The sequence below is a fragment of the Eisenbergiella tayi genome, assembly GCF_001881565.1.
Classification (GTDB): domain Bacteria; phylum Bacillota; class Clostridia; order Lachnospirales; family Lachnospiraceae; genus Eisenbergiella; species Eisenbergiella tayi.
This window is the reverse complement of sequence record NZ_MPDJ01000001.1, coordinates 1,658,933-1,713,538: the sequence shown is the minus strand read 5'-3', so window position 1 is coordinate 1,713,538 and position 54,606 is coordinate 1,658,933. Positions and strand designations below refer to the sequence as shown.

The 54,606-nt window shown below is 52.5% G+C and carries 70 protein-coding genes (1 of these 70 running past the window's edge); 47 read left to right on the top strand and 23 right to left on the bottom strand.

From position 1 onward, the window contains the following. Nucleotides 1-3 precede the first annotated feature (3 nt). The 42 genes from BLA28_RS07260 to BLA28_RS07065 all read left to right on the top strand — a co-directional run bounded on the left by BLA28_RS07260 (nt 4) and on the right by BLA28_RS07065 (nt 27,743). Complete coding sequence (locus BLA28_RS07260; protein WP_071698949.1) at nt 4-1,698, top strand: hypothetical protein; 1,695 nt, start codon at nt 4-6, stop codon at nt 1,696-1,698. Next, on the top strand, nt 1,673-2,167 hold the full coding sequence (locus BLA28_RS07255; RefSeq protein WP_242955397.1) for a prepilin peptidase: 495 nt from the start codon (nt 1,673-1,675) through the stop codon (nt 2,165-2,167). The genes BLA28_RS07260 and BLA28_RS07255 overlap by 26 nt, the downstream gene beginning before the upstream one ends. A 15-nt stretch (nt 2,168-2,182) precedes the next feature. After that, the gene (cpaB, locus tag BLA28_RS07250; protein WP_009258049.1) at nt 2,183-3,025 is read left to right on the top strand and encodes a Flp pilus assembly protein CpaB; all 843 of its coding nucleotides are present in this window, start codon (nt 2,183-2,185) and stop codon (nt 3,023-3,025) included. Nucleotides 3,026-3,093: 68 nt separating this feature from the next. Then, nucleotides 3,094-3,918, top strand: a complete 825-nt coding sequence (locus BLA28_RS07245) for a hypothetical protein (protein ID WP_330393262.1) — start codon at nt 3,094-3,096, stop codon at nt 3,916-3,918. After that, on the top strand, nt 3,911-5,341 hold the full coding sequence (locus BLA28_RS07240; protein WP_071698948.1) for an ATPase, T2SS/T4P/T4SS family: 1,431 nt from the start codon (nt 3,911-3,913) through the stop codon (nt 5,339-5,341). Before BLA28_RS07245 ends, BLA28_RS07240 begins: the two co-directional genes overlap by 8 nt. Beyond that, on the top strand, nt 5,290-6,222 hold the full coding sequence (locus BLA28_RS07235) for a type II secretion system F family protein (RefSeq protein ID WP_009258046.1): 933 nt from the start codon (nt 5,290-5,292) through the stop codon (nt 6,220-6,222). Before BLA28_RS07240 ends, BLA28_RS07235 begins: the two co-directional genes overlap by 52 nt. Next, nucleotides 6,219-7,097, top strand: coding sequence for a hypothetical protein (locus tag BLA28_RS07230; RefSeq protein ID WP_009258045.1), 879 nt, complete (start codon nt 6,219-6,221; stop codon nt 7,095-7,097). Before BLA28_RS07235 ends, BLA28_RS07230 begins: the two co-directional genes overlap by 4 nt. Nucleotides 7,098-7,426: 329 nt before the next feature. Then, a complete protein-coding gene (locus BLA28_RS33665; RefSeq protein ID WP_169897207.1) occupies nt 7,427-7,573 on the top strand; it encodes a hypothetical protein in 147 nt (48 codons plus the stop codon). 64 nt (nt 7,574-7,637) lie between these two features. Further along, a complete protein-coding gene (locus BLA28_RS07225; RefSeq protein ID WP_071698947.1) occupies nt 7,638-7,859 on the top strand; it encodes a DUF6133 family protein in 222 nt (73 codons plus the stop codon). 86 nt (nt 7,860-7,945) lie between these two features. Then, nucleotides 7,946-8,284, top strand: coding sequence for a hypothetical protein (locus tag BLA28_RS07220; protein ID WP_009258043.1), 339 nt, complete (start codon nt 7,946-7,948; stop codon nt 8,282-8,284). Nucleotides 8,285-8,352: 68 nt separating this feature from the next. Continuing rightward, nucleotides 8,353-8,769 carry a zinc-finger-containing protein gene (locus BLA28_RS07215; protein WP_009258042.1) on the top strand — a complete coding sequence of 139 codons (417 nt, stop codon included), beginning with the start codon at nt 8,353-8,355 and terminating at the stop codon, nt 8,767-8,769. Nucleotides 8,770-8,783: 14 nt separating this feature from the next. Further along, nucleotides 8,784-9,359 (top strand): sigma-70 family RNA polymerase sigma factor, encoded by a 576-nt coding sequence (locus BLA28_RS07210; RefSeq protein WP_009258041.1) that lies wholly within the window; start codon nt 8,784-8,786, stop codon nt 9,357-9,359. 62 nt (nt 9,360-9,421) lie between these two features. Then, nucleotides 9,422-10,123 carry a hypothetical protein gene (locus BLA28_RS07205; protein ID WP_071698946.1) on the top strand — a complete coding sequence of 234 codons (702 nt, stop codon included), beginning with the start codon at nt 9,422-9,424 and terminating at the stop codon, nt 10,121-10,123. Then, nucleotides 10,120-10,608, top strand: a complete 489-nt coding sequence (locus BLA28_RS07200) for a hypothetical protein (RefSeq protein WP_009258039.1) — start codon at nt 10,120-10,122, stop codon at nt 10,606-10,608. The genes BLA28_RS07205 and BLA28_RS07200 overlap by 4 nt, the downstream gene beginning before the upstream one ends. Nucleotides 10,609-10,775: 167 nt before the next feature. Further along, nucleotides 10,776-11,381 carry a hypothetical protein gene (locus BLA28_RS07195; protein WP_009258038.1) on the top strand — a complete coding sequence of 202 codons (606 nt, stop codon included), beginning with the start codon at nt 10,776-10,778 and terminating at the stop codon, nt 11,379-11,381. Nucleotides 11,382-11,655: 274 nt separating this feature from the next. After that, entirely contained in the window at nt 11,656-12,063 is a 408-nt protein-coding gene (locus BLA28_RS07190) for a single-stranded DNA-binding protein (RefSeq protein WP_009258037.1), read from the top strand. Between the two features lie 109 nt (nt 12,064-12,172). Next, nucleotides 12,173-12,988: a hypothetical protein gene (locus BLA28_RS07185; RefSeq protein ID WP_009258036.1), complete on the top strand. Its 816-nt coding sequence runs from the start codon at nt 12,173-12,175 to the stop codon at nt 12,986-12,988. 32 nt (nt 12,989-13,020) lie between these two features. Continuing rightward, nucleotides 13,021-14,094: a DUF932 domain-containing protein gene (locus BLA28_RS07180; protein ID WP_009258035.1), complete on the top strand. Its 1,074-nt coding sequence runs from the start codon at nt 13,021-13,023 to the stop codon at nt 14,092-14,094. Between the two features lie 41 nt (nt 14,095-14,135). Continuing rightward, nucleotides 14,136-14,981 (top strand): hypothetical protein, encoded by an 846-nt coding sequence (locus tag BLA28_RS07175; RefSeq protein WP_009258034.1) that lies wholly within the window; start codon nt 14,136-14,138, stop codon nt 14,979-14,981. Nucleotides 14,982-15,079: 98 nt separating this feature from the next. After that, a complete protein-coding gene (locus tag BLA28_RS07170) occupies nt 15,080-15,619 on the top strand; it encodes a sigma-70 RNA polymerase sigma factor region 4 domain-containing protein (protein WP_009258033.1) in 540 nt (179 codons plus the stop codon). 65 nt (nt 15,620-15,684) lie between these two features. Then, nucleotides 15,685-15,906: a hypothetical protein gene (locus tag BLA28_RS07165; protein ID WP_242955414.1), complete on the top strand. Its 222-nt coding sequence runs from the start codon at nt 15,685-15,687 to the stop codon at nt 15,904-15,906. A gap of 95 nt (nt 15,907-16,001) precedes the next feature. After that, nucleotides 16,002-16,685 carry a YkgJ family cysteine cluster protein gene (locus BLA28_RS07160; RefSeq protein ID WP_071698945.1) on the top strand — a complete coding sequence of 228 codons (684 nt, stop codon included), beginning with the start codon at nt 16,002-16,004 and terminating at the stop codon, nt 16,683-16,685. 181 nt (nt 16,686-16,866) lie between these two features. Beyond that, nucleotides 16,867-17,307, top strand: coding sequence for a DUF7659 family protein (locus BLA28_RS07155; protein ID WP_009258030.1), 441 nt, complete (start codon nt 16,867-16,869; stop codon nt 17,305-17,307). 12 nt (nt 17,308-17,319) lie between these two features. Further along, the gene (locus BLA28_RS07150) at nt 17,320-17,775 is read left to right on the top strand and encodes a hypothetical protein (RefSeq protein WP_009258029.1); all 456 of its coding nucleotides are present in this window, start codon (nt 17,320-17,322) and stop codon (nt 17,773-17,775) included. Nucleotides 17,776-17,807: 32 nt separating this feature from the next. Further along, entirely contained in the window at nt 17,808-18,578 is a 771-nt protein-coding gene (locus BLA28_RS07145; protein WP_009258028.1) for a methyltransferase, read from the top strand. A 120-nt stretch (nt 18,579-18,698) separates the two neighbouring features. Then, on the top strand, nt 18,699-19,304 hold the full coding sequence (locus BLA28_RS07140) for a DUF6809 family protein (RefSeq protein ID WP_058722736.1): 606 nt from the start codon (nt 18,699-18,701) through the stop codon (nt 19,302-19,304). A 30-nt stretch (nt 19,305-19,334) separates the two neighbouring features. Further along, nucleotides 19,335-19,691 (top strand): hypothetical protein, encoded by a 357-nt coding sequence (locus BLA28_RS07135; protein ID WP_058722735.1) that lies wholly within the window; start codon nt 19,335-19,337, stop codon nt 19,689-19,691. Between the two features lie 44 nt (nt 19,692-19,735). After that, on the top strand, nt 19,736-20,416 hold the full coding sequence (locus tag BLA28_RS07130; protein WP_071698944.1) for a hypothetical protein: 681 nt from the start codon (nt 19,736-19,738) through the stop codon (nt 20,414-20,416). Further along, entirely contained in the window at nt 20,409-20,903 is a 495-nt protein-coding gene (locus tag BLA28_RS07125; RefSeq protein WP_071698943.1) for an adenylosuccinate lyase, read from the top strand. The genes BLA28_RS07130 and BLA28_RS07125 overlap by 8 nt, the downstream gene beginning before the upstream one ends. A gap of 37 nt (nt 20,904-20,940) precedes the next feature. Continuing rightward, nucleotides 20,941-21,102 (top strand): hypothetical protein, encoded by a 162-nt coding sequence (locus tag BLA28_RS33660; protein ID WP_157838658.1) that lies wholly within the window; start codon nt 20,941-20,943, stop codon nt 21,100-21,102. A 63-nt stretch (nt 21,103-21,165) separates the two neighbouring features. After that, on the top strand, nt 21,166-22,035 hold the full coding sequence (locus BLA28_RS07120; protein ID WP_071698942.1) for a hypothetical protein: 870 nt from the start codon (nt 21,166-21,168) through the stop codon (nt 22,033-22,035). A gap of 26 nt (nt 22,036-22,061) precedes the next feature. Further along, nucleotides 22,062-22,610, top strand: coding sequence for a decarboxylase (locus BLA28_RS07115; protein ID WP_071698941.1), 549 nt, complete (start codon nt 22,062-22,064; stop codon nt 22,608-22,610). Nucleotides 22,611-22,727: 117 nt separating this feature from the next. Beyond that, complete coding sequence (locus BLA28_RS07110; RefSeq protein WP_009258021.1) at nt 22,728-22,979, top strand: type II toxin-antitoxin system RelB/DinJ family antitoxin; 252 nt, start codon at nt 22,728-22,730, stop codon at nt 22,977-22,979. Beyond that, the gene (locus BLA28_RS07105) at nt 22,976-23,365 is read left to right on the top strand and encodes a type II toxin-antitoxin system death-on-curing family toxin (RefSeq protein ID WP_009258020.1); all 390 of its coding nucleotides are present in this window, start codon (nt 22,976-22,978) and stop codon (nt 23,363-23,365) included. Before BLA28_RS07110 ends, BLA28_RS07105 begins: the two co-directional genes overlap by 4 nt. A 173-nt stretch (nt 23,366-23,538) precedes the next feature. Next, a complete protein-coding gene (locus BLA28_RS07100) occupies nt 23,539-23,976 on the top strand; it encodes a hypothetical protein (protein WP_058722730.1) in 438 nt (145 codons plus the stop codon). Nucleotides 23,977-23,994: 18 nt separating this feature from the next. Continuing rightward, nucleotides 23,995-24,234: a hypothetical protein gene (locus BLA28_RS07095; protein WP_058722729.1), complete on the top strand. Its 240-nt coding sequence runs from the start codon at nt 23,995-23,997 to the stop codon at nt 24,232-24,234. After that, entirely contained in the window at nt 24,231-24,602 is a 372-nt protein-coding gene (locus tag BLA28_RS07090; RefSeq protein WP_071698940.1) for a hypothetical protein, read from the top strand. Before BLA28_RS07095 ends, BLA28_RS07090 begins: the two co-directional genes overlap by 4 nt. Next, entirely contained in the window at nt 24,571-25,173 is a 603-nt protein-coding gene (locus tag BLA28_RS07085; RefSeq protein WP_058722728.1) for a hypothetical protein, read from the top strand. The genes BLA28_RS07090 and BLA28_RS07085 overlap by 32 nt, the downstream gene beginning before the upstream one ends. 13 nt (nt 25,174-25,186) lie before the next feature. Next, nucleotides 25,187-25,459 (top strand): hypothetical protein, encoded by a 273-nt coding sequence (locus tag BLA28_RS07080; RefSeq protein ID WP_058722727.1) that lies wholly within the window; start codon nt 25,187-25,189, stop codon nt 25,457-25,459. A 56-nt stretch (nt 25,460-25,515) separates the two neighbouring features. Further along, the gene (locus tag BLA28_RS07075; protein ID WP_071698939.1) at nt 25,516-26,649 is read left to right on the top strand and encodes a DUF4313 domain-containing protein; all 1,134 of its coding nucleotides are present in this window, start codon (nt 25,516-25,518) and stop codon (nt 26,647-26,649) included. Continuing rightward, nucleotides 26,646-26,969 carry a hypothetical protein gene (locus BLA28_RS07070; protein ID WP_071698938.1) on the top strand — a complete coding sequence of 108 codons (324 nt, stop codon included), beginning with the start codon at nt 26,646-26,648 and terminating at the stop codon, nt 26,967-26,969. The genes BLA28_RS07075 and BLA28_RS07070 overlap by 4 nt, the downstream gene beginning before the upstream one ends. Before the next feature lie 75 nt (nt 26,970-27,044). Continuing rightward, complete coding sequence (locus BLA28_RS07065) at nt 27,045-27,743, top strand: hypothetical protein (RefSeq protein ID WP_176833109.1); 699 nt, start codon at nt 27,045-27,047, stop codon at nt 27,741-27,743. A gap of 245 nt (nt 27,744-27,988) precedes the next feature. Here the strand turns inward: BLA28_RS07065 and BLA28_RS07060 are convergent, their stop codons facing one another. The 8 genes from BLA28_RS07060 to BLA28_RS07025 form a co-directional block, all read right to left on the bottom strand. Continuing rightward, nucleotides 27,989-28,171: a helix-turn-helix domain-containing protein gene (locus BLA28_RS07060; RefSeq protein ID WP_009258011.1), complete on the bottom strand. Its 183-nt coding sequence runs from the start codon at nt 28,169-28,171 to the stop codon at nt 27,989-27,991. Continuing rightward, nucleotides 28,161-28,574, bottom strand: a complete 414-nt coding sequence (locus tag BLA28_RS07055) for a sigma-70 RNA polymerase sigma factor region 4 domain-containing protein (RefSeq protein ID WP_071698937.1) — start codon at nt 28,572-28,574, stop codon at nt 28,161-28,163. Before BLA28_RS07055 ends, BLA28_RS07060 begins: the two co-directional genes overlap by 11 nt. A 727-nt stretch (nt 28,575-29,301) precedes the next feature. Continuing rightward, nucleotides 29,302-29,607, bottom strand: a complete 306-nt coding sequence (locus tag BLA28_RS07050; RefSeq protein ID WP_058722726.1) for a winged helix-turn-helix domain-containing protein — start codon at nt 29,605-29,607, stop codon at nt 29,302-29,304. 9 nt (nt 29,608-29,616) lie between these two features. Beyond that, nucleotides 29,617-29,997 carry a metal-dependent transcriptional regulator gene (locus BLA28_RS07045; protein WP_058722725.1) on the bottom strand — a complete coding sequence of 127 codons (381 nt, stop codon included), beginning with the start codon at nt 29,995-29,997 and terminating at the stop codon, nt 29,617-29,619. Further along, entirely contained in the window at nt 29,987-31,489 is a 1,503-nt protein-coding gene (locus BLA28_RS07040) for an ABC transporter ATP-binding protein (protein ID WP_071698936.1), read from the bottom strand. The genes BLA28_RS07045 and BLA28_RS07040 overlap by 11 nt, the downstream gene beginning before the upstream one ends. A 12-nt stretch (nt 31,490-31,501) precedes the next feature. Then, nucleotides 31,502-32,233, bottom strand: coding sequence for an energy-coupling factor transporter transmembrane component T (locus BLA28_RS07035; protein WP_058722723.1), 732 nt, complete (start codon nt 32,231-32,233; stop codon nt 31,502-31,504). Continuing rightward, nucleotides 32,233-32,820, bottom strand: coding sequence for an MptD family putative ECF transporter S component (locus tag BLA28_RS07030; RefSeq protein ID WP_021632145.1), 588 nt, complete (start codon nt 32,818-32,820; stop codon nt 32,233-32,235). The genes BLA28_RS07035 and BLA28_RS07030 overlap by 1 nt, the downstream gene beginning before the upstream one ends. Nucleotides 32,821-32,944: 124 nt before the next feature. Continuing rightward, on the bottom strand, nt 32,945-33,562 hold the full coding sequence (locus BLA28_RS07025) for a TetR/AcrR family transcriptional regulator (RefSeq protein WP_058722722.1): 618 nt from the start codon (nt 33,560-33,562) through the stop codon (nt 32,945-32,947). Between the two features lie 126 nt (nt 33,563-33,688). Here BLA28_RS07025 and BLA28_RS07020 point away from each other — a divergent pair, with 126 nt between their 5' ends. Then, nucleotides 33,689-35,440 (top strand): ABC transporter ATP-binding protein, encoded by a 1,752-nt coding sequence (locus BLA28_RS07020; protein WP_058722721.1) that lies wholly within the window; start codon nt 33,689-33,691, stop codon nt 35,438-35,440. After that, nucleotides 35,433-37,157, top strand: coding sequence for an ABC transporter ATP-binding protein (locus BLA28_RS07015; RefSeq protein ID WP_058722720.1), 1,725 nt, complete (start codon nt 35,433-35,435; stop codon nt 37,155-37,157). Before BLA28_RS07020 ends, BLA28_RS07015 begins: the two co-directional genes overlap by 8 nt. Nucleotides 37,158-37,214: 57 nt before the next feature. On the opposite strand, the gene BLA28_RS07010 is transcribed toward BLA28_RS07015, so the two are convergent. The 7 genes from BLA28_RS07010 to BLA28_RS06980 are packed head-to-tail and all read right to left on the bottom strand — an operon-like array spanning nt 37,215 to nt 44,190. Then, the gene (locus BLA28_RS07010; protein WP_058722746.1) at nt 37,215-37,502 is read right to left on the bottom strand and encodes a winged helix-turn-helix domain-containing protein; all 288 of its coding nucleotides are present in this window, start codon (nt 37,500-37,502) and stop codon (nt 37,215-37,217) included. Between the two features lie 27 nt (nt 37,503-37,529). Then, nucleotides 37,530-37,901: a metal-dependent transcriptional regulator gene (locus BLA28_RS07005; RefSeq protein ID WP_058722719.1), complete on the bottom strand. Its 372-nt coding sequence runs from the start codon at nt 37,899-37,901 to the stop codon at nt 37,530-37,532. Between the two features lie 16 nt (nt 37,902-37,917). Beyond that, the gene (locus BLA28_RS07000; RefSeq protein WP_071698935.1) at nt 37,918-39,627 is read right to left on the bottom strand and encodes an ABC transporter ATP-binding protein; all 1,710 of its coding nucleotides are present in this window, start codon (nt 39,625-39,627) and stop codon (nt 37,918-37,920) included. Further along, nucleotides 39,624-41,384 (bottom strand): ABC transporter ATP-binding protein, encoded by a 1,761-nt coding sequence (locus BLA28_RS06995; RefSeq protein WP_071698934.1) that lies wholly within the window; start codon nt 41,382-41,384, stop codon nt 39,624-39,626. Before BLA28_RS06995 ends, BLA28_RS07000 begins: the two co-directional genes overlap by 4 nt. A gap of 3 nt (nt 41,385-41,387) precedes the next feature. Beyond that, on the bottom strand, nt 41,388-42,860 hold the full coding sequence (locus BLA28_RS06990; RefSeq protein ID WP_071698933.1) for an ABC transporter ATP-binding protein: 1,473 nt from the start codon (nt 42,858-42,860) through the stop codon (nt 41,388-41,390). After that, nucleotides 42,857-43,579, bottom strand: coding sequence for an energy-coupling factor transporter transmembrane component T (locus BLA28_RS06985; protein ID WP_058722717.1), 723 nt, complete (start codon nt 43,577-43,579; stop codon nt 42,857-42,859). The genes BLA28_RS06990 and BLA28_RS06985 overlap by 4 nt, the downstream gene beginning before the upstream one ends. Further along, nucleotides 43,579-44,190 carry an MptD family putative ECF transporter S component gene (locus BLA28_RS06980; protein WP_058722716.1) on the bottom strand — a complete coding sequence of 204 codons (612 nt, stop codon included), beginning with the start codon at nt 44,188-44,190 and terminating at the stop codon, nt 43,579-43,581. The genes BLA28_RS06985 and BLA28_RS06980 overlap by 1 nt, the downstream gene beginning before the upstream one ends. Before the next feature lie 188 nt (nt 44,191-44,378). On the opposite strand from BLA28_RS06980, the gene BLA28_RS06975 reads away from it, so the two are divergent. Next, complete coding sequence (locus BLA28_RS06975; RefSeq protein WP_071698932.1) at nt 44,379-45,341, top strand: AraC family transcriptional regulator; 963 nt, start codon at nt 44,379-44,381, stop codon at nt 45,339-45,341. Nucleotides 45,342-45,499: 158 nt separating this feature from the next. Here the strand turns inward: BLA28_RS06975 and BLA28_RS06970 are convergent, their stop codons facing one another. The 5 genes from BLA28_RS06970 to BLA28_RS06950 form a co-directional block, all read right to left on the bottom strand. Further along, a complete protein-coding gene (locus tag BLA28_RS06970; RefSeq protein WP_058722714.1) occupies nt 45,500-47,230 on the bottom strand; it encodes an ABC transporter ATP-binding protein in 1,731 nt (576 codons plus the stop codon). Next, a complete protein-coding gene (locus BLA28_RS06965; RefSeq protein ID WP_071698931.1) occupies nt 47,227-48,969 on the bottom strand; it encodes an ABC transporter ATP-binding protein in 1,743 nt (580 codons plus the stop codon). Before BLA28_RS06965 ends, BLA28_RS06970 begins: the two co-directional genes overlap by 4 nt. 82 nt (nt 48,970-49,051) lie before the next feature. Then, nucleotides 49,052-49,681 carry a TetR/AcrR family transcriptional regulator gene (locus BLA28_RS06960; RefSeq protein ID WP_207731715.1) on the bottom strand — a complete coding sequence of 210 codons (630 nt, stop codon included), beginning with the start codon at nt 49,679-49,681 and terminating at the stop codon, nt 49,052-49,054. Nucleotides 49,682-49,812: 131 nt separating this feature from the next. Next, entirely contained in the window at nt 49,813-50,430 is a 618-nt protein-coding gene (locus BLA28_RS06955; protein WP_058722712.1) for a hypothetical protein, read from the bottom strand. A 31-nt stretch (nt 50,431-50,461) separates the two neighbouring features. After that, the gene (locus tag BLA28_RS06950; protein WP_071698930.1) at nt 50,462-51,346 is read right to left on the bottom strand and encodes a hypothetical protein; all 885 of its coding nucleotides are present in this window, start codon (nt 51,344-51,346) and stop codon (nt 50,462-50,464) included. 142 nt (nt 51,347-51,488) lie between these two features. Between BLA28_RS06950 and BLA28_RS06945 the strand changes: the two genes are divergently transcribed. Both BLA28_RS06945 and BLA28_RS34635 read left to right on the top strand, forming a co-directional pair. Beyond that, nucleotides 51,489-51,809, top strand: coding sequence for a helix-turn-helix domain-containing protein (locus tag BLA28_RS06945; RefSeq protein WP_058722745.1), 321 nt, complete (start codon nt 51,489-51,491; stop codon nt 51,807-51,809). Nucleotides 51,810-51,865: 56 nt separating this feature from the next. After that, entirely contained in the window at nt 51,866-52,117 is a 252-nt protein-coding gene (locus tag BLA28_RS34635) for a helix-turn-helix domain-containing protein (RefSeq protein ID WP_207731714.1), read from the top strand. A gap of 159 nt (nt 52,118-52,276) precedes the next feature. On the opposite strand, the gene BLA28_RS06935 is transcribed toward BLA28_RS34635, so the two are convergent. The 3 genes in view from BLA28_RS06935 to BLA28_RS06925 are tightly spaced (at most 37 nt apart) and all read right to left on the bottom strand, a layout consistent with a single transcriptional unit that may run on beyond the window. Next, a complete protein-coding gene (locus tag BLA28_RS06935) occupies nt 52,277-52,675 on the bottom strand; it encodes a winged helix-turn-helix domain-containing protein (RefSeq protein ID WP_058722710.1) in 399 nt (132 codons plus the stop codon). 37 nt (nt 52,676-52,712) lie between these two features. After that, nucleotides 52,713-53,081, bottom strand: a complete 369-nt coding sequence (locus tag BLA28_RS06930; protein WP_071698929.1) for a metal-dependent transcriptional regulator — start codon at nt 53,079-53,081, stop codon at nt 52,713-52,715. A gap of 16 nt (nt 53,082-53,097) precedes the next feature. Further along, on the bottom strand, nt 53,098-54,606 hold the 3' portion of the coding sequence (locus BLA28_RS06925) for an ABC transporter ATP-binding protein (RefSeq protein ID WP_071698928.1). The gene runs 240 nt beyond the window's last position; 1,509 of the gene's 1,749 nt are visible here — the last part of the coding sequence; its start codon lies beyond the right edge, outside the window; its stop codon occupies nt 53,098-53,100.

Genomic DNA, 54,606 nt, shown 5'->3' with positions numbered 1-54,606 from the left:
GTGATGTATTTGAAGCGACTTCTCGCCCTCCTGTGCAGCCTTGCCCTGGTATTTTGTTTGCTCCCTTCCACCGCGTTTGCAGAGGGCGGTAACGGAAATATTGACGGTGGTGGCGGCAGCATGGGCCAAGGCACATCCTCTAATTTCTGGAATCCTGGAAATGATGGTGTGCGAATCACCGTTGTGGATGCCGATAGCGGAAACGCAATATCCTCACCGATTGATTTTACAAATCGATCTCAAAATAATGTCGTTCACTTTGGAAAAGTGAACAAGTTGCAGTATCTTGCCGGCACTGCACTTACTCCCCAATCAGGCGCAGGTTATGACTATACAAGGCCAATACAGTCTATGCCCACCATCGTCAGCAGTAAGGGGCAGAGCAATATTGAGGCCATCAAGCGGTATTTTTGTTCGGAATATGCCTGCCAGATGGTTGCCCAGGCGGCCGGTGTGGACTATGAGCGGATGATCGCTGGCGACTATAAGCTGCTGATCGAGCCCATTGCATACTTTACGCATAACGGCCAGTATTACTGTATGACCGCTACAGAGGCGGCGCTGTATGACCAAAAATCTGGCGGGGCGCTTCGGAAAACCATGACTTCCCTCACCCACAAGAATCTGCCTCTGTCGATGTTTTTGGAATTTAGCGATCTCGGCCTGCCCGCATGGACAGGCAGCACCACAAGCAAGCAGAGCAACGCTGACATCATCAGCAGTCTGGGCGTCGGCATTGTCTGGTTTGATGAGCGCCCGCCCGAAGGGGAAATTGAAGCGCCCGATGTAGAATATCGGGTAGACACGGATGTGATCACATCCGTTACTCTGCGGACGGATACAGATTTAACACCGGACAATCCGGCCTCGGTGACCTTCCATATTCTCGGCACCACCTACCGGGTCAACGATATAGTCATCCCGGCAGGCGACAGCCAGGTGGTCTGGGTCAAATGGCACACGCCCTCCACTCCACAGTCGGTAACCATCACGGTTTCCGTCAGCGGGGCCTATACCGCACAAGATACCTTTGTTGCGGAGATCGTGGACTTGAACGAACATATCCCTCCAGATCCGACAGCAACGGATACCAACCCCAACTACACCGTGCCCTCACTCCCCAATGAGCCGCAGAAGCTCACTGCCAACTGGGGTGTATGGAGCTGCTACTGGGTACCGGTTTGGGTTTGGTGTGACCACGATGACTGGGGGCACTGGGTCGATGAAGGCTATTGGGAGTACGAGTACACCGGCTATTCTGCCTCCATCAGCGGTGTGATGTCCCTGATGCCGGATGATATTGTGCCCACGGCCTCCGGGAAGTCAATGAAGAGCGGGTATGGCGTCAAGCAGGATGTGACAGCCACCCTTTCCACCGACTCGCCCACCAGCCATATCACCCATCCGCAGACGGCATTTTCCGTGTTTCCCGAGTTCCAGTACGAAACATACTTGCGCCTTCTGCAGCGGGTGTCCAGCGGCCGGAGCGCCAAATTCACCTTCCAGCCCAATGAGTTCTCTACCTATAACCGGGCTGTGCATTTCAGTCCGCTATGGTTCCCGGATTCCACAGATTATACCGTCTTCACCCAGGTCTGGGACACTTGGACCCCTGATGGAATGTTGAGCATCAACCTGAACGACTATGTTTCAATCGATGGGAGCCTTTATGATGATTGGTACACCAACCGCGAGTAGCCTGTGGCCGGCATACCTGCTCACCGTTTTCTCTGTTGTGGCTGGTTTTGCTGTTTATGATATTCTGTATAGGCGGGTGCCGGATCGGGCGCTCGCCTTTTTTATGCCCTTCGCCGCTCTGGCTCCGTTGCTCAAGGTCTGCCTTGCCGGGGACGGTGGGCAGCTCTGGCCCACCGTTGCCGAGGCTTTGGCGGGGGCATTGCTTGGCTTTTGCATCCCTCTGGCTGCTGCCATGGCAACGGGTGGAACTGGGCTTGGAGGAGGCGATATTAAATTCTGTGGGATACTTGGGCTGATTTACGGCCCTTCCGGGATGGCTCTGGTTTTCTTTGTGGCCGCAGTCTTTGCCATGCCGATGGTCCTTCTGTTCCGAAGGCTTTCCCGGCTCCGCCAGCCCATCGCCATCCCGTTCTTACCTTTTCTTGCCTGCGGCTGCTCTGTTGCAACGCTGGCTGAACTATTTTTATGACAGGAGAATGTGCTTATGAAACTCAACAACCGATTTATTTTCGGTATTTTGTCCCTGGTATTGGCAGCAGTCATTGCTTTTGTGGCTCTGCCCACCATTGCCCGGCAGACCAACGGGAAAACGGAAATTGTCCGCATCACCCAGCCTGTGCTCAAAGGCGAACAGGTCACCAAAGAAAACGCCGAGGTTGTGGAGGTAGGCGGCTATAACCTTCCCACCAATGTGGCTCACAGCCTTGAGGATGTGGAGGGGCTGTATGTGACGGCGGATCTGGCTGCGGGCGACTATATTCTCACCAGTAAGGTGAGCAGCGTCCCGATTTCCTCCGATGTGGCGCTCAACGACATCCCCTCTGGTAAGGTTGCTATCTCCCTGACCGTAAAAACGCTGGCCTCCGGACTGTCGGATAAGCTCCAGCCCAATGATATTGTCCGCATCTATCACTTCCTGGAGACTGCGGAGGAAGTACCCGAACTGCGTTTTGTCAAGGTCCTTTCCGTCACGGATTCTGATGGCATCAATGTGGACAATACCAAGGAGCCCACAGAAGATGAAGAGCCGCAGCAGTCTGCTACCATCACAGTGCTGGCAAGCCCGGAGCAGGCCCGCATCATCACTGAGCTGGAGAACGACGGCGTAGCTCATGTGGCCCTGATCTCCCGCAACAATGACCAGCTGGCTGAAGAACTGCTGGCCGAACAGGACAAGACGCTCCAGGAAATTTACTTCCCGGAAACGCTGACAGAGGATGGCGAGAACGAAGGGACAGATGCAACTGGTGATCCCGCCTCTGCAGAAGATTCGGGTGAGAATACCCAATCGACACCTACCAGTAATACACCGGAAAGCGGTGAATGAAACCAGTTTGATAATTTTGATTATGATAATCGAAATTATATTACCGCACAATCAAGGGCATTCCGCCCTTGGGAAAGGAGTTTCCTATGGGAAAAGTCATTACCGTCTGGGGCAGCCCAGGGAGCGGAAAAAGTATGTTTTCCTGCATTCTGGCAAAAGCCCTGACCCGCGACAAGCGGAAAGCGATCATCATCAATGCGGAAATCAGTGTTCCTATGCTTCCGGTGTGGCTGCCGGAGCAGATCATTCAGACCAATGCCTCTGTAGGGCAGGTACTGAGCAGCGTGGAAATCGATACCTCTTTGGTGGCAGGGCATGTTACCGTGCTCAAAAGTTATCCCTTCATTGGAGTGATGGGCTATGCTGCCGGTGAAAATCCGTTGAGTTACCCGGAAGTCAAGTACGCCATGGTACTCCAGCTGGTCAACGCCGCCGCAAGGCTTGTGGATTTCGTCATTCTGGACTGCAGTTCCAATATGACGAATGTGTTCACGCCTGCCGCCATTGAGTCAGGGGATCTGGTCATTCGCATCCTGACGCCTGATCTCAAGGGCGTTAATTACTTAAAGGCCCATCAGCCCTTGTTGGGAGATGGGCGTTTCCACTACGATCAGCACATGACCTTTGCCGGCATGGCCCGCCCTTTCCACGCGCTGGATGAGATGGGCCATATCATCGGCGGATGGGATGGCCTTCTGCCCTATGGCAAGGAGATCGACCGCTGCGCCACCGAAGGCGGGATGTTCCAGGCCATCAAATACTGCAATCCCAAATACACAGCTTCGCTCAACAAAGTTTTGGATGCGCTGGAGCAGATGGAGCTGGCTGACCATGCCGCAGAGGATGATGGAAACGAAACCGAGCATTTTGAGGAGGAAACTGCCGATGAATAATCTCAATGACATTTTCTTCGCTCCTGCGGCCAATCAGGACCTTACCTATGAACAGATTCTGGAAGATGTACAGCGGTATTTTGCGGAAAACCACGCCGCCACGATTGCAGAGGCCGGCGATGGAAATACCGACCGCGCCTCCTCCCTTTTGAAAGAACTGATGGTGCAGTACATCGTCAAGCGAAAATACGCCATCGAGGGGCTGACCACGGAGGAACTGTGCGAGAAGCTCTATGAGGACATGGCCGGGTACTCCTTCCTGAAAAAGTGGATCTACAAACCCGGTATTGAGGAGGTCAACATCAATGCCTACAACGACATTGAGGTGATTGAAGCCGGCGGGCGCAGCGTTAAAATCCCGGACAAGTTTTCCTCTCCACAGCACGCTATTGATGTGGTCCGGCGCATGCTCAACGCCTGCGGCATGGTCATAGACGATACCATGCCCAGCGTGATCGGATTCCTGGATAAGAATGTGCGTATCTCTGTGGATAAGACGCCGATTGTTGACCCGGAGGTGGGGATCAACGCTTCCATCCGTATCGTAAATCAACAAACGGTTTCTGCACAGAAGCTGTTGGACTCCGGCAGTGCAACAGCGGAAATGCTTCATTTTCTGACCGCCTGCATCCGCTATGGCGTATCCGTCTGCATTGCCGGGGCCACCGGCTCCGGCAAAACTACCATCATGGCATGGCTGTTGTCCCAGGTCCCTGACAACCGACGCCTCATCACGATTGAGGAGGGCAGCCGCGAATTTGATCTGGTTAAGCGGGACGAAAATGGAAACATTCTGAATTCCGTAGTCCATCTGCTCACCCGGCCCAGCGAAAATCCTTCCTTGAACATCAACCAGGACTTCCTGCTGGAGCGGGTCCTTCGTAAGCACCCGGATGTGATCGGCGTCGGTGAGATGCGGTCTGCGGCAGAAAGCCTGTCCGCTGCAGAAAGCTCCCGTACCGGCCATACTGTCTGCACCACAATCCACTCTAACAGCTGCGCTTCTACTTACCGGCGCATGATGACGCTCGCAAAGCGAAAGTATATGATGGGCGATGATGTTTTGATGCAGATCATGGTCGAAGCCTATCCAATCATCGTCTTCACAAAGCAGCTGGAAGACCGAAGCCGTAAAATCATGGAGATCATCGAGGGGGAAGGCTGTGAGGGCGAACGGCTGATTTACCGCACCCTCTACTCTTACAATGTGCTGGACAACACTGTTGATGCAGATGGACGGCCCCTTGTGGTCGGCCGCCACAAAAAAGTTTCCGAGATGTCCAGCTCATTGCAGAAGCGTCTCCTGGACAATGGGATTTCCCATAAGGAGCTGGATGAATTTCTTGAGCACGACAAGGAGGTGTTGAACGGATGCCGTGGGTTTACATCATATGCTTCGCCCTCATCGCCGCTGGACTCCTAACGCTGTTTGGTGTGCGGCCGGGCGATTTCATTGATGCGCTTTTCCGGTCACAGCGCAAGTCGGCCACTCTGACCGATGAATTGAATGTTCTGATGGGTACTCCGGCCAAAGGCTTCTTTAATCAGGACTTTGAATTAAAGCAAATCCTCAAAGGCACCGGGCGGGCTGACCGGTATGAAGCAGTCAAACGGCTGACTCTGATCCTGTTCGCGGTGGGCGGCGCCCTGGCGCTGCTGATTGGCAATGTGTACATGGTCCCGATTTTAGGGATCGGATTTTCACTCGCTCCTATTTGGTATCTGCGCAGCACCGCAGCCAGTTATAAAAAGCATTTGAACGAAGAACTGGAAACGGCCATCTCCATCATCACCACTTCCTACCTGCGCACAGAGGACCTGATCCGGGCAGTCAAGGAAAACCTGCCCTACATCAATGAGCCGGTGAAGGCCAATTTTGAGGCATTTGTCTATGAGGCAGAGTTGATTAACGCAAATACTACGAGTGCCATCAATTCGCTCAAAATGAAGATTCCAAACCGTGTTTTCCATGAGTGGGCTAACATCCTCATTCAGTGCCAGTCTGACCGGGCCATGAAAAATACGCTGCCTACCATCGCCCAGAAGTTTTCTGATGTTCGTGTGGTGCAGTCGGAGCTGGAGGCTATGATGCAGGGGCCGCGCCGGGAGGCGATCACGATGATGTTCCTTGTGATCGCCAATGTACCGCTGCTTTATTTCCTGAATGAAGATTGGTTTCACACGCTGCTCTTCACCACGCCGGGCAAAATCGCTTTGGCAATCTGCGCAGCCATTATCCTGTTTGCCCTGACCCAGATCATGAAACTGAGCAGGCCCATTGAATATGGAGGTGACAGCGCATGACGCTTTTAGCTCTCACAGCAGTGATTTGTTTCGGCTTTGCTGTCTATAACCTGACTTGTGCCTTTGCAGACATTCCCACGAAGCGTACCTCCCGTATGATGCTTCTGGCCCGCAAGCAGCAGGGCGTAAAGGCCGAGAAACTGCTGGATGTCTATCTCACCAAAATCGCCGGCCTGATCGCCCCGTACCTGAAGCTGGATAAGCTCAAGCGGAATAAACTGCAGCGGGCGCTGGACATTGCCGGCATGGAGCTGACACCGGAAGTCTACACCGCCCGGGCCTGGGTCACAGCCGGGGCAGTCGGCCTCAGTTCTCTGCTGATGGCGTTTTTGATACCGCTTATGGTGCCTGTTCTGATTGGTCTGGCCGTGGCTCTGTGGTTTTCAACCTATTACAAGGTTTTTGACTTTGTGAAAAAGCGGCGCAAGCTCATTGAGAATGAGATCCCTCGCTTTGCCCTTACCATCGGGCAGAATTTGGAAAATGACCGGGATGTGTTGAAGATCCTTACTTCCTACCGCCGGGTGGCGGGCAAGGACTTCGGCGCGGAGTTGGACCAGACGATTGCCGATATGAAGACCGGCAACTATGAAAACGCCCTCATCCATTTTGAAACCCGCATCGGCAGCCCCATGCTGTCCGATGTGATCCGGGGACTGATTGGCGTATTGCGAGGCGACGATCAGAGGATGTACTTTAAAATGATCTGTTTTGACATGAGGCAGATTGAGCAGAACAACTTAAAAAAGGAAGCGGCCAAGCGCCCCAAGAAGATCCAGCGTTACTCCATGATGATGCTCATCTGTATCATGATTATCTACCTGGTGGTCCTCTGTACCGAGGTTATGGGCTCCTTGGGCGCTTTCTTTGGATAATCGGACTGCGAATGGAACGGCCCCACATCTGAATGTGAGGGCCGTTTCCTATAAGAGCTCTATGGTTTTCTCTGCAAGATACAGCGGAAGATTCGTGATAAATGATGATGCACATTCGAGGCGTCCACATTTTTCTTTGTTTTGCAATTCATTTTTTCACATTTTTCTGAATGTATGAAGCAGAAAAAACACATTTTTCTACCTCTTGCAGTGTAAAGGAGGTAAGTGCTTGTTCTATAGCGGATTTTTGTAGCGGTAGTCAGCTGCCGTCATTTATTTCTGGGCCAGCCTGTCATATACAGGCCGGCCCTTGTTTTAAGGAGACTTTTATGCCTAAGAAAAAATTTTCCCCGTCTGGCGGCGCACGGGAAGAAAAGCGCCGTTTCCGATGGCTTCTGTATCAAAAGCCGAAAGCCTATCCCAGCCGGCCCATTTCCAATAAAAAGGACATGCTCAAACCGATTCGTCGTTCTTGAGCGGTGAGCAGTCTTTTTATAAAACCATCAACATCAAAACAATAAAATTTCAGGAGGTCTTACCATGAGAAACTTTACCACCCGTATCCAGAACAAGGCGAATGCACTGTCCCTTCGTGCCCGTATGGCGCTTTCCAACCAGCGCGGCGATTTTTACATTTCGGACGCTGTTAAGATCATCATCGCCGTGGTGCTGGGCGCCCTTCTTCTGGCGGCCCTGACCCTCATTTTCAACGACACGGTGATTCCGCGTATCACCAGCGAGATCGAGGGCCTGTTTGGCTAAAATCACCGGCGGGGATCGGTCTGTGGGTTTCCACGGCCGGTCCCCGCTTTTTTAGTTTTTGAAAAAACGAATAACGGAGGTAGAGGATGAAATCATCCTGCAAAATTTATTCTTTTCTGCGGGCCGTTCGCGGCAACTGGCGCAACGCTATCTTTGTAAGCTGCGATTGCGGCAACTGCATGTGCGGCCGGACAACGCCCTGTTCCGGTTTTCTTCTGGCTGTGGATGAGTGCGGACAGGTTATGCTGCTTTCTGCCGAGGACATCCAAAGACTATCCGGAGAAACTGTAGATTCGTCTGAGTGCATTGCCATTTTGTCCCGGCGCGCCTTTGACGCCGCCTTTTCCAAGTACATCGAATGGCACACACCGGAGCCTTCCGCCTGTGCGCTCAGACAACTTTCTCTGGACCCGGGCTGCAATTAACACTGTTTTTTCACACTGAAAGACGCCTTTGCGCCGTCATCTATACGCATTTGGAGGTGATGATTTTTATGACGAAGCAAAAACATATCCAATGCCCTTATTGCCATGCTAACGCCTCTCTTCGCCCCGCCAGCACAGTCTATGGCTGTAACCGCCGTTCCCAGGGCAAATATATCTATCTCTGTGATCGCTGGCCGGCTTGTGATGCCTATGTGAGTGCCCATGACCGGACACACCGGCCTATGGGGACTCTGGCAAATGGGGATCTCCGGCACAAACGAATCCTGGCTCACCGGGCGCTGGAGCATCTGCAGCAGAGCCGGCACATGGAAAAATGGGAGGTCTACATCTGGCTCCAGGCCAAACTGGGACTAAATGACCAGCAGGCACATATTGGCATGTTTTCTGACGGGATGTGTGATGAGGTAATTCGCCTCTGTTACAAAGCCGCTGCTCCTTTGGGCAATCTGCATTCGGCCGCTTAAAGGGGGGTGAAACGATGACCAGTTTAACAGAACAGCAGCAGGAACTTGTTGCCCAGAATCTTCCCATCGTACATTGGGTTATTTGTGACTACATCCATGTTAATCCAACTATTTGCGGTATGGAATATGGAGACTTGTTCCAAGAGGGGTGCCTTTGGCTCTGTAAAGCCGCGTCTACTTATAAGAATGACGGACGGGCCCAGTTTTCTACCTACGCCAAAACGGTCGTTAAAAACGGGCTTCTGTCCTATTGCCGGGCGATCTGCAACAGGAAGAAAAAATTCAGCAGGCTTATTATTGGAGAACATGGAGAACTGGCGGCAGACGGAGAGGCCCTGGAGTCCCGGCCCGACGCCTTTGACACCCAAGTATCTCTGATAGAAACTCTGTCATTGCTGGATGCCTGTAAAAAAGATTACGATGGTGTAACCCGGCTTGGTATTGAGGCGCTTGCCCTCAAACTTCAAGGAATGCGGGTCACAGACATTGCGGAGCTTTATCAGGTGCCGCCCTCCCATGTGGGGGCATGGATCTCGCGTTCCACCGCAAAACTGCGCAGAGACTCCAAGTTTCTGAAAAGCCTGCTCTGAATTTGTTGAAAACCGCGGCCTTTCCGCAGTAAAGGATATATAAAAGAAGGAGGTACTGATGAATGGAACAGAATACCCTATATACTGCAATCGGCCGTCTGGATCGGGAAACGAATGGCTGTGGCCGGTCCTGCCCGGTCATCCGCCTGGGCGGGCAAACTTACATGGTGGATATGCAGGAAATGGTCGTTTGGACTGCCCTAAACTGGCGAATTTCTAAACGAGAGGATATTTCCCTCCAGTGTGACAAGCTGGTGTCCTCTCAGGGAGATTGTATTTCCCGCTCTTGGGATGCCTGCGTAAATCGGCTGCTCACCCGAGGTCTGCTGGTATCTGGCTGTGGTGAAACGGAATACGATGCTCTGTATGATTTGTTGAGTTCTCTCGGCATTATTCCAGCCAGCGGATCAATGCTGATGAGGAGCATCTCATTTGTCAAACTGGTGGCAGGCCGCCGAGTCCCTATTCAACAGGCGCTAAAATTATTCCAAAAAGACCGGCGTACCGACTATGAGACCCGTGTTATGAGGCTGGCCCAGCAAGCTCTGCTGTCCACCGCCGAGATCATCAAGTGTGTAGAGCAGGATGTTGCCTATCTTCCCAATGAGCAGTTCTTGATGGAGGCCGTGTACGGCGACGACGAAACCACCTGCTATAATATCGCCGGCATAATGAAAAACAGCCGGAGCAGTCAGGCAGTAACGCTGGCCGTTGCCAACCTCTACCTGCGCCAGCAAATCATTTTTGAGAGGATTACCACATGAAGAATCAATGGAACCAATTCCCGTTCGTGCTACGGCGAAAGATTTTGTTGACCTTTTTGGCCGGGCTCGCAAGCATTGCCCTCAGCCTAATCATCTTCATTATTACCACAGACCATATCCTGCTGGTACTGGGCAGCATAATCTTTCTTGCCTCTCTGGTACTGGTTAGGAGCTTATGGAGCACCATCGCCCGGGGCCAGTATGAGATCGTAGAAGGCGTCTGCTCCAGCGTTGTCTCGCCTATGATGCGGCAGTATCGCAAGATCCAACTAATAGACGAACAAGGTGCGGAGCGCACTTTACTGTTAAGTAAGTCCGCCAAGTTCCAGATTGGCGCCCGGTATCGTTTTTACTTTCAAAGCAGCAACCACCCCACTGTTGGAAACGACTATCTGGACGCGGCTCTCTCCACCAACAGCTTCCTGGGATATGAGGCCCTTGGCGAGCCGGCTGTCCAAGAGGAACAGGCTAAGGAGAACGGCTAAACCTACGGCAAAATAGGAAAGGGATACGGTGCAGGCTACATAACCACAGCATCGTATCTCTTTTTCTTACTCCTCTATCCACTATTTTTACAAAGTTTGATTTGCTGCAGAAAAACGGGGGATTTTTCCTATTTAATAGGTAGAATCTAAAAAGGAGGGCTACCCCCATGTACAAACCACACACGATTGAGCAATACAAAATCCAACAGTTTCTGGATCATACCTTTGCTATGGAGCACTTTCTGGTCTCTCCATTATCCCGCTCCGCACTCATGCTGGAGGACAGATGCGGTGAGCGGATTGCCTTTTCCTTTTCAGACAACGAAGTGCGTGAAATCCCAATCCCTTCTGCGCCATCCCCGGACAAGGTGAAATCGTTCATCCGCAGCTTTCGGGCGCTTGGAGCTAAACCACATCTGCGCACCTTTGAAGATGTCACCCGCTGGTGGCTGAATCACCCGAATCCGCTGACCTACCAACAGGCTCTCGGTCTGCCGGATGAACTTTACCGCCGTTTTCTTTCCTCCACCCTGATTGAAGACGAAGACGCCCAGCGTCTGGCCGCATCAGGGCTTGTTTCGGAAGATGCTTACCAGGACATTCAGCTCTGGTATCTCAACGGCAACACTGCCGACTGCTGGCTCGGCCCCCTCGGTATAGATGGAACAGGCAATCTCTATGCGCTGACCTTCAACTATGGTACACCCCGGGCCAAGGAACTGAAATTCTACCTGTTGGACGATTACTACCGCCACATGAACCACATATTGTAACTCGCCGGGCTAAAATATCTATATATAGTATTATATCACTTGACAAACACAAGATACGGTGTTACACTTAACCTGTAATTGATTTTTGTGCGTTCCCCATGTGGGATACAGATGAAACATCTGTACCGCAAGGCCCAAAGCCCTGCATTGCACACGCAGTTAAGTTTGTATGCTGTATCAAGTGTCAGTGGTATTGCCACGCCCTTTTCGGGTTGGTATCCGCTGGCACTTTTTATATATAGATAGTAACGCCGATGGCGAAGAAAGGAGTGTTATGGCACAAATCTATGTATTTGGCCGAGTCATGCACGAGCTTACTCCCAAAGAGAGCCAGTCAAAGCAGCCGTATGTTTGTTTTGATTTGGTGGAACGCTCCGGAGGTGAACATCCGAACTTCTATCAAGTATGGGCCCGCGGCGACCAGGTTGCCCGGCTCACACGGCTCAAGGTCAAAAAGGGAAGCATGATCTGGCTCACTGGATCGCAGAAACTGGTGGATGTACGGCAAAAGGACGGGGCCACAGTCAAAAAGTTGAAAGTATGGCTGACGGACTTTGGCTTTCTTCCTGGGCAATCTTCCAGAGCAAAAGCGGAACATGAGCAGCATGACTCTGACGCGGCGGCAACCGCTCCAGCCCCCTCCGAGGTAATGGACGGCGACCGCGAATCCCTGCCGGAATAAAATCCGGCACTGCAAGAGGGACCGTATCAAGTTTTCAGAATGAACTGAAGCTTGGTGCGGTCCCTTTTTTTGTTTTCAAGCAAAACTTAAAAGGAAGGACGGTAACAACATGAGTAACGACAAAGGACTTTTGAGCGGCAGCATCACAATCCTGATCGGTGCTGTCATCGCTATCATGGCTTTGGTACGCGGACCCTGGCAAGCGTGGCTTCTGATAGGGGTATTTACCCTCTGGGGGCTTTGGGTCGTGCTGATCCTCCTGCTCCCCTATATGCAGCAGGCCAGGCGCCGCCGTCAGCGTCAGCAGAGGGAACGCCAGCTCCATGCCGAGGGTGTCGCGCAGAACACCTTTACGGTGCCGGAGCTTGAAGGGCCTGTACCAGACGATCTGCTGCTCCGCTATGCCAACCACCGGATTTTGACTTATCTGCGTTCCTCTTTTCCCAACGCCTGCTTTGAGTGGTGTGAAAAGAGACCGGCGGATTTGATCCGCAGCAACGGCACAGGGCGTATCCGCCTTTACAATGTGGAGGCGTTCGACCATGCGGACATCACCTTCGGCAAGGATGCGACGATCCGCTGTGACCTGCTCAAAATCGTCCCTCTGTCCAAAGCAGGGACAGAGCAGGAAGATCAGGCCGACATCCCACCCAACAAGCAGCCCATCGACCCGCGTATCTGGTACGAGAATAACGGGCGCACAGTGATGGAGACGCTGATTGCCGACCTGAACTCACGCGGCCACAGCAAACTCACACTGAAAGAGAACGGGGACATCTGCATCCAGCAGGGTGAAGAGCTTGTCCCGCAGGAACATCTTTCCAACTTTCCGGCAAAGGTCTACTGGCCTCGTCTGGTGGAAGTGTTTGAGAGCAACGGTCTGGCTGCTGAAACAACAGCGCAGGGCATCCAGGTCTCCTGGTGACCGCCATCGTCATGAGAAGGGAGTGAAATAACATGAAATCAGGGATCAGTCTTGTGGAAATGGCACAGGAAATCCAGCGGCAGAACGATTTGAAGGCCGATTATATGCTGGACACCCGGAGTCTCCGGTTGGAGCCTTTTGGTGGCGGGCTGTATCTCAACGCTTACGACCAATCCGGTGATTATGCCGTGGAGCCGCTGGAGGTCAACGCCATCGCACACAGGCAGATCGGAACGCACCTCAAGATCCCGGCAGCCTATTATGACAAGATGCTGGAGGAATACCCCGAGCTACTGGCGCAGAATGTGAATGCCTGGTTCCAGCGGGAGCCGGCTGTGCGTATGGTTCGCACCATAGACGGCACAGCGCGGGCGTTTCTCAGCAACCGCTACCGGCGTATAGACAACCTCGATATTGCCGGGATTGTCCTTCCAGTCCTTCAGGAGATGGAAGGGATGCACTTCGAGAGCTGCCAGCTCACCGACAGCCGTATGTACATCAAGGTTGTCAACACCCGCTTGGAGGCAGAGGTCGTACCCGGCGACATCGTGCAGTCCGGTATTATTATCAGCAATAGCGAGGTAGGCCTGGGCTCGGTGAGCATCCAGCCGCTGGTCTATCGTCTGGTATGCAGCAACGGTATGGTGGTAAACGACGCCCAGACGCGCCGCAACCATGTAGGCCGTGTCAATGAGGCTTCGGAGAACTACCAGCTGTATTCGGAAAAGACGCTGGAGGCCGATGACAAAGCCTTCGCCATGAAGATCCAGGACACGGTGCGGGCCGTAGTAGACGAGGTACGCTTTACCCGTGTGGTCAACATGATGCGGGAAGCCAAGGATGCCCCCATGAATACTGCCGCTGTCCCTGGCATTGTGAAGCTCGTAAGCAAGGATTTTCACATCACGGACGATGAAAGCTCCGGTGTGCTGCAGCGGTTGATTGAAGGCAACGATCTGACCTTATATGGTCTGTCCAACGCCGTAACGCGCCACAGCCAGGATGTTAAGGACTATGACCGGGCAACCGCGCTGGAAGGCATCGGCTACAACATTCTCTCCATGCCGGCACGGCAGTGGAGCCGAATTAACCAGATGGCCGCTTAAATGGCTGCCATCCATCAAAAAATTAACAGGAGGAATGAACTATGTACGAACAGAACACTTCTATGGTGGCCGCAAACGAGCAGAACAAATTCTTGCTTCCGGCGATGGTGGAGGGCGACTTCAGCCGCGATGAGATCGCAGAAGATGCGGATGGGCTTCAGATGATGAGCTTCCAGCGGGTGAAGATTCCCGCCGGCGGCGCCCTGCAGTTTGAAGTTCCCACGGAAGATCCCGACAATCCGGATTATACCCGGACGCTGGAGGGCATCATCCTCTACAACCACTCTGCCTATACTCTGTGGCCGGAAGGCAGCGAGTATGACGAAGACACCAAACCGCTCTGCTCCTCTGTAGATGGCAAAACAGGGATCGGCGTACCGGGAGGTGCGTGTGCTACCTGCCCCATGAATGCGTATGGATCGGCCAAGGATGGCGGCCGCGGCAAGGCGTGCAAGAATATGAGGCATCTCTATCTGCTGCGCAGTGGTGAATATATGCCTCTGCTGGTCTCCCTGCCGCCCACCAGCATCAGGCCGTTCAAGGAGTTCCTGAACAGGGCTTTTGTCTATCGCCAGCGTGCCACCTATGGCAGTCTGGTCCAGATCGGCCTCAAGAAAGATAGCAACGGCAGCAATGATTACAGCGTTGCAACTTTCCGCCTTTTGCGTGATTTCCAGGGGGAAGAGCTGGCCCAGATCCGCGCCTATGCCAATGTCTTCAAGGGGCAAATCAAAACTATCAACATTCAGCGGGCGCTGATCAATGAGGAACAGCGGGCCAACGATTGCGACTATGAGATCCCGGAATCTGCCACTGCGGCCCCGGGTCCGGATGGAAGCTATGTGGTCGGCGAGATCAACGGCGACTATGAACAGTTGCCGGCGTAACTGTTTTTGTTGCGGCAATGCCGCATGATACATCATCAAGGGACACCTCCGGCGTAAGTCGGAGGTATCCCTTTTTTATTTAGAACGGAGGAAAATTTATGTTGTGTGAAGTACCGTTGACAAAGGAGCAGCAGGATTTTGCCGCTGAACACCATGGCCTGGTCTATAAATTTCTCAATGACAACCATCTTCCAGAGAATGAATTCTATGATGTGGTTATTTTCCCGTATTTGAAGGCTGTGCAGGACTACTGTAATAGCGCATCTGCACAAAAGTATTCTTTTAGCACTATTGCGATTCGACAAATGAAATTTCGCTTATACGATTATTTCCGTACACAGGCGCGCCGCAAGCGTAATACAGAAGTCATCAGCATCCATCTGGGCCTATACTCGGATGGCGTTCCGCTGGAAGAGGTGCTGCCGGGTCAGGACCGTCTCATGCAGGAATTTGAAATGCAGCAGATGCTCCATGATCTGGCTTCCCATATTTCTGAACAACAGATGAAAATTGTCCGCATGAAGGGTTACGGCTATGGCATTAAGGAGATTTCCAGCCACGAAAAAATACCGATGAAGCGCATCCAGGAACTTCTTGAGGAGGTCCATACTGTGTTTTTGAGGTTATGCCGCGAGTAGCCCTCTATCTACCACAAACAGAATGGAGGTCGAAGTATATGACGAAATCAAAAAAATCTATTGTGATGCGCGGAGCACTTCTGCGTCCGCTGGTGATTGGGCAGGGCGCACTTCTTCATGCAGGTGGTAAGATCTATCATACCTCCCGTGTGGTAGCCATCCACGATCAGTCGGATGATATGGTACGCTTTGAAACGCTTAACTCCAATTACTGCCTCTCAATGGCCCCTTTTCCGCTGGCGGCCTGCAACCCGCTCCCGATGGTGAGCCTGGCCGCGTGCGCGTAAAGCGGTTGTAAGAAGATACCGGGACAACAGAGCTTGTCCTATATGTTTTGGGCCGTGACGGATTTTCCGCCACGGCCTTTTTTCGGAGGATTGTCATGGATGATCAAAAAACAATGGTAGTTTCAGTTCACGCCAAAGACTGTGTGGACTATCAGTGCCGCAGATGCGGTCAATGCTGCCGCCATATCAAAGATGCTGTGATGGTGGAGAGCATGGACGCCTACCGGTTGGCAAACTATTTGCGTGGCTGTGATCCCAACATCTGCACCATAGACGATGTGTTGACCCGATACTGCAAGCCTATGCCGCTGACCCAAGAGTGCTTTCCCATCTTCATGCTGAAAACCACGGGGCCGGACGATTCCTGTATTTTCCTGAAGGATGGATTATGCAGCATCTACGAGGCACGCCCACGGACCTGCCGGCTCTATCCCTTTTCTGTAGGACCCGGCGAGCGGGGCCGTGATTTTGAATACTGCCTCTGCTTTGACCACAATCAGCAGTACCATTTCAACGGCGGAAAGGTTTCCGTCAAAGACTGGTTTTATCGCAATTTCCCCAGAATGGAGAAAGAGTATTTGAAACAGGAATATGCCGCTATCACGGAAATCGGTAAGCGGATGCGCTCGATCTCTCCGGAACTATGCAAACAGATGACCTTCCAAGTGCTGTTTTACCGATATTATAACTTCGATTTGGATCAGCCGTTCCTTGAGCAATACGCGCAGAACACCCGTCTGCTGTTAGAAAAGCTTCGGCAATTCGAGGTGGAAAGGTAGGGTGCTGTGATGATGTATGCCTTGGAGCACCTGACCCGTCAAGGGCCAGGGCCTCAGTGGAAGCAATATGCTGTTTGTGCGAATAAAGACCTTTTAGAACGGATTTGCCGCAGTCAGCCCCGCCCGGATGAATGGCGTGTCAGGCTGTCTGTACAGCGGATGAAAAAGGAGGCCGCATAGTATGAAAAACCACTATCAGGAGTTACGGGATCGCCAGCAGGAAGAGGTCAACGCCTTTCCCATGTTTTTTGCGTTCGATCAACGGCAGTTCGCAGAGGGAATGCGCCGGCTCGGCCTGCGCCCTTCCGACATGAATCAGGTGTATGCTATCGCTGGCACCGGTGGATTTTACCGCAAAAGCGATGCGCCGAAGCTACATGAAATGTTTGCCCGGCACCGCAAGGAGCTTGATGAGGCCATTGCCGCTGATAAAGCTGGAGATAATTTCATTTATGAAATGTTCCTGACTGAACTTTCCAACCACGAATACGGCTATACCGGCGATGTTCAAGACACGCTTGATGCCCTGGGTATCACTCCCCAATACATGGAGGCCATGCCTCAGCTGAAAGCTGGTTTGGACTTGGCCTGCCAAAAAGTAATGCAGAATGACTGTTTTTAAGGAGGCCATGTGATGGAGCAGCAACACTATTTCCCACCGCTTCATGGCGCTGTGGATTGTGAAAAATGCGAGGTGCGGGATTGCTGGTGCCGGGGAAAATTCCAACGGAATCGGCGCAATATGCCCCACACATCTGGAAGGTGCCCCAGGCTGCCTGATCTCTGCGGTTTTGTAGAAAAGGAAGAACGCGAGCTGTATAAAGCGACTTTTATGCTCGTTCATGCAGAGTATGGCGTCGGCGGTCTGCATTTGACGCTCACGATTCCCGGTCACAAGAGAAATCGGAAGGTCTACCAGACCAAAAGCGGGTACTGGTACTGCAACCTGACCAGCGAGAAGGGGTGTCCAGAACGGCAGGTGTTGAATTTGGAGGGCTACCAGTCCAAAGAAGATATTCTGCGGCACATGAAAAGCCTTCGGACCGACTACTGCATTCTTCGCTGCAGTATGGAAGGTTTCACTGTCTAAACTGTACCAAACCACATAAATGGAGGATACCCATGAGTAAGCTGACCAAAAGAGAAATTCAGCTCCATGATCAGGCGGTTTGTCTCCTGCAGAAAGAACACCTTTCCCACGAAGATAAGCTTTTTATCTTTGAAAATTTCCGGGAAGACGCGGAGCACATCAATAGCAAGTCCGGTGCATTTTTTACTCCTTTTGGACTTGCCAACGATTTTACTCTCCAGATTCCGTGCCTATACGGAAAGACGATCAGAATTATCGACCTGTGTGCTGGAATCGGCGTACTGAGCTATGCGGCACAGCTGGAATGCAGTGACCGCAGCCGCTGCTATGCCGATATTACCTGTGTAGAACTGAATCCGCACTATGTTGAGGTTGGTAAAAAAGTTGTGCCAGAGGCCACATGGATATGCGCGGATGTTCTTGATCCCTTTCTGCCTGACCTCTTGGGCCAATTTGACTTCGCGATTGCAAATCCGCCGTTTGGCCGAATTGCAAACAATTACCGCAAAAGCTACATGAGCGGCGAATTTGAATACATGGTAATAGAGGCGGCCTCCCGTATTGCAAAGGAAGGTGCGTTCATAATACCGCAAATGAGCGCGCCATTCGTATATAGCGGAACGGAAGACCATCGCTGGCTTCAGGAAGGGCGTGCCAGAACATTTGAAAAAAGGACTGGGATTTTATTGGAGTTTAACCAAGGGATCGACACGGCCTACTATAAAAATGACTGGCATTGCACCGCGCCAATATGCGAAATCGTATGTTGTGACTTTGCAGGGACAGATACCTCTGCCGCCTAAAGGAGCAGGCGGTTTGTCCTCATGAACAACCAAGAAGCCGGTCCCTGTTCTGGGGCCTCACATAAACCGCTACAGGCCCGAAGGCACTGGCGGTTTTTCTCTATATGGAGGTGACGAATTTTGAATTTGCACGAAACAGAATATGGCCGCAGATTTTTTAATTCCCAGCTGCCCAGTCTCATCAAGGCTCTGGAACGAATCGCCGAAAGTCTGTCTGCGCCCAAGCAGTCCTTATCAGCCGATTTTGTCGCTGACCCTGATTTTCTTCATGATCTCTACTATGGAGATTATGAGCCGAGCGTGTTCAAAACACAAAGCGAGCACCAGAAGCAGCTTAACCATAATGCTTCAATGGCAGAGGAACTCCTGCGCCAGAAAATGGGCAATTCCCCGGAAGCCATAGCCGCCTTGGAAGCGTACCAGCTTGCCGCCGGTGAGTGCAGCAGCATTGTGGCCGAGCAGGCTTTTGAGTCCGGTTTTCAGACCGCAGTACAAATGCTGGTAGCTGGGCTTATACCGCCTGAAAACAAATTTGCCGCTGAAGTTCCCCTTACCACGCAAGAGCTCCGGAAGATGGACGGGGAACAAGTATTTTGTCTTGACATGAATGAGGAGGTCAGGGTTGTGGCCCGCAAAAAAGGATTCATTCAAGTCACTAATGACAAAGAGATCCATCTCATAACAGGCTTGACCTTATACCGGCATCGGCCAAGTTGGTGCCAATAAAATTTTAAGAAATGCAATGGAGGACACAATATGAAACTTTCTGAAGACGAAGCAAAGAGATTTCTTGAGCGTCTTTGCCCTCTGCAGGAGACGGAACAGCAGCTTCTCTGCCCGCGGTGCGGCCGCAACGAATTATACTCCGGGCTGTATTTTTTCCTGAACAGTTTGAGCAGATACGCTCATGTATATATCTGCGAAAAGTGCTGGATGGATGAGGCTCTGCGGGAAATAGACGGCAATCCAGTTCCCCTGACCAGTTGGAACGCAGTTCTTCCTTTTGTTTTGAGAGGCGAGATTCCTCCATCGGACAGCTCCTGCCAAGACACCAATGCGTCTGCTGGCCCCGCGCAAACCGGAGAGATTCACAATAGCAGTCAGACTGTGTAAAACAAGGTCTGACCAGTCGTGAAAATTATGAGGCATTGAAAACTATGAAATATGGGGACTATCATCTGCCCAGTGGAGTAGACTTCTCTTCTATCACATACGAGGATATTCGCTGGCAATACGGCGTATTCCGCTGTAACAGCACGGGCTCCGGCCGGGATAAAAAGCATTTGCCGTGGGACGGTGTAAAAACCAATCTTGGAGAGATTGAAGAAAAGGATTGGTGCAGGCTGGCGGATGCTGTCATCGAACGCGATGGGGAGACACATCTGCTAAAGCATCTGATCCAATGGTGCAGCGAACACAATTATATCGGGGCATCAGCCGCTGAACTGCGAAAAGAAGCCCTTCAGCTACACATTGATCGGGTTTTCGACAATCCGCAATGGGGCGGCTACCTTCCTTTCAATAAGAGATACCGTCCAGAAGTCTGGCGAGCCGCTCATATCGTATATGTGCGGAACGAATGCTGCCATAAGATTTCCCCCGTTACACAAGAGCAGATCGACCATGCGTACAACGGGACAATCCCCTGCCCACACTGCGGAAGATGGAGTGAATTCATCGTTTTGGGAATCCGGCTTCAGCCGGAGCCACTGGTTCCCTGCTTGAATTGTGATTGTCATGATCCTGATATGGGCTGTACCATGCCCAGCATTGATAAGAGTTACGCCTGCCCTTTGGTAAGCTGTGATGATGAGCAAACGGAGGTGCTGGATGAGTAGGTATCTGAAACCGCGGGACCATGGTTATTTGATGGAGGCGGCAGCCTGTACAAAGGTGCTGGAAGATCTGCGCCGCATAGAAGCAAAATATGCCCGGACGGTGGAGAAAGAATGCTCTGTCCGGCAGGCTGAATTTGAGAAAGTGATGCAATACCACAGCGAGCGGGAACTCCAGGATGACTTCGGATGGGGTTTCATCACCGAGGCTCAATACGACCGGTACCGGCTTCTTTTTCAGCAGGGGCAGGCTGCCATGGAGCAGCTGCCGCCGACAAAGAGCGAACTGGCTCTGCGCCTGGTGCGCCGCATCATGGCGGATATTGACGCAGATCGCCGGGAGGGGGAGTTTTCTGCACTCTCCCCGGAAGATCAGCAAGCGGAACGGGCACGGGCCGAGCAGTCGCAGAAAGAGTGGAAGCGAAAAATCGCGGAGCTGAAACGGAAGCGCGGTATCATCGAGGCCGGCGAGGACATGGAGGAAGGGTGATCACCATTTCGCGTACAGTCTATCAAGGAGGATATGGATGATGAAAATCTTCAAAAGCCAAAAGCCTGCAGTTTGCGGTACTGCCAAGCGGCCCATCCGCCGTTGGCTGCTGCCGCCTAAAAAGCAGCAGGCATATCGCTTTTATTCCACTGCTCATTTTCATGTTTACGAGCGGTGCCGTCATTTTCGACGCGGATAATAAAGGCACATTTATTGATGAATCAAGGGGACTTGCTTTTCCCCTTCAAGGGAGGAATGGACTATGATTTATAAGAAACCGGATGAGAAATTCTCACATGAGAACATCACCTACACAGTAGGCAGCCGCGTCCTCGCCAATGAAGCGAGTGAGTACAGCGGGCTCTTCGGGCGCATCCTTGAAATTCGCACGGATGATGACCGGGAAACTGAAAATGATACGCCGGACATCTATTGTGAATTTGACCCGCCGTGCCTTTCCGCTGCCCGCCGCGCACTGGAGCAGACTTTTTCTGAACTCTATGGTGCGCCAAAGCGTGTGGAGGATTTAGGGCTGGAACTGGTCATCATGGCGCCTGAAATGTTGACGCCTCTGGCCGTTCCCGAGCAGGCGTATCCCCAAGGTACGCTTTATGTCGTCGTCTCGCATTGGGCCACTGACGGGGAATTTGGCTCTTATGAGGCTCCGTTCACTAATTTAATGGATGCCCAGCGGCAATTTCATGACGATCTGAAAAACGAACTGGAGAGCGGCTGCATTGAGAAATGGCGTGAAAAGAGTCAGTTTGCAGAGGAAGAAACCGCAGAAAGCTATGAGTGCTATCTGGATGGGGAATACTGCGAAAACCACTTTTACCTCTCCATTGAAAAACGGCCTCTGCCGCTGGCTCCTGAATTTATACGCACCGTGGCGGCAGCCTATGAAGATGAGTGCGCACGGGAGGATTTTCTTGATAAAGCTCAAGCTTTGCCGGAGTATCTGGCTCTGACAGAAGATCAGAAAAAACAACTGCTGCACAATGCGGACATCAAAGGGCGCATCAGCCACTACCTGGATCTCTGCGATACCTATTGGGAGTGTTACTGGGATGCAGTATCCAAGGCCGCACAGGATATTTTACAGGAGGATCAGCAGGCATCCCCACAAAAGTAATTTCTGTTGTGAAATGGAGGAAAACTATGGACGAAAAAGAATTACGCAAGGCACTTGAAATTCATTTGGATACCCTTCGGAGAAATCTGGAAGTTGTATCGCTGGAAGTGCTGAAAACAAAGTACCAAAAACCTTATGAAGAACTGCGGGGGCAAATCTGCAAAGCAGCCACCGAATACACCCGTCATGTAGCTCTATGTGATATTCGTATCCGGCGCAGCCTGTTTAACGAGGCCAAAACCTACATTGATGCAGCGATTCAGCAAACACAGTGCCTGAAAAAGATTTCCGAGGCTGCTTTTCAGCGGCAGGATATGGATGAAATTGCAGCCCTGGCCCATACCTTACGAGAGGAAATTGAAAAATCTCTTCACTATTTCTATCTCGATCACATGTGCCTGCTCGTTACCCGCGAGTGCATCGACGATCCCAATAAGGTCCCGGAGATTTACAACAAGGCAACTTCTTGTGTTTGGCGCGATGGTGCGTGGCTGTTAATGGAAGATACCGAAACGGCCATTTTACTTTCCGCTCCCATCATCAACGAGCTGCCTCCCGCAGAAGCTGCCGCATAGATGATACAGCACTCCCTCAAAGACGATTGGTTCCCGTGGCCTTCTTCAATTAAGCATCCTACTCGTTGCATTTGCACATGATATGTAGTATAATTGTAGTGCAAGGAGGTCGATTATATGGATACCAATATGACATTTAGAATAGATAGTCAGGTCAAAGCGCAAATGGCCGCCATCTGCGAGCAGCTGGGCATATCCACATCCACCGCATTCAACATTTTTGCAAATGCCTTTGTCCGCAATAATGGAATGCCGTTTCCCTTAACTCTTAACACACCATCTGCAGAAATTTCAAGGGAGCAGATGTTGGCGGATACCGATGCGGTTTTAAGTTCTTTCGCTGATGACTATAAGAGGATGGCGGAATGATTTGGGTGACGGTTGAAGATGTTATCGCCGTCCATAGCAGGATCATCAAAGCTTCAGGTGGGTTGGACGGTATTCGGGACCGAAATAGTCTGGAAGCCGCAGTCAATGCTCCGTTGCAAACCTTTGCCGGTTTTGATCTTTTTGAAACGGACCTTGCGAAAATAGCCAGAATAGGGTTTGGACTGGCCTCCAATCATGCCTTTCTTGATGGTAACAAACGGATTGGCGCAATGATGACGCAGTTGCTGCTGAAATGGAACGGCTATGTTCTTGAACTGAAGCCCGGCGAACTTGCGGATATGTTTATCTCTATTGCAAATGGCAGTGCGGGAGAACACGAGCTGCAAGCATGGATCATTCAGCACCTAAAAGATTTTTCTGATTGATCTGCCAGTATTGTATCATTGATACTTTCAATGTTGCTCCACAGAAATAAAACTCTACACTTTTTCTTATTTGACAAATGCCTTGCTATTTGGCAAGGGACACTATCACAAAGGGATCGACAAACAGCGCATTTGCTGTTTGCCGGTCCCTTGTTTTTTAGGAGGATTTTTTGATGAAACTAAAACATCCCACGCATGATCCGAAACCCATGGACGCCCTCTCCTACTACCTGCAAGTGCAGCGGGAGTATGCCCTCGCTCGTGAAGGGTATCTCAGGATTGATGAAGCCGATGATACTTACAATGACTTAAACCGCAAAATCATCAATGCCTACCGTGAACGCTATGGTACCGCCTATTTAGGCCGTATCAACTACAGTGGGAACCAGAGACAGCGGATTGCTGATGGTACTGAAAGCGTCTTTGAAGCCTATACCGGGCAGCCGCTCTATAACTTTTGCTGTGATTTCTGTGTATCAGCTCCAGACCGTACACTGGAAGAATTGATTCGGCACTGGAATAATGCAGATGTTCCCCTCTCCGAAAAGAAAGTTGATGCCATTATGGACCGTATTCAGGTATTATGCGGCCAGACTTTCATCTGGTATTAACAGAAAGGGCGGGAAGCGATGAACTATATCGTCTATGGGAAGAAAATTGGAGCCCGCTGTTATGGCGCTATAAATTTGCATGAAGGAAAAGTTGGAGTCGGCCTGGTTTATGCTACGCTGATCCCAGATTGTGGCCGCGCCAAAATGTATGCTGACAAGCTGGCTGAGATGGTGCCCGGTTTTATCTTCCAAGTTCGCGGCGCCGGCACTCGCAAGGTCTACTATGAAAAGGCCGGCAAGCCGGAGGAATCGGTATGAGCGCCGGGGAGCCTTCTTTTCTTCTCTGGCTCCGGGAGGTCGTTCAGCCGCAAGCAGACCCCCGTTCCGGGAATGCCGCGGCGCTGGATGATTTCTCGCCGGATGGAATGCGGGAATATTGCTATCCCAAGGAGTTTACGGTGTCCGGCGACGCCTATATGTGGTCGGTTTCAAGCGCCCACACAAAAGGGCGGCATCTCTGCACCCACTACGAAATTTGGTTTTTCGGGCCAGCGTTTGGCTCTGGTCAGAGAATCGCCACCGGCAGTCCTACCAAAGCCAAAATACGGTGCGGTCTAAGAAAAATCTATGATTATTACTACGGAGGGAACTCGAATGAAAACGATCCAGCTCACTTTTCTGTTTGAAGACACAGGCTTCTGCAAGGATGTGTTCCAATCTGTAAACCAGCCCTATTACTACTGCAACCGTGATACAGTTGATGGCACATGGTACACTTCTACCCCGGATGATTATCAAAATGATTGCCGCATCCGAAAGGATGTTATCATCGAGATCATCTCGGATGGGCAGGTGATCGCTCTGGATGGAAACGGGGACTTCGAGGGAAAAAAGCCATTCATCCCCTTCTATACCTTTAGGGAACAACTGGCACAAGCGTTCTTGAATAAACACCCGGGGGTCCACAGTTATGAAGATATGAAACAAAAGCTTCTGTTCCTGCCGAGCGGGGAGCCTTACTCTGACCCGAGCAGCTGTCAGGATAACTGGATTTTTGCCCTTGATTTTGGGAATGAAACCGAACAGGTCCTGGAATCTGCCGACTGGATGGGTCGGGAGTATCACATTCTTGCCGTCCAGTACACGCACAAACCCACTGGCTTTGTATTTACAAATTATCGTTTTCGGGCGGCAGTCCTCCAGCCGAATGCCTCCAGCCATGACCTTTTGCTTTATGATTGGCACGAGGACCGTTGAAGGAGGATCGTTTATGGGAGTATTGCTGATCCGAGAATTGAATGTTGATGGCTGCGGCGACTTTGCTGATGTACTGGTCCAAACTGACCAGCCGGTAACGCCAGAGCAGATGAAAGAGCTGCACCACGAGCTGACACGCCTTAACAACGAACAGGAGTGCCCAGATACGGATGATGTGGTGGAAGAAGCCGTGAAAAACACTTTGGGCGAGACGGCCCGGTGTATCGGCTATGCCCTGCTGGAATATGGCGGGGCCGGCCGTCACTGCGATGAAAATTTTCATTGACTGCCTTCGCCGAGTTATCGACAAGCATCTACATCAAATCAAAAAGGAGAATCACCATGAATATATTACATGACAAATCTTCTGTCAAAAGTTCCAGCGCAAAATGGATTGACCGGGGTTATGCCCGGGAAGATGTCCATTCGCTTAGACTCCAATATGTCTACACCCCAGAGCAGCGGGAGGCAAACCGTCAGATTTGCGATGACGGCCCTGACGAGGCGCACCGCAGGATCAAACGGGCAGCTGAGTCAAAAAACGCTGTGATGGCCTCTGTCATGGCGGCCATTGCCAGGGAGTTTATCTGCTATCAGTATGAATCCGAAGATCCGGCGCCTTATGGAAGTTCCCGTTGGGAATTGTTTTTCTGGTGCAACGACTTCAGCAATACACTTCACGGCTATGGGTTGTCCGGGCGTGACTATTCGTATTTCACACTGTCCTTTAATTTAGCCCAAACCGTCGAACAGCGGGCGGCAGTCTGCGGGCGTGTCCTGCAGTTTTTAGAAACCCGCTTTCATTCAAACCCTAATCTTGAGGTTGCGGTGCAGTACACCACATGGTACGACAAAGGAAAGATCAAAGCGGACGCCAAAAAGGTGCAACATCTTCTGGATGGCCGCCAGTACACCTATGGCACCAAGGAAGGCAAATTTGTTGTGGAGAACGGTCAGCTTCTCTTCCACCCCAAGTATGCCAAAAAATATAACTACCGTGTGGACGATTCTGATATTCTCGCTATATGCTGGGAACTGGATCTGACGCCAAACATCAGTACAGCTCCGGCCCAAAGGCCAATGCCGGCCATGGGTAGGCAAGGGCCTATTACCTTCCCTTATGAAAAGTACGGCTCCACACATCCCATACAGCTAAAGGTATCTGCCTATATGGACGGCAACCTGGCGATTGCCATGCACACATGGGAAAATGGCTATGCGGAGCCCTGGGCCTCTCTGACGGTCAATCTGGACGGGGAACGGGGGAAAGACTGCGCGTTCATCGATACCAATGGCGATGCCGATTTCCCGGTCTGGCTGATCCGCCACGGATTGGCTATCCCTACCGGGGCAACGCAGCGCAGTGGTTACTGTGAGTATCCAGAGTACCGCTTCCGGGCAGACCGCCTGCGTGAACTGGACCCGGAGGGGTACGCTGAATATCTATCGTTGCAGGAAGGGAGGCGCAGCGCATGAAGTACAAGGAAGTCTATTTGGCGCTAAACCAACGCAAATTAGATGCTCCAGGCTTCCACTACTCTGATTACAGCGGGTGGAAGGCTGCCAATCAGTCTTATATGACCCGCCAGCGCCCGCTCTGGATTGTGGCAGAAGACCCGGCTGCTGGCAGACGGATGTGGATCTGCCACGACGGCTCTGCGTTGAGTGTCACCATCTGCAAAATGAATTCAGAAGGGCATAACTGTGGCGTCAGTCATCGCCTCCCCTGCAAAAACCGCACAGAACTGGCTGCAACTCTGCGAACTCTTTTTTCGATGAGCGAATCTGTTGCATAGATTGAACAATTTATGAAGCAGGGGGAAGACCTCGATATAATTTTGAACATAAATTCAAAATCAGGAGACATTACCATGAAAATCAAATTATACCCCAAAGAATTACTGGAAGCCGCTTGGAAGCAAGACAAAAAGCTTTATGCTCATGGCGATGCAGCGGCCCCTCCCAAATGCCTGCGGTGTGGCTCTCCTCTGGCAGCCCACCTGATGGTCAATGCCCTCAGCCGCTATGCGGATGTGCAGATCTGTGAAGCCTGCGGCATGGATGAGGCCCTTCGGGATGCCGCCCATACGCCCCTGCCCCTTGCGGAGTGGGATGCCGTCAAGTCTGGACATCTGAAGAAAAGCGCAGAAAAGTCCACCTGTTATCTGGTGCAGAACTGCACTTTTTCAGAAGTGTTCAAGCACACCTACAAGCCTCCAATGCAGCTCATCGAACGCCCTGTCAGCGAACTTGCTTATTCCCGTTCGGATTACGATGGATACCGCTGGTGGACAACCTGGCACAATGAGAGCGGCAAAAAGACGCCGCCAGAGCTGGTAAAAGAAATCGATGAGTTTCAAAATGCCCTATTCAAGTTGCCGGCCTTTAAGACGCTGGAAACCATGAAACGCTTCTGCCGATATGCCGGGACTACCAGTGATCCGACTGAATTTAACCTCTATTCTGAAACGGCACATTTGTACATCCGGATTCGGCTGATCACTCGGTTTCGGGATTACAACGCCTATATCTACTACTATGATAAGGCTGCCGCTGGAGAGGAGCAATAAAATTGCAATAAGCATTTTGCAGAGATTCTTTTCGGAGCGATCTGGTAAAAAGGAAATCGTGGTAGGATAAGTTTTACCGCAGTGTGGCCTCACCTTTTCGGGTGAGGCCCACAGGTTATGTCGGAATAAGCGCACAGCAGCATCCAACTACTACTGTGCGCTTGTTTTTTTCCTCTTAGTACATCCTGTTTGAATCCACGGGAAAGGCCCCGAGATCAAAAGGTCTCGGAGCCTTTCTCATAAATTCAAATTCGGAACAGTTTGATGGCTCGCATCAATGTAATGCACTGCTCCTGGTATAGATCCTCATCCAGCCGGCCGTCAATTACAGAATATTTGAGCAGTAAGGGCCGATACATATTCAAAATATCGGTAATTGACTCCAGATCACCTTCCTTTGCCTGAAACAACAGTTGTTCAAATATCATGTTTTTCCACCCCCTCAATACTTTTTCTCAACTTTTGAACAGCACGGTAATAGACTGTGGCTGCACCTTTATAAGTCAGGCCCAGTCTTACACCAATCAAGTCAAAAGGGCAGTTGTCCAAAACATGCGCCAGGAACACATACCGCTCGCGTTCATTCAACCGCTTGAGGGCATAGAAGAGCGCATTACTTTCGATCACATCCCATAGAGGAAGGTGCTCTGTAACCTCTTGTTCCAAAGTCTGTCCTGTGGTATAGGTTGTATCGGTCAGTATTTCACTGTTGCTGTATTGGTTGAGCATGTTCAGGTAATCGCGCCGTGTGCGTTTTACTGCCTGGATTAAGTAACCTGTAAATCTGATTTGTAGTTCTTCCTCTATCTGTCCATTATTTCGATACCGCATGGTCTTGTCCTCCAAATCGTTCAAGAATTTTTGGGAATCTTGAACATTTGGAGGGGACCGGCACCGAACTAATGGGCGTCTTTGTGTTCTATATAAAACAACACAGCCGGCCACGCACCACAAAGGTGAGCAATCGGCTGTGTGATACACATAAAGAAGTCCGTCACGACTTCCGACGCCCGCAGGAGGAGGCTTGTCGCTTGTCTTGTGATGTTCCCGCCCTGTCCTCCGAAAAGGGCGGCAGAAGAACCATATTCGATAGTAAACTGTGTGTCGAAATGTAAGCAGATGGGCGACGAACCTTTTTATGTGCATGGGTTTCAAATTCTCCATGCGCATTTGGCTCCTTGCCATCTGAACCGCACTTTGCACACGAACCTGCATTGTCCATTAGAGCGGGCAGCAGGTCTGCCAATGATCCAGGTTCAGTAATTTGATTTTTTTGTAGAATTTTGTCGGGAATTAAAAGAAAAGGCGGCCTCATTCATTTAAGAATAAGACCGCCTAACGCAACTTGAAATTCCCTCTGCTATTTCGATTTTTAGTTTTCATACACATTCCTCCCGTTTTTCAAAGTCGCCTATATGGTTAGAATTTATCTCCATTGTATTCGGTAAATCTGACCAAATTCTGACTGAGTTTTCACTTTTTCCATTTTAATTCCAATTTTCAACATGGCAAAAGGGAGCAACCTTCATTGATCAACAAAGGCCGCTCCCTTTTACTTCTACTTCTCAAAGCGATAACCGTATCCGTGTACCGTTTGAATCGCATTGATATTTAGTTTTTTCCGTATCTTGTAGATCCTGCTGGTAACGCTTTCAGGGCCAGAGGCAAAATCATCGGACATCGCATATCGGTAAAGCTGTTCCCGGGTAAAGGTCCAGCCAGGATGTAAGGCCAGACAGTATAAGATATTGAACTCCATTGTGGTCAACTCCACAAATTGTTCATTTATATAGACCCTGCGTTCATTGGGGTCAATACGCAAATTCCCATATTGCAGTACAGCTACCCCCGTCAACAGCTTCACCTCCCGCGACTATTTCTTTTTGTCCATACTTTGCTTTAGATGCCGAAAGCTATTCTCGCTAATCACATGCTCCATGCAGCAGGCCTCCTGTTCGGCGGTTTTGGGCTCTACACCGGCTTCCACCAGCAGGCGAGTGAAGAAGCAATGTTTCTCGTAGGTCTGCTCCGCTACTTCGCGGCCTATATCGGTCAAGCGGAGGAAGAAATCCTCATCCATGGTGAGGAAGCCACCCGCCTTCAAGGTAGCTACCGCATGGCACACGCTGGGCTTAGACACCTCCATATACCGGGCCACATCCACAGAGCGTACCATGCCTTTCTTTTTCTGGAGTACCAACACAGCCTCCAGATAGTCCTCGCCGGAAGCGTGCAGTTTTTTATCAGGAAGCATTGACCGCACCTGTTTCTTGCTCGTGGGAGAAGAAAGTCCGCAAGAGCTCTACAGCTTTCCCATCCATCGGCCGATGCCACAGCACCTTGCTTCCCTGAATGAACAACAGATAGGTGCAGCATTTGTAAATAAGCTCGGGGTCATGTGTAATCAGAAACAGGCTCTTTCCCATCTCTTTCAGGCGGTTTAAGTTGTCCGATACCTCCAGCATATGCCGGTAATCCAATCCGCTGGTAGGCTCGTCGAATATCAAGAGCTTTTTGTCTGATGCTATTGCACTGCCAATCGCCACCCTCTGTTTTTCTCCGCCGGACAGGGACATGGGATGCAGCTTTACCTTGTCCAACAGATCCAAACTGTCCAGAATCTCACTGGCGTGGGCCGTGTCCGCTTTCTCGTCCTCGATGTCCATACTGAGCAGCAGTTCATCCAGCACATCTTCCGTGAACAACTGGTGGTTTACATCCTGCATGACCATGTAGGAAATGTGCCTGCGCTGCTTTGCGTCATAGGAGGCCCCATCCATTTCAAGCACACCTTTCGCCTTCTTATCCAGACCGCACAGACACCGGGCGAAGGTAGATTTTCCCGCGCCGTTGTTTCCGATAATGCCGATGATCTCCCCTTGGGGCAGGATCAGGTCTGGAATATCCACATTGAGGGGGCCGTGCTTTTCATAGGAGAACTGGAACCCCTTGATATGTAATTGCGGGGCGGAAGGCTTGGGCAAGGCCTCTGGAGGCAGGTGGAATGGGTCCAGTGCCCGTAGCCCCATTCCCTGTAATTCATCAGGCAGTAATTTTTGAAACTCTGCTTTGGTAAACTCCTGCGTAATACTTCCGTGCGTCATGTAGAGAATTCGATCTGCGTAGGGAACGAGATAATAAAGCCGGTGTTCCGCGACGATCACGGTCTTTTTCTCAGACTGCCAGTGCCGGATCACGCCAATTAAATCTTCGATGGTGGCAATATCCAGGTTGGAGGATGGCTCGTCCAATACAAAGATGTCCGGGTGGATTGCGTCGGCAGAGGCGCAGGCGATTTTCTGCTTTTCTCCACCGGACAGAGCAAACAAGCTCCGATTCAGCAGTTTTTCCAGCTTGAGGCTGTGGACAGTCTCCTCCAGACGCTCCCGCATCTCTGGGACCGGCAGGGCCATGTTTTCACACCCGAAAACGATCTCGCTGGTCGTATCTACATTGTAGAATTGCGTCCTTGGGTTTTGGAATACAGACCCTACCCGTTGACCGATTTGATAAAGAGGATAGTCTTTTAACTCTTTCCCATCTAAAAGGACTTGCCCGGTCAGCTTCCCGCCGTAATAATGCGGGATCAGGCCGTTGATCAGCCGGGTCAGCGTCGTCTTGCCGCAGCCGGACTCTCCGCAGAGCAGGATGGTTTCGCCATCCTGGATTGTCAGATTGATATGGTTCAGGTTATTTTGGGTTTCTCCGCTCTCATAAGTAAAGGAAACATCTTTCAATTCGATCACGGTATCACCTCCTTACCACGGACTGAAAAAGTATGTGGAGAGCAGTGCAACTCCGGCAATCAGCACCGCCAGCAGATCCCAGCCAGTAAAACCGACCTTTGTGATATTGGTGCGCCGGACCGGGTTATCGAGGCCACGGGTCAAGGCCGCCGCAGAGAGATCATCTCCGATTTTGACCACCGAGATCATCAGGGGAATAAAACGGTATTCAATCAGGGCAGCGGGGTTTTGCCAGAACTTTTTTGTCCCGAACTGGACCTCCCGCATCCGCATGGCATCCTTGATGGCCGCCGACTCCTCCTGCATGGTAGGGATAAAACGAAACAGGACAGAGAGCGGAATGGTAATCTGTCGCCCAATGTGCATCCGGCCAAGCGCAGTAATGCACTCGCTGGCCGTGGTGGATTTAATAATATAGGCTCCCATCACAAAGGCCGGAAACAGCCGCAGAACCAGCCCCACCAACAGGACTACCAGCATATTGACGATCATGGGAAACTGGACGGAGTTCTGGATGGCCTGCACAAACAGCCCCGCTGCGAACAGGCAGAAGAACACCGTTGCCGTCTTATACTGCCGGTTAGTCAGCAACAGGACAAAGGGAATCATCGCCACCGCGATCATAAAGGCGGTGTGGCTATATAGAAATTCTGCGGTAGCGACAACGGCCATCAGCAACAGCTTGGTTCGTGGGTCCAAGCAAAAGCCTGTTCTGTTTTCAACAACCGCTTGAAGCTGCTCCATTACACAATTCCAGCTCTCTCAAAGTGTTTTTTCAGCATTTTATGACCCAGCAGCGCGCCCAGAATACCGCCCACAAACAGCAGCGCAAAGCCCACATACAGCATCCAGGAGGGCATCAGGGATTGCAAGGTGTTTGCGTACTGATCGCCCATGGAGGTGTGGATGTTTTCCCAATACGCTTCGCCGGCAAACCAAAGGTTGGCGGGGCAGCCCATGATGCCAAGGCAAAAGCAGGCGTAGCTCAGAACAGTGACCTTGAATTTCTGATAGCCGCCGATTTTGAGCACAACATCACTCAGGATGCCGCCGAGCACCCAGCCGAGCAGGCCGATCCAGCCATAGCCGATCAGATAGAAAAAGATGCCGCCGATGATACCTGTGATGGTCAGCATACCAAACTTCTGAATCTTGGTATAGTAGAGCATCATAGGAATGCCGCAGACGATAGGCCAAATTATGAACAGGAACGGGTAGACCACCGGCAGCGCAGTAAGCAGGCCGACAACAAAGAAAATAACGAGGGTCATGGCTGTGTAAATGCCGACATTGATTAGGTCTTTACCTGTGAGCTTCTTTGTGTTTTCCATTTTTGAATATGTCCTTTCTGAAAAGAATTAAGTGTTGCAAAACCCCGTGCAAAGGGGACGCTGCGGTTTCACCTCCACATCACTTAGTTAGTAGATGCTAACTATTGCGCAAAAATTTTGGGGATCAGATCCCCAAAACTGTCTGCCATCCGGAGTTGAAAAAAGAGACAAGCGTGTGAACATATTTCAGCGCGGCCTCCTTGGGGAAGTTGTGCATGACCACTTCAGCCAGGGACGCAAAATACGCATGGAGCAGAATATGCCACTCCTCTTCCGCCAATTCGCGAACCTGGATGCCCCGAGATTTCAATTCTGCAAAGAACTTCAGCGTGACCCGGGTTTCCAGACAGACAACATCATCCAAAAAGGAGGAATACCGCGTGCCCTCCGCCCGCATAAGAAGCAGCCGGAATACATCAAAATGCTCATAGATGTATTCGATAATGACCGACAGCGTTTCCTCCGACAGTTTCCAGAGGGATTTCAAGTCGTCCGTCTTTGCCAGTTCCATGTGCTCATTTACCGACGCCTCATAGATGGCCTTGACCTCCTGGACAACAGGCTCCACCAGCGCGCCGAACAGAGCTTCCTTATCGTCAAAGTGGTTATAAAAAGCTCCGTTAGTCACATGGGCGTCCTTGCAGATCTCCCGGATGCTGGCCCGCTCAAAGCCATATTCCAGAAAGTGCTTTTGGGCGCAGAGCAAAAGATTTTCGTGTGTCTGCTGAAAGTCTCTTGACATTCGCTGTCCCTCCGTCCTATACTAAAATTACACTGTAATATTACGATGTAATTCAGATTTTAGCACAGGGCACTTGAAATTGCAATACCCTCCTTGTATTTTTTGTGGCCTGAAAGGAGGCTGGTTATGAAGTCGAAAGAACCGGGAACGATTCGGCAGCTCTTTGCTTTCGTGGGAGAAAACAACGGTAAAATGCTCCTCTCCATCTTCCTGGCTGTTTTGGGAGAACTCTTTGGCATGGGCCCATTTTTAATGGTGGCTGTCCTCGCGGACGCCTTGTACCGGGGGACTGCAACGCCCACGCTGGTATTGTTTCTCTGCGGAGGCGCCGCAGTTTGCCAGATCATAAAAATGCTGCTTACCTGGCGGTCCTCCCTGATGTCCCACAAAATTTCCTTTACCATACTGAAAAATATCCGGGAGGCCATTACAGACCGGATGGCGAAGGTCCCCATGGGCGTCATGCTGGAAACACCTACCGGGGCTTTCAAAAATCTGATCGTGGACAATGTGGCGAAGTTGGAGGACTCCATGGCCCATTTCATGCCGGAACTGCCATCCAACATCGCCGCACCCCTATGCAGTATTCTTCTGATTTTCCTGCTGGACTGGCGGATGGGGCTGGCCGCACTGGTGACAATTCCGCTGGGCACCCTCTTTTTTGCCGCCATGATGCGGGGATATGGGCCCCGCATGGAGAACTATATGCGATCTGCCAACGAGATGAACAGTGCCTTGGTGGAGTATGTCAACGGTATTCAGGTCATCAAGGCGTTCAACCGATCCGCAGCTTCCTATGGAAAGTATGCTGATTCTGTCCGCTATTTCCACGATTCCACCATGGCATGGTGGAGCCAGTGCTGGCTTTGGAACGCGGCGGCCCGGGCAGTCCTCCCTTCTACGCTTCTGGGGACCCTTCCAGTGGGAGCGTGGCTCTACATGGAGGGAAGTCTTTCTCTCCCTGTCTTTCTGGTGGCCTTGGTGGTGCCTCTGGGGTTTATTGCGCCTCTGATGAAGGTATCCGAAGCCATGGAGCAGGTCAGCATGATCAAGGGCAATCTGGAACAGGTCACAGCTTTTTTGAAAACACCGGAACTTGTCCGCCCCACAAAGCCCGCAGAGCTTGGGGAGCGGCGTTATCAATTTGAGGATGTCCATTTTGCTTACAATGAAGCCGAAGTTCTCCACGGTATCTCATTCCAGACACAGCCCGGTACCATGACCGCCATAGTCGGTCCATCCGGCTCCGGGAAGTCTACGATTGCCAAGCTGATGGCCGGCTTCTGGGATGTAACCTCCGGTACAGTCCGCTTTGGCGGGCAGGATATTCGCAACATTCCGTTCGGGCAGCTCATGGGCGAGATCAGCTATGTAGCCCAGGACAATTTTCTCTTTGATAAATCCATTCGGGAAAACATCCGCATGGGAAACCCTAATGCCAGCGACGGGGAAGTAGAGGCTGCGGCCAAGGCTGCCAACTGCCACGACTTTATCATGCAGTTAGAGCAGGGCTATGATACCATGGCCGGTGATGCCGGGGACCGCCTCTCCGGCGGAGAGCGGCAGCGCATCACCATTGCGCGGGCCATGCTCAAGCAGGCGTCCGTCATCATTTTGGACGAGGCGACCGCCTATGCCGATCCCGAGAACGAGGCGCTGATCCAGCAGGCTATCAGTAAGCTGGTGGCGGGAAAGTCTCTGATTGTCGTGGCCCACCGGCTGAATACGATCCGCAATGCCGACCAGATATTGGTTGTTGCCAATGGCGAGATTGTGGGCCGGGGCATTCAGGAGGAGCTTCTGGAGAACTGCCCCCTTTACCGGAAAATGTGGCAGGACTACGCCGGCTCTACGGAAGGAGGTGTAGAAGATGTTTGAAATGATTCGCCGTATCTTTAAAATTGCGGGAAACAGCCGGGGAAAAATCGTGGCAGGGATTGTCTGCAATATTCTGAAATCATTCTTCAACGGGTTTATGATGTTCGGTGTATTCTGGATTCTGCTCCATCTGGATGGACTCTCTCCGGTCATCATCGGGCAGGCTTTTGGCGTAATTCTGGGCAGTGTACTGGGCCGCTTCTTTTTCCAGTGGATGTATGACCGTACCATGAGCGGATCTGGCTATGACATTTTCCGGGACTACCGGCTGGAGATTGGAGAACGGCTGAAACAGGCACCCATGGGATATTTCTCAGAACAAAATCTGGGCACCATTCAGGCCATGCTCACCACCACGATTGCCGATTTGGAGGGGTACTCCATGCTGGCGATTGAGCAGATGACCAGCGGTGTGGCCATGGCTGTGCTGATGTCCGTGATGATGTTCTTTTTCAGCCCGGTGATTGCGGGATTGAGCCTTGTGGGGCTGGCGCTTGGGATGCTGGTTCTCCGCTGGGTGAGGCTTCGTGCCGCCCAATATGCCCCTATTTACCAAGAGGCCCAAGAGCATCTGGTCGGTAAGGTGATGGAATACATACGGGGTATTTCGGTGCTGCGTTCTTTCTCTAAAGGTGACGAAGGACAGCGGGAAGTCCGCGCTGCGTTCCAGGAAAAATGGGATGCGGACTACGGACAGGAAAAGGCTACGGCTGGCGTCCTCCGTTTCTATGGGGTGACCTTTAAGCTCATGAGCTGTGTGCTGATTGCGGCGGCGGCTCTGCTGTATCTGGCAGGGCAGATCAGCCTGCCTTATTGCTTGACTTTCCTGTTCTGCGCTTTCACAGTCTATTCCGACTTGGAGACGATGGGCAACAGCGCCTTTTTGAGCAAGAAGATCAATACGGAACTGGACCGGCTGGAGGAAGTCACCGACATTCCAAAGATGGATGCCAGCTCGGAGAAACTGGTTGTGTCCCACTATGATATTTCTCTGGAACATATCTCATTTGGCTATGGGGACCGCCGGGTGATCCATGATATTTCGCTGGAAATCCCGGAGCACACCACCTGCGCGATTGTAGGACCCTCCGGCAGCGGCAAGACCACACTCTGCAATCTGATTGCCCGCTTTTGGGATGTGCAGGAAGGGACCGTTCGGATTGGCGGAAAAGATGTGCGGGATTATACTGCGGACAGCGTGCTGGAATACATCAGCATGGTCTTTCAGAATGTGTACCTCTTTCACGACTCTGTGGAAAACAACATCCGGTTTGGCCGGCCGGAAGCCACCCATGAGCAGGTGGTAGCGGCCGCAAAACGGGCCTGCTGCCACGACTTCATTTTGTCCCTCCCTGAAGGATACGACACAATCATCGGAGAGGGCGGCTCCACTCTCTCCGGAGGAGAAAAGCAGCGTATTTCCATCGCCAGGGCCATTTTGAAAGATGCTCCCATCATCATTCTGGACGAAGCGACTTCCAGCGTGGACCCGGAGAATGAGCAGGCGCTTTTATCTGCCATCCAGGAGCTGACAAAGGATAAGACGCTGATCTCGATTGCCCACCGTCTGAGCACTGTCCGAAACGCCGACCAGATTATTGTAATAGACCAAGGGCGAGTTGTTCAACAAGGGAAACATAACGAATTACTACAAAAGGATGGGATATATCGAAAATTTTTATCTCTACGCACAAGGGCAACTGGCTGGCATCTATAACTGATGAATATAGAATAATGGCTGTGATTAGAGGCAATCTATTCACAGCCATTATTTTTATTTTTGAAAGCGATAACCGTATCCATGTACAGTTTGAATCGCATTGATATTTAGTTTTTTCCGTATCTTGTAGATCCGGCTGGTGACGCTTTCGAGGCCGGAAGCAAAATCATCAGGCATCGCATATCGGTAAAGCTGCTCCCGGGTAAAGGTCCAGCCGGGATGCAAAGCCAGATAGTATAAGATATTGAACTCCATCGTGGTCAACTCCACAACTTGTTCATTTACATAGACCCTGCGTTGATTTGGGTCAATACACAAATTCCCATATTGCAGCACAGCCATCCCGGTCACCAGCTTCACCTCCCGCGACTATTTCTTTTTGTCCATATTCTGCTTCAGATGCCGAAAGCTACTTTCGCTGATCACATGCTCCATGCGGCAGGCGTCCTGTTCCGCGATCCTCGGCTCTACACCGGCTTCTATCAGCAGGCGTGTGAAGAAGCAGTGCTTCTCATAGGTCTGCTCTGCTACCTCCCGGCCTACATCGGTCAGGCGGAGAAAGAAGTCCTCGTCCATGGTAAGAAAACCGCCCGCCTTCAAGGTAGCTACAGCATGGCACACGCTGGGCTTGGATACCCCCATGTGCCGGGCCACATCTACGGAGCGCACCATCCCTCTTTCCTTTTGGAGTACCAACACGGCCTCCAGATAGTCCTCGCCCGACGCATGGAGTTTTTTCATAGACGCGACCTCTCATTTATACAGTGATTTTCTGTTCTGCGTTCCACATGGCCGCATACTTGCCGTTCATAGCCAGCAGCTCCTCGTGGGTACCGGATTCCTTGATCGTTCCGTCTGCCACTACCAGGATCTGATCCGCATTCTTGACGATGGACAGGGTATGGGCAATCATTACCACGGTCTTTTTCGCCTTGAGCAAATTGGCGATGGCCTGCTTGACCGCCAACTCGTTCTCGATGTCCAGGGATGCCGTGGCCTCGTCCAACAGCAGAATCGGGCTGTCCTTCAGAATGGCACGGGCGATGGACAGCCGCTGGCGCTCCCCGCCAGAGAGCAGATTGCCGTTCTCGCCGGTAGGGGTATCATAGCCCTTTTCCATCCTGCGGATAAATCCGTCACAGTTGGCCTCCCGGCAGGCTGCCTCAATCTCCGCGTCTGATGCGCCGGGGCGGGCGTGACGGATGTTGTCCCGGATGGTGTCGTCAAAGAGGAACACATCCTGATCCACCATGGAAACCTGCTCCAGCACGCGCTCCGCCGCCACATGATTGATGGACTTCCCTCCGATGGAGATGAAGCCGCCAGCTGGCTCATAATATTTTGCAATCAAATTCAGGATAGTGGATTTGCCGGAGCCGGAATCACCTACAATGGCGGTCAGCTTCTGATTCGGCACCGTAAAGGACGCCTGCTTCAGCACCGGCTCTCCGGGAACATAGGCAAAGTCCACATGGTCAAAGACAATCTCATGGGTAGCGGGCCGCAGCGCCTCCATACTGCCGCTTTCCTCCGGCTCATCCATCACGCCCAAGATCTTCCCTTTGGAGATCATCAGGTTTTTGTAACTGGTGAGGTCCACAAAAATGGCGTTGGCAAGTTTGGAACAGAACAGCGGCAACATGCAGACCAACAGGTAGGAAACCGTGTCGATGGCCCCGGCTACCCACGGTGCGTAGGCGATTAAGATGACCAGCGGGCAGGACAGCCAGATCAGGATACCCAGCCCGGCTCCCACAGGGAGCACCTTGGCCTCATATACAAAGCTGATGCGGCAGAAGTCCCGCATGGCGCTGATGACCGTCTTGTTTTTCAAGCCGCCCACGCCATAAGCCCGGAAGGTCTGGATGCCGGATACATACTCCACGATGCTGCTGACATTCTCCGCACAGATGTCATTCTTTTCCTTGCCGTACTTCTTCACCATACGGAAAGAAAGCCACAATCCAGGAATCAGCAGCAGATCCGCCACCAGCAGAATCAGCCCGGCGGGGACATAGATCGTCATGACAAACACAATCAGCATGATAGATAAGGCAAAGTTTTTCGCCAGGTCCCCGATTTTGTGGGTCAGGATCTTTTCATAGTTATTGACATCGCTGGTGATGGTATTGATGTAGTCGCCGGTCTGCCCCTGAGTAAACCGGGACAGGGGGATACGCTTGAGATGATCACCCATAAACAGCCGGATATTTTGGCTGACTTCCGCACCGCCGATCTGGGCTTTGGTGTAGCCATAGCTGTAAATCAGGATACGGAGCAGGAAGATGCCGGCAATCGCCCCGGTCAGCATCAGCACCCGGTCCAGGTCAAACTGCCCAGCCCACAAAAACTGCATGACCGAGTAAAGCAGCAGGAACAGGCTGCCGGAGAGCAGGCCCTCCAAAACAGTTCCCCCAACGCCAATGTAAAAATTTTTGTTCTTTTTCAAGACATCGTGTTCTCTCATTCTCCTCGCCCCCCTTCCAACTGATAGGTGATGTTCCGGGCCTTTTCGTAGTCCTCCCAGGCTTTCCGGTAGTAAGCGTTATCCCTGCGGACTTCCTCATGGGTGCCGGCGCAGGTGATGGTGTGGTCCTCCACCACTGCGACCCGCTCACACATCTTCAGGGCGCTCAGGCGGTGGGCAACCACAATGACGGTCTTGCCTTTACAAAGATTTTGGATGGCCCTGTCAATCTCCATCTGGTTTTCCGGGTCGGAGGCGCTGGTGGCCTCATCTAAAATCAGGATCGGGGCATTTTTCAAAATGGCGCGGGCAATGGCGATCCGCTGCTTCTCTCCGCCTGAAAACCGGGAGCCGAAGCTCCCCACCTTGGTATCGTAGCCATCCGGCAGAGACATGATGAAGTCGTCGATCTGGGCTTCCTTTGCGGCGGCCCTCACTTGCTCCAGACTGGCGCTGCTCCCCATGCGGATGTTCTCCAGTACACTGTCGCGGGTGAGGAAGGTCTTTTGAAATACGATAGCCACATTGCTCAAGATGGTGTCGTAGTCCAGCTCCTTGACATTTTTCCCGCCGATCAATACCTCGCCCTCCTGCACATCATAGAAGCGGGAAATCAGTTCGATAATGGTGCTCTTACCGGCGCCGGACTGTCCCACCAAGGCCAGCCTCTCTCCGTCCCTGATTTTGAGATTGACGCCTTGTAGCACATCGGTTTTGCCATCATAGGAAAACCGCACATTCCGCAGTTCAATATCATGGCATTGGGGGAAATCCGTGCCGCCCTCATAGATGGGGACATCCAGGATCTCCTTCGCTTTGGTGACCGCGTTCAGCACATTGGCGAAATTGGTCCCCAACTCCTGCAGCGGACGGATCTCCGTCAGGTACATGGACCCCACATAGAGGAACAGCAGGAACGCGCTGGCTGTTAGAGAGCCTTTCAGGAAAAACATCCCGCCCAGCGGCACCATGAGCAGCATTCCGCACTCAATGATGACCACAAAGGCCGCGTAGGGGGGCCCCATGCGGCGGGAGGTCTCGTTCCACATGGCGTTTTCCTCATGGATGGCGGAGGAGAATTTCTGGAAGGATTTGCTCCCCATGTTATATGCCTTGATGAGCTTCATGCCGCTGATATACTCGATCATGACCGAGTTCAGCGCGGTGATGGAACGGTTGGCCCGGTCCATCAGGTCGTCCGTGTTGCGGAACATGACCGCCATCACCACGGCCGCAAGCACCAGCGGCACCAGGGAAATCAGAGCCAGCGGGATGTTGACGGTCATCAGGTAGGCAAAAACCACCACCGGCCCCACCAGATAGCACACCAGATCCGGCAGGTTGTGGGCCAGAAACAGCTCCAGCTTCTCAATGTCCTCATTCAGCACGGTTTTGATGTCTCCGGTCCGCCGCTCGTTCAGCGCCCCCAGCGGCACCTTAGCCATGTGCTCCGCTACCATGCAGCGTACCTTGAACAGCGCGCCGTAGGCTCCCTTGTGGGATACTACCCCAGACGCACCGAACAGCACAAAGCGGAGCACCACTGCCGCGGCCACAGCAGCCACGACCCGCACCACCAGTTCTTCGGTACAGGTCCCGCCAAAGGCGGCGTCCATCAGCTGGTAAATTTCAATATAGGGCACCACAATGCACAGGCCCCCGGCCATCGCCAGAAGCACGGCCAGGAACAGCCATACCTTTTGCTCCCCGGCCCAGTGGAGCAGCAGGGCTACACGATTGGTTTTCTTCTGTTTCATAGACTACCTCTCCTTTCCATCTGAAACAGAGAACAGCTCTCTCAGTTTCGGGAGGGCGTCCATCACAACGGGTATATCATCGGGCATCTCGCCCTCGTCAAAATGTAGGACACGGGAGCAGGTACGGCAGACAAATTCAAAATCATGGGTGACAATGAAAATGACCTTTCCAAGCTCAGACAGCCGCCGGATCAGTCCCGCCACCTGGGTCATGCTGTCAAAGTCCAGACCGCTGGTAGGCTCGTCAAACACCAGCAGGTCTTTTCCGCAGATCATGCTGACCGCTACGGCCACCCGCTGCTTCTGCCCGCCGGACAGCGTGTTGGGGTGGCGCTCCCGATAGGGAGCCAGCCCCAATTCCTCCAGAGTCGAGGCGGCCAAGGTCAAGTCCGGATTGCGGATGCCGAAAGAGCACTCCGCCTCCACACTCTCGGCAAATAATTCGTAGTTCACATCCTGCATCACCATGTAGGAGCGTTTCAGCCTGTTCTTCCGCTCCATTGCCTGTCCATCCCACAGAAACTGCCCCTCGCAGTCCTTGTGGAGTCCGCACAGGGCGCGGGAAAAAGTCGTTTTCCCGGCCCCGTTGTGGCCCACCACGCCGATTACCTCACCCTTTGTGGCGGCAAGGCTGATGCGGTGCAGGATCGTCCGCTTTTTATACCGGAGCGTGACATCCCGAAGCTCCAGGACAGGGGAAGATGCCGGCGGGTGGACTTGCGGAGGCCGCACCTCCGCTAAATCCGCCGCCCGCAATCCGATGCGTTCCCGGGCCTCCTTCGGCAATCTGCGGAACTCTTCCGGCGTCAAAATCTTCTCAATCCGGCCCTGCTCCAAGTACACGATCCGGTCCGCCAGATCCATCAGATAATAAAGCCGGTGCTCCGCGATCAGGATGGTCTTGCCCTGCTTTTGAAGCAGCCGCAGATGTCTTTTTAACTCCTGGATAGATGTCATATCCAGATTGGAGGACGGCTCATCCAGCAGGTAAATCTCCGGATTCATGGCATAGACCGAGGCGAAGGCGATCTTCTGCTTTTCGCCCCCGGACAATTCAAAGATATTGCGGTTTCGGAGCGGGCGGATATGCAGGTCGTCAGTGGCCTGCTCCACCCGCTCCGCCAGCTCCACGGGCGGTCGGGCCTCGTTTTCAATCCCAAAGGCGATTTCGCTGTCCGTGTCCACATTGAAAAACTGCGTCCTGGGGTTTTGGAACACAGAGCCGACTTTAGCGGCGATCTGGTACATGGGCAGCTTGCTGATCTCCTGTCCATCCACCAGTACGCTGCCCGTCAATTCTCCCGCATAGAATTGTGGGATCAGGCCGTTGACCAGCCTTGTGATGGTGGTCTTGCCGCATCCGCTCCGGCCGCAGAACAGGACGCACTCTCCGTCCGCAATCGTCAGATTGATGTCGTGCAGGCCATCATGCTCCTGCCCCTGGTAGGCAAACGACACATGCTTCAGCTCAATCATCCGAACACCCCCTTCCAGTACAGCCCCACAGCGAGGTACGCCGCGAAGCAGACGCCCGCCAGAAGATCCGCGGGTCCTATGTGAATCTGCACCAGACAGGTCCGGGGCTTCGGGTTTTCGATCCCGCGGGTAATGGAGGCGATGGACAGTTCATCCGCCGCCTTGGAGGCCGCCATCATCAGCGGGACATAAATGCACTCCACCGTCATGGCCGGGTGCGTCAGCAGTCCCTTGGGAGACGGCGATACATCCCGCATCCGCATGGCGTCCTTGATAAACCGCCAGTCCTCCTGGATGGTGGGGACATAGCGGAGCATGACGGCCAGCGGGATCACCAGCTTTTTCGGTGCGTGGATGCGGTTCATGGCGGATAAGAATTCGCTGACCTTCGTGGTAGAGAGGACAATGCCGGACAGCATCCCACAGGGATAGACCTTATGGAACAGCCCCAAAAAGGCGATAAACATGGTGCGCCAGGTGCCCGTCATGGTGTCCATAATCCAGAGGGTGAGCAGAACAATCAGCGCATAGAACAGCACCCCCTTCCAGGCATATTTCCACTTCCCGAAGCAGACGCCGAGCAGTCCGATCAGCACCACAAGGCCCAGTTCGTAGAATAGGGACGGGGCCATCATAGCGGAAAGGATGCAGAACAGCAGCAGCAATATCTTCGTCCTGGGGTCCAGCCACAGCCCGCGCCGGGATGACGCTCCGCCCATCATGCGGTGATCCCAGCCTTTTCAAACTGCTTTTTCAGCATCTTGCCGCCGACCCAGCCGCTGAGAGCCGCCACCGTCAATGTGCCGGCGATGATGACCACGAGGAGCCAGGAGGGTGCGGAGGCGTTCATGGTGTCGATGTAGGACTGTTCCGTGCCATTGTTCAGCATGGTGCTGGCCCAGCCGTCCGGGTCAAGAAAGAATACCACATAAGTATAGATGCCTCCCAGGGAAATCAGCATATAGGACAGCAGATTGATGGCCTTGTTGCGGTAGTGACCGGCGCCGGCTACCAAGTCCGCAATGAGTCCCATCCCGATATAGCCCAGGGAAAACGCCCAGTGCATTCCGGTGGCAAACCAGATGATCCCCATGATGATGCCGAGGATTGTGACGCTCCACCGCTTCTGCACTTTAGCCACCATCAGCAGATAAATAGGGCCGCACAGCAGCGCCGCCCCCATCGGCATATAGAAGGTCAGGACTGGATTCGGGGCGAACGGAAGTCCGCCGACCAGGGTAAACACAAAAAAGATGGCACTGAAAATACCCGTTGTCACAAGATCCTTGACCGTAAGGCCCTTCTTCAGTGAATTGACTTGATTACTCATTTTGCTCCTCCTGTTTTTGCGTCATGTTGACTTTTTCTTTGTGATATGCTACTCTTTGGTTAGAGTTCGCTAACCGTCACCTATAACATACACTCGATTGGGGCGGCTTTCAATGATTTGAAACGAGGTTCGTCTTTTCGTTTCAAAAGTTCGTCCAATCGTTGTAAAGAGGAGGCGAGTCTTTTGTCATGCCCGAAATCATTGAGCAATACTATGCGCCGCTGTTGAAAGGGCACGGTTTTATTCCCGACCCGGATAATCAGCAGTATGGTTCTTTAGGTATCTCGTGGAAGTTATCGCCCGAAATCGGAGAGGGGTCCTACTGGACCTACGGGCAAAAGGATCTGTACGACATCAAGATCCATAACTTTTCCTTTCACGAGGACTCTCTGCTGGAATTCTCCCTGCCAGAGTGTTTGAGCATCACCCGCTATGATTCCATCTCCGGCGAGGAATTGGCTCCGTACCGCCGGCTGTCCGCCGGGTGTATCAAAACCTATATCGGTGGCTATTCGCCCTACCGGGTGCTGATCCACAAAAATATTCCCATTCGCTCCATCGGCGTTGAGATCATGCCCGCCTACTATGAGGATTATCTCAAAAAGCAGTATCCGGACGAATACCACAACCCGGTGGAGGCATTCCGAAAGATCGACCAGACAACAGACTTCCCGGAAATGTCCAGGCTCCTTACAGAGCTTCAAAATTACCGCGGAGATGGGATCGCCGCCAAACTGTTTTATGAGGGCAAGGTAGCCGAAGCGTTGTCGCTGGTGGTGGAGTATCAGAAAAAGCGTCCGGCGGCCACTGGGCGGCTGGCAACCCAGGATATTGAGAATATTCAGACAGTCGCTACCTACCTGAGCGACCATTACGCCGCGGAAGTTCCCATGGAGCGTCTGACCCAGATTGCCTGCATGGGGACAACAAAACTCAAGAGCAGTTTCAAGAAGGTCTACGACTGCACCATCACCGAGTACATCCAGCAGCGCCGCATGAGCCAGGCGGAGTACCTTCTCACCAATACTGATTTGTCCATTGGACAGATTGCGCAGACTGTGGGCTATTCTACCTCCAGCCGCTTTGCGGAGCTGTTCCGAAAGAGCACTGGACTGTTACCGGGAGAGTTTAGGAAGGTAGGAAAGAAGTAGAATAGAAAGCGTGCAGCTCCACTTTAGTTTTGGAACTGCACGCTTTCTTTATAGCGTTCCCCATATCTGCGCATGGCGATTTTTTTGCTGCAAATGCCATAGCCACCCAAAAATCACAGTGCAAATATCTGTACTGCAGTTTTGTCTTTTGCGATCAATCAAAGTGTCCATCGGCTGGACTCCGTGCGCTCGGACACGAAATCCCGGTAGATGCCCGCCTGCTGGATCAGTTCGTCGTGGGTACCCTTTTGGACGACGCTGCCCTGGTCCAGCACCAGAATCTGATCCGCACCCCGCACGGTCTTGAGCCGGTGGGCGATCATCAGCACGGTCTTCTCCCTCGTCAGGGCTTCCATAGCCCTTTGGAGCTGATCCTCATTCTCGGGGTCCACATTGGCCGTGGCCTCGTCGAAGATGACGATGGGCGCGTCCTTCAAGAGACACCGGGCGATGGAGATGCGCTGCTTCTCTCCGCCAGAGAGCGTGGCTCCTCCCTCGCCAATTACCGTATTATATCCATCCGGCAGGGCGGAGATAAAGTCGTGGCAGCACGCCTTTTTTGCAACCTCCACCACCTGCTCATGGGTAGCGTCCGGGCAGCCGAACTTGATATTGTTCTCCACCGTGTCGGCAAAGAGGTACACCCGCTGGAACACCATGCTCACCTGCTCCATGAGGGATTCCAGTGTGTACTCCCGCACATCCCGGCCGCCGATGGTCACACGGCCGCCGTCCACATCCCAAAACCGGGCGATCAGGTTGCAGAGAGTGGTCTTGCCCGAGCCGGAGGGCCCTACAATGGCGGTGGTCGTTCGATCTGGGATGGTCAGAGACACATCCTTGAGGATGGGGCGACTTCCATAGGAGAAGTTCACATGGTCGAATACAATCTCGTGGTCCTCTGGACGGATTACCGTGCCGCGCTGATCCATCTCCGGGATGTCGTCCACCTGGTTTGCATGGTCGATGGAGCTGCCCACCAGACGCAGGGCGGACACGCCGCTGCCCGCGGACTGGATCTGGGAGAAAATCAGGAAGGAGACGATGACCGCCATCAGCGCATTGGCGAGGGACATGGCTCCTGTCAGGCACAGCCCCACCGACGCGGCCAGGATCAGAACGCTGAACAGGTGGAGAACCATCTCCTGGCCCCAGATATAGGGAGTGAACAGCTTCTCTACCGCCAGATTGTTCGCCCGGCTGTCCTCCAGAGCCTGCCGCACCCGCTTGTCACCCTTTCCGGTCAGGTTAAAGGACTTGATGACGCTCATGCCCTGGAGCTGTTCCAGCACCGCCTCCACCAGCCGGGCCTCGTCCCGCTGGCGCTTGGGGGCGATTTTGGCGGACTGTTTCTCCATTCCGGAGAGAAGGGCCAGATACACCAGCATCCCCGCCAGGGCCAGCAGACCGATCCGCCAGTCCCAGAACAGGATGCACAGCAGCATGACGGCAGAATTGATCAGGCCGCCCAGGATACCAACCAGTACCATAGGGCCGGTGCTCTCCACCTCGTCCAGAACGGTGGTGGTGATGCCGGTGAGCTCCCCCAAACTCTGGTCGTTGAAATAGCCCATGGGGACCCGCTTGAGTTTGTCGCCGATGGAGATACGCTTATTCGCCACCATGAAGTAGCCGGCGTGGGTCTGTTGGAGCTGGCTGAAGCGGTTGAGGACCGCCCGGCCCAGAATGCTGGCCAGCAGAAGCCCCAGCGCCTGCCATGCCGGGGCGGGGTCTGTGGAGCCGCCCACCAGGGCCAGCACCACCACATAGATGGCCGCGATCTGGAACATGTGGAACACCGCGTAAAAGAAGCCTAAAATCATGGACTTTCGGATATTGCCCTGTTCCTCGCCGGCAAAGTGCCAGATTTTTTTCAGAACGCCGATCATGCCTGCTCTCCCTCCTTTGCGCCCATGTGAGCCCGCCACATCTCTTGATACAGCGGGCAGTTTTTCAAAAGTTCTTCGTGGGTGCCCGCATCCTGGATGCGGCCGCCATTGACTACCACGATCTGATCCGCTCCCGTGATGGTGCTGAGGCGGTGGGCGATGACCAGAACGGTCTTTCCCGCCACCAGCTTACCCACGGCCTGCTGAACAACAGCTTCGTTCTCGGGGTCTATGTAGGCGGTCGCCTCGTCCAGCACCACAATGGGCGCGTCTTTGAGCATGGCCCGGGCGATGGCGATGCGCTGGCGTTCGCCGCCGGACAGATGGGCGCCGCCTCCGCCCACCACGGTGTCGTAGCCGCGTTCCAGGCCCCGGATAAAGGCGTCGCACCCGGCGGCCTTTGCCACGGCCTCCACCTCGGCGTCGGTGGCCGCCGGGCGACCCATGCGGATATTTTCCCGGATGCTCTCGTCAAAGAGGTAGTTGTCCTGGGAGACAAAGGCCACCTGGTCATAGAGCTGCTTCAGTGGGACCCGCTTCAAGTCTTGTCCGCCCAAGGTGATGGAGCCGGAGGTTACATCCCAAAAGCCGGCGATCAGCTTGGCGATGGTGGACTTGCCCGAGCCAGAGGGCCCCACAAAGGCGGTCATGCTCCCGGCGGGAATGGTGAGGGACACATCGTGGAGCACCTCCTTGTCCGCGTGGTAGCCGAAAGACACATGGGAGAGCTTGATGTCCCGGCCCCGGAACTCCACCGACGCTTCCCCGTGATCCTGCTCCGCCCCGTTCAGGATGGCGTCCACCGAGCCCACGATGGTGCCCACTTTGGCAAGGCTGTCCACAAAGTCCATAGCGGCCAGCAGAGGCCCGGCAATGCCCAGGGACAGGACGATGGTGGTGATAAAGGTCTCGATGGGCAGACTCCCTCCGGTGTAGAGAAGCCAGCCCACCGGCAGAATAGTAATCATGGTGGTAGGTGAGATGGCACGGGCCAGAGAGACCGGCATCTGGCAGCTCTTCATCCAGTGGTAGAAGTAGGAGGCGTTGGCCTTTACGCTGTCGGAGAAGCGGGCATAGGACTGCTTGCCCTGGTTGAACGCCTTGATGACCTCAATGCCGCCGATGTACTCCACAATGGCGCTGTTCATGGCCTGGGTGGTCTTGACCGAGCCCTCATACTGCTTGCCGTAGCCAGCCATCACCGCCATCATGAAAGCCATGCCCACCGGGATGGACACCATGCTTAAAAGGGCCATCCGCCAGTCCAGTACGAACAGGTAGATCAGGATGCACACTGGCCCCAGCACATTGGCGGTCATCTCCGGCAGAAGATGGGCCAGGGGCCGTTCCATGCTCTCCACCTGGTCCACAATGATCTGCTTCATCTGGCCGCTGGAGGTGTCCAGAATCGTACCCAGAGGCATCTTTGGCAGCTTCTCCAGCACCCGCTCCCGGATGGATTTCAGGATGGCAAAGGTGGCCTTGTGGGATTGGGACAGGGCCAGGGAATACAGGGTGGCCCGGAGCAGGAAGCCCACGAGCGCCACAACACACCATATCAGGTAGTATTGCATACTCTGCTCCCCTTTCAGCAGGCCCAGGATGATCTGCGCCGCGGCGAAGTAAGGGAGCATCCCAAACAGTACCCCCACCACAGCGGACAGGACCGCCCGCTTCAGGCCGCCCTGCTGTCCCTCTCCCAGCTCCCACAAACGGAGCATGGGGCTTTGTTGTTTCATGATATAAATTCCTCCTTTTGGTTAGTAATTGCTAACTTTTGTGCAAACAGGAGGGCTGCACCCAAGGGCACAGCCTCTTTTGTCAGGGCTGAGGGTCAAACACGGTGCCGAAACCTGCCATGTGGTAGCGGTTGAGCATCTTGACATAGCGGTGGGCGGCGGCGCGGTCCATGTTGTGCCGCACCACCTCGAACATGCCGTTGAAGTAGGCGGTGACGATGATATGGATGAACTCCTCCGTCACCAGGCCGGATTTGACGCTCTCGCAACCGATGACCTCCATGTACTTGTAGGTGTACTCCACCTCGATGTCCACCAGTTCGTCCAGGAAGCGCGAAAACCGGGTACCATGGGCCCCGTCCAGCAGCAGGCGGAATACATCAAAGTGGTCGTAGATGTAGTCCAACAGGTCTTCCTGATGGCGGGCAGTGTACTGGCCCATCTCGGCCCTCTGCTCCTCCTCCGGGAATTGGTGAAAGTCCTCCTGGACCTTGCGGAACATGGCCTTAAATTCATCCACCACCGGCTCCGCGAGGGCGCGGAACAGCCCCTCTTTGTCCCCAAAGCGGGTGTAGATTGACCCGGTGCTGGTCTCCGCTTCCTGGGCGATGGTACGCAAGGAAGCGTCCAGAAATCCCCTGGACAAAAACTCCTCCTTGGCGCACTCCAGCACCCGGTCATAGACGCCCACCTTTTGTTTTGCCACTGCCATTCCTCCTCATTCAAAACAATGTTTTATAACGCTGTTTTGAATATAGCACTACGGTTTTCATTTGTCAAGAGGGGAGCTCAGAATAAGAGAGCGAAAGACCCCGCAGACCGAATCTGCGGGGTCTTTTCATGTTATTCTATTTCTGCATCCTCTTGAATAGTCGGATAGATCATCTGCCACGCCGGGAGAAAGTCCAGTTGAACCAGCGCGTTGCGGAAGGCCCTCGATAGTGGGTCTACAAATTCCCTTCGGCTGTGAAGCAGTTCCACGATATAAAGCTCCCATGTGTAGTGGGGTCCCCGCTGTTTCTTCCACAGCGGATAATACGCCCTCTCTGCTCGGAACATCAGAAACTCTACGATTGAGATACAGTTCTCGAAGGAATAGAGCTTTGCCATATGGAGCATCCCGGCGCTGTCATAACGCGCTACGGGAAAGTCCACTTCTGCCTCTGACAATGTAAAGTCAAATGCGGAGGCCGGGAAAGCCATCACAGTGTTGAACAGCACCCTTTGAGCTGCCAGGAGCAATGTTTTTTCTCGCCGCAAAAAGGAGATATATTCCTCCCATGTGAGGTCGGCCCAAAACCCGTCCACATCGCTTTTCTTTTTCCAAGTGAACAGCGTGTCCTCCACCCGGTAGGTTAAATAGGTCAGGTACCCGTATGTTGTTTCTTCATCATACAGCTTTGCGTACATGCCGGTACGAAGGATTTGTTCTACCAGCTCTTCATTTTGATCCCAGTCCATTGTTCCACCTGATCTGTCATTTTTAGCCCAATTAAAAATTCAGGAAATCAAGCCCGGCGGCCGTTGACATTGCAATTACTTCATTTGGGTTGTTCTGCAATTCCACCTCCGTCCCCAGTGCGCTCATCAACAGGCCGAAGGTATCGTGCATCCCCAGCTGATTCTGCATATTGTATGTGGCGGCGTACTCCGGAAAATAGGCCCAGATATAGTTCATCAATGCGGGGTAGTTGATTAGGCCGCCAGTCCTTAACTCCTCGTACTGCCCCCATAGTTCAAACAAGGCGAGACTGCTGGCCCGCTTGGAAAAGAACAGATACCCCAAGGTATTGTCAATTCCTTCCCGTACATCCTCTTCGGACTGCTCCGATTGCTTCAATACGGTTTCCGAGAAGTCGCAGTTCCAAATAGGATAGCAGACAGCGAGGACTTCCTCTCCTGTACCTGTTTCGATCCAGAAGACGCCGTTCATCAGCGGCTTGTAGCGTGCAGTACGGCCCCGCGGCGTGGCAAGGGGCGCCGGGTAGGGCCCAAAGTATTCCGGATGATACTCCATATTGAAAAAAGCAACATCACGAAGCGAGGTTTGTCCGTCTGCGTACATTCCGTGCCGGACCTGATACCGATAGATCTCATACTCAATAATTTTATACCCATGTCGTTCCTCCGCAAACGGATAGAGCAGCACACGGGAGTCCTCTTCCGACATTCTTCCGTATGCCATAGCCTCTTTTGATATGGCTGGCGAGGAGCGTTCCACCACATAGTATTCGTCCGCTAAAAACCTGCCGTCCTGTTTCCGGGCCGCGATATAGTAGACGCCGGGGCACTCCTGACATGCCCTTACTATTTCACCAACTGTGTCGTCTAAACAGAACGGCAGCCTCTCCGGGGGTGATTCTCTTTCTCGATCCATGCGTTTCTCTCTTTTCCCGTGTGGCGTTTTACTCAATTATAACACCATTAAAGTGCTATTGCATAAAAAAGCACACCACGCGCACCCTAATGTCACACCACAAAAGTGTACCATGAGGGAAATGGTGGTGGAGGAATCGTATATGGAGATGGACTTTATTAGAAACCGTATTACAGAGTTACGGGTAAAAAAGGGGATTTCCGAGTATCAGTTAAGCTATGATTTAGGGCATAGCAAGAACTATATTCATAACATTGTAACGGGGTATTCCCAGCCATCTGTGAAAGAACTGCTCTATTTGATTGACACGCTCGGTATCACGCCCCGTTTGTTTTTCGATGAGGAAACAGAATACCGAAATCCAATTTTAGTTCAGGAGATTATAGATGGCATCAAGTCGATGAACGATCAGGATTTAGAAGCTGTTCTGCTGATGGTCAGGCGCTTGAATGAGAAAAATTGATGGACATGAAATCATGTAATTAAGATATTATACCCGACATACCGGGAATATTCAAGATGCAACATGTCAAATATAATAGGAATCACAAAGGGGTGGTCTCTATTATTACTTACGATCCGCTCTGGGATACCATGCGTCGAAAAGGAATTACGACCTATTCTTTAATAAAGGATTATTCCTTCAGCAAGGGGACATTGGATTCTTTGAAACAAAACCGGAATATCTCAACCGCAACACTGAATGACCTTTGCAACATTCTTTCTTGCAGGGTAGAAGATGTTCTTCGCCACATTCCAGACAAAATATAAACGACGCTTTGAGGGCATTACTGCTCACACCAAAGCGTCGTTTTTTATATCTGCTTGCTGGCTGGCGTTACTCTAATCTTGTCGATTTACTCCATGTATAAAGTATTACTTACCTAAAATTCGGCCTTTCTATTGTCTTGTCTTTAATGGTCAACAGTGTTACGGTGGCAAGAATTTATAGCCCTTCCCATACACGGTTTGGATAAAGTCAGCGTTCAGCTTATGGCGCAGCTTGTAAATGATGCTGGAAATCCCCGTCCAACTGCTGTCAAACGAATCAGGGGCGGCGAACTCATAGATCTCCCTTTTTGAAAATACCCGTCCGGGCCGCCGGGCAAGCAAATGAAACACATCGAACTCCATAGGAGTCAGCTCTATGAATTTGCCCTGCCAAAACACTTGACGGCACGCAGCGTCGATACATAAAGCCTTATAGCGCAGAGGGGCAGAGGAAAGATCCGTACACATGACCAGTTCTGTTGACTCTATGAAGGCCATGATTTTCTCTGCGGTTTCAAGATCATCTTCTTCGACTGATAATATGAACAGTTTTCCCACTACATCACCTCCGATAACCTCGACTGCCAGACCACTTTTACTTGTCCTTTAGCCCTGATTTAATTTTTTGAAAACTGTCATCGCTGATTGCGTGCTCCATGCGGCAGGCATCCTGCTCGGCAGTCTTTGGCTCTACACCTGCATCCACCAGCAGACGGATGAAAAAGCAGTGCTTCTCATAAGTTCTTTCGGCAACCTCTCGGCCCACATCGGTCAGGTGCAGGAAAGAGTCTTCGTCCATGGTGAGAAACCCGCCCTCTTTCAAGGTGGCTACCGCATGACACACGCTGGGTTTCGATACATCAAGGTGCCGGGCCACATCTACGGAGCGCACCATGCCTTTCTTCCTCTTTAAGACAAGGATTGCTTCCAGATAATCTTCGCCAGATGCGTGTAATTGTTTCATGGGGAGCTCCTCTCCATCAAGACAGGCTCCAACCGGCAGAGTTCATACGGATACGGACGAAATCCTGATAAATACCGGGTTGTTCCATCAATTCCTCATGGGTGCCATGCTGCGAGATATGTCCGTCACTGATGACCAAAATCTGGTCGGCGTTCTGGATGGTATTCAAACGGTGGGCAATGACCAGCAGGGTCTTACCCTTTACCAGTTCGGAGATAGCCTCCTGAATATAGCTCTCATTGTCAGTGTCCACGCTGGCGGTCGCCTCGTCCAAAATTACAATAGGAGCGTCTTTCAGAATACAGCGGGCGATGGAGATACGCTGTTTCTCACCGCCGGAGAGGGTTGCGCCGCCCTCTCCCACCACAGTCTGAAATCCGTCAGGCAGAGCCATGATGAAATCGTAGCAGCGGGCTTTCCTCGCCGCCTCATAGACCTCCTCCTCGGTGGCGTTTGGCTTGCCCATACTGATGTTGTTATAGATCGTGTCCTGGAAGAGATACACGCGCTGGAATACCATGCTGATGTGATCCATCAGCTCCGCGAGGGGGACTTGTCGGGTGTCCACGCCCCGGATGGCAACACTGCCGCTTTTCACATCCCACAGCCGGGCCAGCAGATTGGCGATGGTGGACTTCCCGCCGCCGGAGGGGCCCACGAGAGCGGTCATGCTATTGGGGAACATCGAGAAGCTGATGTGGTGCAGCACCTCTTTGTCCTGGTAGGCAAAGGCTACATCATTGAACTGCACCTCCGGCTGGCCTGGCTGCGCTTGAGCCGGGATATGCTGTTTCCCTGTGTCCGGGAGCTCCGGCTCATCCAATACAGCCTCAATGCGGTCCAGGGCGGCGTTCATCACAGTCAGGCGGGACGCCTCGCCATAAAGCGCCTTGAGCGGCCCGAACAGGTCAAAGACGAACAGGAGGACGCCCAGCACATAGGCCAGAGAAAGGACACCGCTCCGCTCCAGAAAGACCGACAGGCCAAAAATCGCGGCAATCCCGATTCCATAAAGGACATTCAACCCCATGGTCCACGGGGTCATCTTCCGTTCAAAGGCGAGGGATGTATTTCTGGACCGCTTGAAATTGCCGGTCAGTTCTTCCGATTTCTCACCCAGCAGGTTATAGCTCTTGATGACCCCGATGCCCTCCACAAAGGACAGCACCGCGTCCGTCAGCCGTTCGCTCTGTTCCTGGCGGCCAGCGGCTTCCCGCAGGGAAACCTTGTTCATCCCTCTGGAAACCAGCCACGCCAGGATGGTCACAAGGGCCGCGATCAGGCCCAGCTGCCAATTCAGATAGAACATGAACCCCAGCAGGACCAGGGAGGACAGCAGATAGCTCATCATGTTGCCCAGCGTGCTCATGGCGACTTCTTCAATAAACACCATATCGGTGCTGAGGACAGAACTGATTTTGCCGATATTGCCGGAGGTGAAGTAACCCATAGGCAGTTTCCGCAGGTGTCCGCCCAGCTCCATGCGCTTCTCGGCAAACATCAGGTAGCCCGCCGCGCTCTGGAG

Coding starts and splice junctions, on each gene's coding strand:
- BLA28_RS07100 (WP_058722730.1), top strand. CDS start 23,539: ATGAAACTAAAACATCCCACGCATGATCCGAAACCCATGGACGCCCTC.
- BLA28_RS07120 (WP_071698942.1), top strand. CDS start 21,166: ATGATTTATAAGAAACCGGATGAGAAATTCTCACATGAGAACATCACC.
- BLA28_RS06980 (WP_058722716.1), bottom strand. CDS start 44,190: ATGAGTAATCAAGTCAATTCACTGAAGAAGGGCCTTACGGTCAAGGAT.
- BLA28_RS06930 (WP_071698929.1), bottom strand. CDS start 53,081: ATGAAACAATTACACGCATCTGGCGAAGATTATCTGGAAGCAATCCTT.
- BLA28_RS07015 (WP_058722720.1), top strand. CDS start 35,433: ATGTTTGAAATGATTCGCCGTATCTTTAAAATTGCGGGAAACAGCCGG.
- BLA28_RS07210 (WP_009258041.1), top strand. CDS start 8,784: ATGACCAGTTTAACAGAACAGCAGCAGGAACTTGTTGCCCAGAATCTT.
- BLA28_RS07055 (WP_071698937.1), bottom strand. CDS start 28,574: ATGCGGTATCGAAATAATGGACAGATAGAGGAAGAACTACAAATCAGA.
- BLA28_RS07060 (WP_009258011.1), bottom strand. CDS start 28,171: ATGATATTTGAACAACTGTTGTTTCAGGCAAAGGAAGGTGATCTGGAG.
- BLA28_RS07155 (WP_009258030.1), top strand. CDS start 16,867: ATGAAAAACCACTATCAGGAGTTACGGGATCGCCAGCAGGAAGAGGTC.
- BLA28_RS07170 (WP_009258033.1), top strand. CDS start 15,080: ATGTTGTGTGAAGTACCGTTGACAAAGGAGCAGCAGGATTTTGCCGCT.
- BLA28_RS06945 (WP_058722745.1), top strand. CDS start 51,489: ATGGAGATGGACTTTATTAGAAACCGTATTACAGAGTTACGGGTAAAA.
- BLA28_RS07215 (WP_009258042.1), top strand. CDS start 8,353: ATGACGAAGCAAAAACATATCCAATGCCCTTATTGCCATGCTAACGCC.
- BLA28_RS06950 (WP_071698930.1), bottom strand. CDS start 51,346: ATGGATCGAGAAAGAGAATCACCCCCGGAGAGGCTGCCGTTCTGTTTA.
- BLA28_RS07225 (WP_071698947.1), top strand. CDS start 7,638: ATGAGAAACTTTACCACCCGTATCCAGAACAAGGCGAATGCACTGTCC.
- BLA28_RS07080 (WP_058722727.1), top strand. CDS start 25,187: ATGGGAGTATTGCTGATCCGAGAATTGAATGTTGATGGCTGCGGCGAC.
- BLA28_RS07020 (WP_058722721.1), top strand. CDS start 33,689: ATGAAGTCGAAAGAACCGGGAACGATTCGGCAGCTCTTTGCTTTCGTG.
- BLA28_RS33665 (WP_169897207.1), top strand. CDS start 7,427: ATGCCTAAGAAAAAATTTTCCCCGTCTGGCGGCGCACGGGAAGAAAAG.
- BLA28_RS07255 (WP_242955397.1), top strand. CDS start 1,673: ATGATTGGTACACCAACCGCGAGTAGCCTGTGGCCGGCATACCTGCTC.
- BLA28_RS06955 (WP_058722712.1), bottom strand. CDS start 50,430: ATGGACTGGGATCAAAATGAAGAGCTGGTAGAACAAATCCTTCGTACC.
- BLA28_RS07095 (WP_058722729.1), top strand. CDS start 23,995: ATGAACTATATCGTCTATGGGAAGAAAATTGGAGCCCGCTGTTATGGC.
- BLA28_RS07005 (WP_058722719.1), bottom strand. CDS start 37,901: ATGAAAAAACTCCATGCGTCGGGCGAGGACTATCTGGAGGCCGTGTTG.
- BLA28_RS06975 (WP_071698932.1), top strand. CDS start 44,379: ATGCCCGAAATCATTGAGCAATACTATGCGCCGCTGTTGAAAGGGCAC.
- BLA28_RS06960 (WP_207731715.1), bottom strand. CDS start 49,681: ATGGCAGTGGCAAAACAAAAGGTGGGCGTCTATGACCGGGTGCTGGAG.
- BLA28_RS06995 (WP_071698934.1), bottom strand. CDS start 41,384: ATGAAACAGAAGAAAACCAATCGTGTAGCCCTGCTGCTCCACTGGGCC.
- BLA28_RS06985 (WP_058722717.1), bottom strand. CDS start 43,579: ATGGGCGGAGCGTCATCCCGGCGCGGGCTGTGGCTGGACCCCAGGACG.
- BLA28_RS06990 (WP_071698933.1), bottom strand. CDS start 42,860: ATGATTGAGCTGAAGCATGTGTCGTTTGCCTACCAGGGGCAGGAGCAT.
- BLA28_RS07065 (WP_176833109.1), top strand. CDS start 27,045: ATGAAAATCAAATTATACCCCAAAGAATTACTGGAAGCCGCTTGGAAG.
- BLA28_RS07090 (WP_071698940.1), top strand. CDS start 24,231: ATGAGCGCCGGGGAGCCTTCTTTTCTTCTCTGGCTCCGGGAGGTCGTT.
- cpaB (WP_009258049.1), top strand. CDS start 2,183: ATGAAACTCAACAACCGATTTATTTTCGGTATTTTGTCCCTGGTATTG.
- BLA28_RS07035 (WP_058722723.1), bottom strand. CDS start 32,233: ATGGAGCAGCTTCAAGCGGTTGTTGAAAACAGAACAGGCTTTTGCTTG.
- BLA28_RS33660 (WP_157838658.1), top strand. CDS start 20,941: ATGATGAAAATCTTCAAAAGCCAAAAGCCTGCAGTTTGCGGTACTGCC.
- BLA28_RS07045 (WP_058722725.1), bottom strand. CDS start 29,997: ATGCTTCCTGATAAAAAACTGCACGCTTCCGGCGAGGACTATCTGGAG.
- BLA28_RS07010 (WP_058722746.1), bottom strand. CDS start 37,502: ATGGCTGTGCTGCAATATGGGAATTTGTGTATTGACCCAAATCAACGC.
- BLA28_RS06965 (WP_071698931.1), bottom strand. CDS start 48,969: ATGAAACAACAAAGCCCCATGCTCCGTTTGTGGGAGCTGGGAGAGGGA.
- BLA28_RS07125 (WP_071698943.1), top strand. CDS start 20,409: ATGAGTAGGTATCTGAAACCGCGGGACCATGGTTATTTGATGGAGGCG.
- BLA28_RS07230 (WP_009258045.1), top strand. CDS start 6,219: ATGACGCTTTTAGCTCTCACAGCAGTGATTTGTTTCGGCTTTGCTGTC.
- BLA28_RS07110 (WP_009258021.1), top strand. CDS start 22,728: ATGGATACCAATATGACATTTAGAATAGATAGTCAGGTCAAAGCGCAA.
- BLA28_RS07235 (WP_009258046.1), top strand. CDS start 5,290: ATGCCGTGGGTTTACATCATATGCTTCGCCCTCATCGCCGCTGGACTC.
- BLA28_RS07070 (WP_071698938.1), top strand. CDS start 26,646: ATGAAGTACAAGGAAGTCTATTTGGCGCTAAACCAACGCAAATTAGAT.
- BLA28_RS07115 (WP_071698941.1), top strand. CDS start 22,062: ATGGACGAAAAAGAATTACGCAAGGCACTTGAAATTCATTTGGATACC.
- BLA28_RS07240 (WP_071698948.1), top strand. CDS start 3,911: ATGAATAATCTCAATGACATTTTCTTCGCTCCTGCGGCCAATCAGGAC.
- BLA28_RS06970 (WP_058722714.1), bottom strand. CDS start 47,230: ATGATCGGCGTTCTGAAAAAAATCTGGCACTTTGCCGGCGAGGAACAG.
- BLA28_RS07185 (WP_009258036.1), top strand. CDS start 12,173: ATGAGTAACGACAAAGGACTTTTGAGCGGCAGCATCACAATCCTGATC.
- BLA28_RS07200 (WP_009258039.1), top strand. CDS start 10,120: ATGAAGAATCAATGGAACCAATTCCCGTTCGTGCTACGGCGAAAGATT.
- BLA28_RS34635 (WP_207731714.1), top strand. CDS start 51,866: ATGCAACATGTCAAATATAATAGGAATCACAAAGGGGTGGTCTCTATT.
- BLA28_RS07150 (WP_009258029.1), top strand. CDS start 17,320: ATGGAGCAGCAACACTATTTCCCACCGCTTCATGGCGCTGTGGATTGT.
- BLA28_RS07165 (WP_242955414.1), top strand. CDS start 15,685: ATGCGCGGAGCACTTCTGCGTCCGCTGGTGATTGGGCAGGGCGCACTT.
- BLA28_RS07030 (WP_021632145.1), bottom strand. CDS start 32,820: ATGGAAAACACAAAGAAGCTCACAGGTAAAGACCTAATCAATGTCGGC.
- BLA28_RS07135 (WP_058722735.1), top strand. CDS start 19,335: ATGAAACTTTCTGAAGACGAAGCAAAGAGATTTCTTGAGCGTCTTTGC.
- BLA28_RS07205 (WP_071698946.1), top strand. CDS start 9,422: ATGGAACAGAATACCCTATATACTGCAATCGGCCGTCTGGATCGGGAA.
- BLA28_RS07000 (WP_071698935.1), bottom strand. CDS start 39,627: ATGAGAGAACACGATGTCTTGAAAAAGAACAAAAATTTTTACATTGGC.
- BLA28_RS07160 (WP_071698945.1), top strand. CDS start 16,002: ATGGATGATCAAAAAACAATGGTAGTTTCAGTTCACGCCAAAGACTGT.
- BLA28_RS07175 (WP_009258034.1), top strand. CDS start 14,136: ATGTACGAACAGAACACTTCTATGGTGGCCGCAAACGAGCAGAACAAA.
- BLA28_RS07145 (WP_009258028.1), top strand. CDS start 17,808: ATGAGTAAGCTGACCAAAAGAGAAATTCAGCTCCATGATCAGGCGGTT.
- BLA28_RS07130 (WP_071698944.1), top strand. CDS start 19,736: ATGAAATATGGGGACTATCATCTGCCCAGTGGAGTAGACTTCTCTTCT.
- BLA28_RS07085 (WP_058722728.1), top strand. CDS start 24,571: ATGAAAACGATCCAGCTCACTTTTCTGTTTGAAGACACAGGCTTCTGC.
- BLA28_RS07220 (WP_009258043.1), top strand. CDS start 7,946: ATGAAATCATCCTGCAAAATTTATTCTTTTCTGCGGGCCGTTCGCGGC.
- BLA28_RS07105 (WP_009258020.1), top strand. CDS start 22,976: ATGATTTGGGTGACGGTTGAAGATGTTATCGCCGTCCATAGCAGGATC.
- BLA28_RS07190 (WP_009258037.1), top strand. CDS start 11,656: ATGGCACAAATCTATGTATTTGGCCGAGTCATGCACGAGCTTACTCCC.
- BLA28_RS07180 (WP_009258035.1), top strand. CDS start 13,021: ATGAAATCAGGGATCAGTCTTGTGGAAATGGCACAGGAAATCCAGCGG.
- BLA28_RS07260 (WP_071698949.1), top strand. CDS start 4: ATGTATTTGAAGCGACTTCTCGCCCTCCTGTGCAGCCTTGCCCTGGTA.
- BLA28_RS07025 (WP_058722722.1), bottom strand. CDS start 33,562: ATGTCAAGAGACTTTCAGCAGACACACGAAAATCTTTTGCTCTGCGCC.
- BLA28_RS07195 (WP_009258038.1), top strand. CDS start 10,776: ATGTACAAACCACACACGATTGAGCAATACAAAATCCAACAGTTTCTG.
- BLA28_RS07075 (WP_071698939.1), top strand. CDS start 25,516: ATGAATATATTACATGACAAATCTTCTGTCAAAAGTTCCAGCGCAAAA.